Annotated in this window: 52 protein-coding genes, 3 tRNA genes and 1 other annotated feature (2 of these 56 cut by a window edge); of the genes, 27 read left to right on the plus strand and 28 right to left on the minus strand. The window is 56.0% G+C overall.

Annotated features, from left to right (window positions below):
• On the minus strand, positions 1-73 hold the 5' end (the start) of the coding sequence (locus tag NR302_RS03145; protein ID WP_258144554.1) for a PLP-dependent aminotransferase family protein. It extends 1376 nt beyond the left edge of the window; 73 of the gene's 1449 nt are visible here — the first part of the coding sequence; the start codon lies at positions 71-73; its stop codon lies off the left edge, out of view.
• Between the two features lie 107 nt (positions 74-180).
• Between NR302_RS03145 and NR302_RS03150 the strand changes: the two genes are divergently transcribed.
• Positions 181-891, plus strand: a complete 711-nt coding sequence (locus tag NR302_RS03150) for a GNAT family N-acetyltransferase (protein WP_258144555.1) — start codon at positions 181-183, stop codon at positions 889-891.
• Positions 892-915: 24 nt separating this feature from the next.
• Here the strand turns inward: NR302_RS03150 and NR302_RS03155 are convergent, their stop codons facing one another.
• The 3 genes from NR302_RS03155 to NR302_RS03165 form a co-directional block, all read right to left on the minus strand.
• On the minus strand, positions 916-1476 hold the full coding sequence (locus NR302_RS03155) for a hypothetical protein (RefSeq protein WP_258144556.1): 561 nt from the start codon (positions 1474-1476) through the stop codon (positions 916-918).
• A 190-nt stretch (positions 1477-1666) separates the two neighbouring features.
• Entirely contained in the window at positions 1667-3964 is a 2298-nt protein-coding gene (gene opgB / locus NR302_RS03160) for a phosphatidylglycerol--membrane-oligosaccharide glycerophosphotransferase (RefSeq protein WP_258144557.1), read from the minus strand.
• A gap of 214 nt (positions 3965-4178) precedes the next feature.
• Positions 4179-4568: a tautomerase family protein gene (locus NR302_RS03165; protein ID WP_061718445.1), complete on the minus strand. Its 390-nt coding sequence runs from the start codon at positions 4566-4568 to the stop codon at positions 4179-4181.
• Positions 4569-4687: 119 nt separating this feature from the next.
• Between NR302_RS03165 and NR302_RS03170 the strand changes: the two genes are divergently transcribed.
• A complete protein-coding gene (locus NR302_RS03170; RefSeq protein ID WP_258144558.1) occupies positions 4688-5611 on the plus strand; it encodes a LysR family transcriptional regulator in 924 nt (307 codons plus the stop codon).
• Here NR302_RS03170 and NR302_RS03175 read toward each other — a convergent pair.
• The gene (locus NR302_RS03175; RefSeq protein ID WP_258144559.1) at positions 5585-6598 is read right to left on the minus strand and encodes a glycosyltransferase family 32 protein; all 1014 of its coding nucleotides are present in this window, start codon (positions 6596-6598) and stop codon (positions 5585-5587) included. The two genes, NR302_RS03170 and NR302_RS03175, sit on opposite strands and share 27 nt — an antisense overlap.
• A gap of 415 nt (positions 6599-7013) precedes the next feature.
• Between NR302_RS03175 and NR302_RS03180 the strand changes: the two genes are divergently transcribed.
• Positions 7014-7964, plus strand: a complete 951-nt coding sequence (locus tag NR302_RS03180) for a YncE family protein (RefSeq protein ID WP_258144560.1) — start codon at positions 7014-7016, stop codon at positions 7962-7964.
• Here NR302_RS03180 and NR302_RS03185 read toward each other — a convergent pair.
• The gene (locus tag NR302_RS03185) at positions 7957-8511 is read right to left on the minus strand and encodes a histidine phosphatase family protein (RefSeq protein ID WP_154193074.1); all 555 of its coding nucleotides are present in this window, start codon (positions 8509-8511) and stop codon (positions 7957-7959) included. The genes NR302_RS03180 and NR302_RS03185 overlap by 8 nt on opposite strands.
• A 583-nt stretch (positions 8512-9094) precedes the next feature.
• Between NR302_RS03185 and NR302_RS03190 the strand changes: the two genes are divergently transcribed.
• The 4 genes from NR302_RS03190 to NR302_RS03205 all read left to right on the plus strand — a co-directional run bounded on the left by NR302_RS03190 (position 9095) and on the right by NR302_RS03205 (position 14008).
• Entirely contained in the window at positions 9095-10477 is a 1383-nt protein-coding gene (locus NR302_RS03190; RefSeq protein ID WP_258144561.1) for an MFS transporter, read from the plus strand.
• A gap of 75 nt (positions 10478-10552) precedes the next feature.
• The gene (locus NR302_RS03195; RefSeq protein ID WP_154154351.1) at positions 10553-11575 is read left to right on the plus strand and encodes a LacI family DNA-binding transcriptional regulator; all 1023 of its coding nucleotides are present in this window, start codon (positions 10553-10555) and stop codon (positions 11573-11575) included.
• 12 nt (positions 11576-11587) lie between these two features.
• On the plus strand, positions 11588-12565 hold the full coding sequence (locus tag NR302_RS03200; protein ID WP_258144562.1) for a nucleoside hydrolase: 978 nt from the start codon (positions 11588-11590) through the stop codon (positions 12563-12565).
• Positions 12566-12787: 222 nt separating this feature from the next.
• Complete coding sequence (locus tag NR302_RS03205) at positions 12788-14008, plus strand: MFS transporter (RefSeq protein WP_154154348.1); 1221 nt, start codon at positions 12788-12790, stop codon at positions 14006-14008.
• Here the strand turns inward: NR302_RS03205 and NR302_RS03210 are convergent.
• The 3 genes from NR302_RS03210 to NR302_RS03220 form a co-directional block, all read right to left on the minus strand.
• Positions 14005-14469: a YbaK/EbsC family protein gene (locus tag NR302_RS03210; RefSeq protein WP_008107722.1), complete on the minus strand. Its 465-nt coding sequence runs from the start codon at positions 14467-14469 to the stop codon at positions 14005-14007. The genes NR302_RS03205 and NR302_RS03210 overlap by 4 nt on opposite strands.
• A gap of 95 nt (positions 14470-14564) precedes the next feature.
• Positions 14565-15359, minus strand: a complete 795-nt coding sequence (gene fhuF / locus NR302_RS03215) for a siderophore-iron reductase FhuF (RefSeq protein WP_154181767.1) — start codon at positions 15357-15359, stop codon at positions 14565-14567.
• Positions 15360-15493: 134 nt separating this feature from the next.
• On the minus strand, positions 15494-16588 hold the full coding sequence (locus NR302_RS03220; RefSeq protein ID WP_008107720.1) for a diguanylate cyclase: 1095 nt from the start codon (positions 16586-16588) through the stop codon (positions 15494-15496).
• Positions 16589-16816: 228 nt separating this feature from the next.
• Here NR302_RS03220 and NR302_RS03225 point away from each other — a divergent pair, with 228 nt between their 5' ends.
• The gene (locus NR302_RS03225) at positions 16817-17101 is read left to right on the plus strand and encodes a DUF1435 domain-containing protein (protein WP_008107719.1); all 285 of its coding nucleotides are present in this window, start codon (positions 16817-16819) and stop codon (positions 17099-17101) included.
• Positions 17102-17193: 92 nt separating this feature from the next.
• Here the strand turns inward: NR302_RS03225 and NR302_RS03230 are convergent.
• The 4 genes from NR302_RS03230 to rsmC form a co-directional block, all read right to left on the minus strand.
• Positions 17194-17280, minus strand: a tRNA-Leu gene (locus tag NR302_RS03230).
• Positions 17281-17309: 29 nt separating this feature from the next.
• Positions 17310-17396: transfer RNA gene (locus NR302_RS03235), tRNA-Leu, on the minus strand.
• A 34-nt stretch (positions 17397-17430) separates the two neighbouring features.
• Positions 17431-17517 (minus strand) — tRNA-Leu (locus NR302_RS03240).
• A 132-nt stretch (positions 17518-17649) separates the two neighbouring features.
• On the minus strand, positions 17650-18681 hold the full coding sequence (rsmC, locus tag NR302_RS03245) for a 16S rRNA (guanine(1207)-N(2))-methyltransferase RsmC (protein WP_258144563.1): 1032 nt from the start codon (positions 18679-18681) through the stop codon (positions 17650-17652).
• Positions 18682-18787: 106 nt separating this feature from the next.
• On the opposite strand from rsmC, the gene NR302_RS03250 reads away from it, so the two are divergent.
• The 4 genes from NR302_RS03250 to yjjJ all read left to right on the plus strand — a co-directional run bounded on the left by NR302_RS03250 (position 18788) and on the right by yjjJ (position 21746).
• The gene (locus NR302_RS03250) at positions 18788-19198 is read left to right on the plus strand and encodes a DNA polymerase III subunit psi (protein ID WP_036647611.1); all 411 of its coding nucleotides are present in this window, start codon (positions 18788-18790) and stop codon (positions 19196-19198) included.
• Positions 19170-19610 (plus strand): ribosomal protein S18-alanine N-acetyltransferase, encoded by a 441-nt coding sequence (rimI, locus tag NR302_RS03255; protein WP_008101780.1) that lies wholly within the window; start codon positions 19170-19172, stop codon positions 19608-19610. The genes NR302_RS03250 and rimI overlap by 29 nt, the downstream gene beginning before the upstream one ends.
• An 8-nt stretch (positions 19611-19618) precedes the next feature.
• Positions 19619-20302, plus strand: a complete 684-nt coding sequence (gene yjjG / locus NR302_RS03260) for a pyrimidine 5'-nucleotidase (RefSeq protein WP_154193064.1) — start codon at positions 19619-19621, stop codon at positions 20300-20302.
• 121 nt (positions 20303-20423) lie between these two features.
• Entirely contained in the window at positions 20424-21746 is a 1323-nt protein-coding gene (yjjJ, locus tag NR302_RS03265) for a type II toxin-antitoxin system HipA family toxin YjjJ (RefSeq protein ID WP_258144564.1), read from the plus strand.
• Here the strand turns inward: yjjJ and NR302_RS03270 are convergent.
• Positions 21743-22423 carry a YtjB family periplasmic protein gene (locus tag NR302_RS03270; RefSeq protein ID WP_008101775.1) on the minus strand — a complete coding sequence of 227 codons (681 nt, stop codon included), beginning with the start codon at positions 22421-22423 and terminating at the stop codon, positions 21743-21745. The genes yjjJ and NR302_RS03270 overlap by 4 nt on opposite strands.
• A 107-nt stretch (positions 22424-22530) precedes the next feature.
• Here NR302_RS03270 and serB point away from each other — a divergent pair, with 107 nt between their 5' ends.
• The 3 genes from serB (at position 22531) to nadR (ending at position 26239) form a co-directional block, all read left to right on the plus strand.
• Positions 22531-23508, plus strand: coding sequence for a phosphoserine phosphatase (gene serB, locus NR302_RS03275; protein WP_061718180.1), 978 nt, complete (start codon positions 22531-22533; stop codon positions 23506-23508).
• A 13-nt stretch (positions 23509-23521) separates the two neighbouring features.
• Positions 23522-24907 carry a DNA repair protein RadA gene (gene radA, locus NR302_RS03280; protein WP_007886867.1) on the plus strand — a complete coding sequence of 462 codons (1386 nt, stop codon included), beginning with the start codon at positions 23522-23524 and terminating at the stop codon, positions 24905-24907.
• Between the two features lie 105 nt (positions 24908-25012).
• On the plus strand, positions 25013-26239 hold the full coding sequence (gene nadR / locus NR302_RS03285; RefSeq protein WP_008101769.1) for a multifunctional transcriptional regulator/nicotinamide-nucleotide adenylyltransferase/ribosylnicotinamide kinase NadR: 1227 nt from the start codon (positions 25013-25015) through the stop codon (positions 26237-26239).
• A 50-nt stretch (positions 26240-26289) separates the two neighbouring features.
• On the opposite strand, the gene ettA is transcribed toward nadR, so the two are convergent.
• Together ettA and deoR are read right to left on the minus strand one after the other, a co-directional pair.
• Positions 26290-27957, minus strand: coding sequence for an energy-dependent translational throttle protein EttA (gene ettA, locus NR302_RS03290; RefSeq protein ID WP_008101764.1), 1668 nt, complete (start codon positions 27955-27957; stop codon positions 26290-26292).
• Between the two features lie 194 nt (positions 27958-28151).
• Positions 28152-28916: a DNA-binding transcriptional repressor DeoR gene (gene deoR / locus NR302_RS03295; protein WP_258145151.1), complete on the minus strand. Its 765-nt coding sequence runs from the start codon at positions 28914-28916 to the stop codon at positions 28152-28154.
• A 371-nt stretch (positions 28917-29287) separates the two neighbouring features.
• On the opposite strand from deoR, the gene rbsK reads away from it, so the two are divergent.
• The 3 genes from rbsK to NR302_RS03310 are packed head-to-tail and all read left to right on the plus strand — an operon-like array spanning position 29288 to position 32550.
• Positions 29288-30205, plus strand: a complete 918-nt coding sequence (gene rbsK, locus NR302_RS03300; RefSeq protein WP_258144565.1) for a ribokinase — start codon at positions 29288-29290, stop codon at positions 30203-30205.
• Positions 30206-30214: 9 nt separating this feature from the next.
• Positions 30215-31540 (plus strand): L-fucose:H+ symporter permease, encoded by a 1326-nt coding sequence (gene fucP / locus NR302_RS03305; RefSeq protein WP_008101752.1) that lies wholly within the window; start codon positions 30215-30217, stop codon positions 31538-31540.
• The gene (locus NR302_RS03310; protein WP_258144566.1) at positions 31537-32550 is read left to right on the plus strand and encodes an aldose 1-epimerase family protein; all 1014 of its coding nucleotides are present in this window, start codon (positions 31537-31539) and stop codon (positions 32548-32550) included. Before fucP ends, NR302_RS03310 begins: the two co-directional genes overlap by 4 nt.
• A 90-nt stretch (positions 32551-32640) precedes the next feature.
• Here the strand turns inward: NR302_RS03310 and urtE are convergent, their stop codons facing one another.
• From urtE to atzF, 8 genes are all read right to left on the minus strand, one after another.
• Positions 32641-33339 (minus strand): urea ABC transporter ATP-binding subunit UrtE, encoded by a 699-nt coding sequence (gene urtE, locus NR302_RS03315; protein WP_258144567.1) that lies wholly within the window; start codon positions 33337-33339, stop codon positions 32641-32643.
• 1 nt (position 33340) lies between these two features.
• The gene (gene urtD / locus NR302_RS03320) at positions 33341-34132 is read right to left on the minus strand and encodes an urea ABC transporter ATP-binding protein UrtD (protein WP_258144568.1); all 792 of its coding nucleotides are present in this window, start codon (positions 34130-34132) and stop codon (positions 33341-33343) included.
• The gene (urtC, locus tag NR302_RS03325; RefSeq protein WP_154154312.1) at positions 34125-35201 is read right to left on the minus strand and encodes an urea ABC transporter permease subunit UrtC; all 1077 of its coding nucleotides are present in this window, start codon (positions 35199-35201) and stop codon (positions 34125-34127) included. Before urtC ends, urtD begins: the two co-directional genes overlap by 8 nt.
• Positions 35201-36766, minus strand: coding sequence for an urea ABC transporter permease subunit UrtB (urtB, locus tag NR302_RS03330; protein WP_258144569.1), 1566 nt, complete (start codon positions 36764-36766; stop codon positions 35201-35203). Before urtB ends, urtC begins: the two co-directional genes overlap by 1 nt.
• 74 nt (positions 36767-36840) lie before the next feature.
• Complete coding sequence (gene urtA / locus NR302_RS03335) at positions 36841-38109, minus strand: urea ABC transporter substrate-binding protein (protein ID WP_008108706.1); 1269 nt, start codon at positions 38107-38109, stop codon at positions 36841-36843.
• 28 nt (positions 38110-38137) lie between these two features.
• The gene (locus NR302_RS03340) at positions 38138-38836 is read right to left on the minus strand and encodes a GntR family transcriptional regulator (protein ID WP_258144570.1); all 699 of its coding nucleotides are present in this window, start codon (positions 38834-38836) and stop codon (positions 38138-38140) included.
• 9 nt (positions 38837-38845) lie between these two features.
• Positions 38846-42463 (minus strand): urea carboxylase, encoded by a 3618-nt coding sequence (gene uca / locus NR302_RS03345; protein ID WP_258144571.1) that lies wholly within the window; start codon positions 42461-42463, stop codon positions 38846-38848.
• Positions 42464-42465: 2 nt separating this feature from the next.
• The gene (gene atzF / locus NR302_RS03350; RefSeq protein ID WP_258144572.1) at positions 42466-44262 is read right to left on the minus strand and encodes an allophanate hydrolase; all 1797 of its coding nucleotides are present in this window, start codon (positions 44260-44262) and stop codon (positions 42466-42468) included.
• A 258-nt stretch (positions 44263-44520) separates the two neighbouring features.
• Here atzF and sltY point away from each other — a divergent pair, with 258 nt between their 5' ends.
• Both sltY and trpR read left to right on the plus strand, forming a co-directional pair.
• Positions 44521-46440, plus strand: coding sequence for a murein transglycosylase (sltY, locus tag NR302_RS03355; RefSeq protein WP_258144573.1), 1920 nt, complete (start codon positions 44521-44523; stop codon positions 46438-46440).
• A 44-nt stretch (positions 46441-46484) separates the two neighbouring features.
• On the plus strand, positions 46485-46808 hold the full coding sequence (gene trpR, locus NR302_RS03360; RefSeq protein ID WP_008108696.1) for a trp operon repressor: 324 nt from the start codon (positions 46485-46487) through the stop codon (positions 46806-46808).
• Here trpR and yjjX read toward each other — a convergent pair.
• Complete coding sequence (yjjX, locus tag NR302_RS03365; protein WP_258144574.1) at positions 46805-47326, minus strand: inosine/xanthosine triphosphatase; 522 nt, start codon at positions 47324-47326, stop codon at positions 46805-46807. The genes trpR and yjjX overlap by 4 nt on opposite strands.
• Positions 47327-47377: 51 nt before the next feature.
• Between yjjX and gpmB the strand changes: the two genes are divergently transcribed.
• The gene (gene gpmB, locus NR302_RS03370) at positions 47378-48025 is read left to right on the plus strand and encodes a 2,3-diphosphoglycerate-dependent phosphoglycerate mutase GpmB (RefSeq protein ID WP_061718168.1); all 648 of its coding nucleotides are present in this window, start codon (positions 47378-47380) and stop codon (positions 48023-48025) included.
• Between the two features lie 96 nt (positions 48026-48121).
• Here gpmB and robA read toward each other — a convergent pair whose 3' ends face one another.
• On the minus strand, positions 48122-49000 hold the full coding sequence (gene robA / locus NR302_RS03375; protein WP_008108690.1) for an MDR efflux pump AcrAB transcriptional activator RobA: 879 nt from the start codon (positions 48998-49000) through the stop codon (positions 48122-48124).
• Positions 49001-49194: 194 nt separating this feature from the next.
• Between robA and creA the strand changes: the two genes are divergently transcribed.
• The gene (gene creA / locus NR302_RS03380) at positions 49195-49668 is read left to right on the plus strand and encodes a protein CreA (RefSeq protein ID WP_008108688.1); all 474 of its coding nucleotides are present in this window, start codon (positions 49195-49197) and stop codon (positions 49666-49668) included.
• A gap of 46 nt (positions 49669-49714) precedes the next feature.
• On the opposite strand, the gene arcA is transcribed toward creA, so the two are convergent.
• Positions 49715-50431, minus strand: a complete 717-nt coding sequence (gene arcA, locus NR302_RS03385) for a two-component system response regulator ArcA (RefSeq protein ID WP_008108686.1) — start codon at positions 50429-50431, stop codon at positions 49715-49717.
• 589 nt (positions 50432-51020) lie between these two features.
• Here arcA and NR302_RS03390 point away from each other — a divergent pair.
• The 5 genes from NR302_RS03390 to thrC all read left to right on the plus strand — a co-directional run bounded on the left by NR302_RS03390 (position 51021) and on the right by thrC (position 56752).
• The gene (locus NR302_RS03390; RefSeq protein ID WP_008108682.1) at positions 51021-51725 is read left to right on the plus strand and encodes a tRNA/rRNA methyltransferase; all 705 of its coding nucleotides are present in this window, start codon (positions 51021-51023) and stop codon (positions 51723-51725) included.
• 189 nt (positions 51726-51914) lie between these two features.
• Positions 51915-51986 carry a thr operon leader peptide gene (gene thrL / locus NR302_RS23710; protein WP_071531027.1) on the plus strand — a complete coding sequence of 24 codons (72 nt, stop codon included), beginning with the start codon at positions 51915-51917 and terminating at the stop codon, positions 51984-51986.
• Positions 51922-52044 (plus strand) — a sequence feature (Thr leader region). It overlaps the preceding gene by 65 nt.
• Before the next feature lie 26 nt (positions 52045-52070).
• Positions 52071-54533, plus strand: a complete 2463-nt coding sequence (thrA, locus tag NR302_RS03395) for a bifunctional aspartate kinase/homoserine dehydrogenase I (protein WP_258144575.1) — start codon at positions 52071-52073, stop codon at positions 54531-54533.
• Positions 54534-54535: 2 nt separating this feature from the next.
• On the plus strand, positions 54536-55465 hold the full coding sequence (gene thrB, locus NR302_RS03400; RefSeq protein ID WP_008108677.1) for a homoserine kinase: 930 nt from the start codon (positions 54536-54538) through the stop codon (positions 55463-55465).
• A 3-nt stretch (positions 55466-55468) separates the two neighbouring features.
• Positions 55469-56752: a threonine synthase gene (gene thrC / locus NR302_RS03405; protein WP_008108676.1), complete on the plus strand. Its 1284-nt coding sequence runs from the start codon at positions 55469-55471 to the stop codon at positions 56750-56752.
• A gap of 54 nt (positions 56753-56806) precedes the next feature.
• Here the strand turns inward: thrC and yaaA are convergent, their stop codons facing one another.
• Positions 56807-56936 carry the end of a peroxide stress protein YaaA gene (gene yaaA / locus NR302_RS03410; RefSeq protein WP_258144576.1) on the minus strand. It continues 647 nt past the right edge of the window, so the window shows 130 of its 777 coding nt (coding positions 648-777); its start codon lies beyond the right edge, outside the window; its stop codon occupies positions 56807-56809.

The following is a 56936-nucleotide window of genomic DNA, read 5'->3' on the forward strand; positions in this document are numbered from 1 at the left end:
GTTGTTGCAGCGTCTGCTCGCCGTTGGTTTCCAGCGGGGCCAGCAATAATCGATGTAGCTTAATATCACTCATTTACGCAGTTCCGTGGATCCATCAATTTCGGGCATTGTGGCGCTTTTTAACACGCCAGCAAAGTGGCACTCTGCATTTCTGGTCCTGACTGATAAAGGAATTGAGGAATGTCGCAACACACCAATGCTTACGGACAACCGGTAGGATTTCCGCTGCCAGATTGGCAACCCCGCGCCTGGCCGAGCTATGAAACCTTCACCGGCGACTATTGCCGCCTTGAACCGCTGAGTGCTGAGCGTCATGGCCGCGAACTTTATGCTGCCTATGCGCTGACTGCTGATGGGCGTGACTGGACCTATATGTTTGCCGAACCTTTTGCCGATGAAGCAGCCTATGTTGCCTATGCGCGTAAGCTGGAAAATGGGCGCGATCCCATGCATTTCGCGGTGATCGATCCGGTTAGCAATCGCGCGGTTGGCAGCCTGGCGTTGATGCGCATTGATGCGACAAACGGATCGGTGGAGATCGGCCACGTTGCCTTCTCGCCGCTGCTCAAGCAAACGCGCATGGCTACCGAAGCGCACTATCTGCTGATGCGCTACGCCTTTGAGCAGTTGGGCTATCGTCGCTACGAGTGGAAGTGTGACAGCTGCAATCAGACATCACGCAACGCGGCGCTGCGTTTAGGGTTTCAGTTTGAAGGCACCTTCCGGCAGGCGATTGTCTATAAAGGCCGCAGCCGTGATACCTGCTGGTTCTCGATTATCGACAGCGACTGGCCACAGGTGAAACAAGGCTTCGAACGCTGGCTGGCGGCAGAGAACTTTACGGCGGAAGGGGCGCAACGCGAAAAACTGGAGGCGCTGCGTCAGAGGTAATTAAAAGCCGGGCTTGCAGCCCGGTTAACTCATGAACATATATTTTGCGGTGGCAGGAATCATGGTGCAGACGATTGCCATCAGGATTCCTTTAAGCCATTGAGAATCTTTTTTTAGGGCCGTGAAGTTTTGGTCCATACGCTGATCCATTGCACCTAAGCGAATATCCAGTTTCTCGAACTTCTGATCGATCTTCTCAAACCTCTGATCTATCTTCTCGAACCTCTCGTCGATTTTCTCGAATCTCTCATCGATTTTTTCAAATCTCTCATCGATTTTCTCGAAGTGCTTATAAATCGTCTGAAATTGACCCGTTACATCTTTCTCAAAATGGTCAAATCGCTGTTCAAGATTATCAATACGATTATTGGTAGCGTGCTGCATACGCACCACACTATCAATACGATTATTGGTAGCGTGCTGCATACGCACCACACCTTCCATGGCCTGCGACAGATCGATTTTAGTCAGCGAGTTTTCTTGCTGCATTTCAGCAAAGATCTCGACCATTACTTCAGCTTGCTTATCCGCCACGCCGGCCTGTTGCAGCGCCAGATAGGCTTTATGGGTGTTTATCATCGTCATTCTCATCCTTGTCTCTCCCGGTTAGCTCCTTTGCTGAGGAGAAGGTTATCCCGGTTGTGAGGGTTACTCTATTTGAGTGTGCAAACTTTGCGCGACGCCTCGAAAAAAATCAATCCGTACAACGAGTAACACGTTCAGCCAATAAAAAAGGCCTGCACGCAGGCAGGCCTTGAACTCCAGCTGTATTCGCTTAACTTTGCGGCTGCGGAATTATTTTTATATCCACCATGCCGATCCCCAGTTTGCGCGGATCCTGGCCGATGATATTGCCGACATTCGACTCTTGCGGCTCCGGTGGCGCAATAACCAAATTACGGCTGCCGGTTGGATTGGTGAAATGCAGCGTGGTGGTGGAGAACTCATCTCCCAAATTCAATTGCTGCTCTTGATCGCCAACGCGCACGGGAATTGGACGATGCGCATTCGGACCGAACGCCCGCGCGGTGATCACCACATCAAAGCGTTCAGGCAGCGGATCGGTGTACTCAATATTCACTTCCGGTGCCAGATTGGCATTCGACCAGCGTCCCCACTCTTCCGGACGTGATATCCCTTTAAAACTCTTCACGCTATTTGGCGCGCCGGGCACCGTTAACAGGAAGCTGTCGGCGTTGTAGCGAATCGCATTGTCTTCAATGCGTATTTGCTGCTCGTTGAGCTGGAAGGTTGCCGCACTGACTTCTGCTTTCGGGAAGCTGACTTTACCTTTCCACTGCAGTTTATCGATGCGGGTTACGCTGGGTTTGGCGCCCATTTGTCCCATCGACACGCACAAATCGTTCGACAGCGCCAACTCTGGCTGCCACAGGCGCGCCATCTTAAAGCAGCGATCCACCCAAACGAACTTGTCGGCGGCAGCAAAACTCGCCAGCTGATAACGCAGCGGTTCGGAGTATTCCCCTTCCGGCAGCGGTTCGACATGTTTGTCGGAGACGCGGAACAGAATCGGTAATTTGAAGGTCGCGCCAGAGAAGCTGAAAGTGTTTTTCTGTTGATCAACGGTGAAGTTGTCCATCTTGCTGGGGAAATTCCACAGCTGAATAATGTCCGCTTTCCACGATGTGACGCGCTTTGCCATGTCGTCGAACTCGGTTGACAGCGATTTCGAAGAGAGGCCGCTGCGACCGAGCCCAATCGCGTTATCCCCGCCGAGAATATCCAGTACCGTCGCGCCGTTATCCAGCGTGCTGCGTTTGCCATCGAGCACTTCCGCCTGTGGCTGATCGCCACGAATCACCATAAACAGGTCATGGCGCGGTTGCTTGATCAGGTATTGATGCGCAGTGTTGTTCATCGCCAGATGATCGGAGGTCACCACGATGATGGTGTTTTTAAACCACGGTGAGGCTTTGATGCGTTCAATCAGACGCGCCACATGCTCCTGTGAACAGGCGACCGCGCTAAAGGATTGATTGGGTTTGCCATCATAGCTGTAGCTTTTGCGCTGGCAGCTGCGCGAGATAAAACCATCCGGATGATGGGTGTCGACGGTCAGTGTGAACAATGCGAAGCGTTTTTGCGCGCGCGATAGCTCCTCGTATTTCTCAAACACCTCGTCCATCACCGTGTCATCGTAGTAGCCCCAGTTATTACGATAGCTGGGATCGACGACGCGACTTTTCAGCTCCTGCGAGCCATACATATTGGCCGCATCAAAACCATGCGACAGCAGGAAAGTGTCTTTACCGGCGAAGCGTAAATCTGCGCCCTGAATAAACCAGTTCTCGTAGCCAGAGTTCTTCAGGATGTCGCCCAGACAAATGTTCTGGGGATAGAAGCTGGAGAGCGAAGCCGAGGCATTGCCATCAAAAGGCGCAAACAGCGGGATGCCGCACTGTGAAGCCACCATGCCGGCGATGGTGTAATCGGTGCCGGGCAGCTGTTCGGTTTGGCTGAAATCGATGCTGTTATCTTTTTCCCGGCTGAGTTCCGGGGCAAGACCGGGAAATGCCTGTTGATCGAAATAGGTCCGTTCAAGACTTTCGCCATAAATGTAGACCAGATTGAGCTTGGGCTCAGCGATCACCTTATTAGGCGTTTTGTAATAGCTTTCGAAATCCGAATCGGCGAGGCGCGAATGTGAGGCGATAAGCTCTTTCACCTGGCGAAACGCAGGCGTGGTTTGTACCGAACCCGCGGCACAGGCAATCGCCAGCAAACTCCAGCCGAGGTGATGCGGCCGCTTACGGCGGCGCAGTAACCACGAAAGCAGGCAAAATAGCGAGAACAGCGCGATGATCAGTCCGATGGCCGGCACCACATATTTGCTCACGCCAGCGCCGGTCAGGCTGTTGGTCAGGGTATACAGCACCGCGTCATTAATGCCATCGCCGGTAAAATAGTTACTGGCGACCAGCGTGACGTTAAGCACGATAAACAGCGTGAGCAGCAGCAGGATCAGACTAAACCAAAATTTATTTCGCCCGGCTTTAGAGGAGTAGACCGCAATCGCAGCCAAAAAGAGTACAACCGAAACCAATTCGGACAACGTTAGATCCTCATGTTGAATGAATACGCAATCCGTGCGCCAACGACCCTCTGCGGGGATTTTGCGTCAATCTATATTGGGTGTCACAAGGCTGCAACACATCCAACCAGATTTGTGCGATGCATTCCGATTCGTTTAAGGCGGGTTAAGGCTGACTGTGGTTTCGCCTGGCAGCAACGGATGCGCTGCTGCCAGTGAGGGCAGAGAAGAGGGATTAGAGTTTTCCAGTGAGGTATTGCGCTTCGCCGTCGGCAAAGCTCCAGTCGCCTTTACTGTTGGTGATAAAACTAATCATCAAATCTGTGCCCTGAACGCCGCAACTTTCCAGCAGCTCGCGCGCTAACTCTGCCATAAACAGGCACTTCTGTTCTTCACTTCTCGGGCTGGTATACACGCGCACCATCACCAGATTGTCGGTTCGCTCAAAGCCTAAGCCGGTGTCCTGAAAGACCATCTGATAACCTTTGTTTTCATGAACAATCTGGTAACGATCGCGGGCCGGGACTTTAAATGCGGTTAATACCGCGCGATGTGCGGCATCCAGCAAAGTGCGTATTTCTGATTCTGAACGGCCCTGAATAACGTCGAATGTCAGTAACGGCATAAATAAACCCCTTTTTTGCTCACATGAAAAGAGTAGGATGTGGCTCTATGCTGCCGCTTGCTGCCGGAAAGAAAAAGCGCGCTGGTTGAAATGATTATTTATTATTTTGAACAATCGATATGAAAGAAATTAAAACAGATAGCCTTTGGGTCCATTTGCACTGGTTAACCGTGCTGGCTGAGCTCGGCAGTTTTACGCGCGCGGCGGAACGATTAGATGTCAGCAAAGCGGCAATGAGTCAGAAGATTAAAGAGCTGGAAAAGATGGCGGGTGTGGCGTTGGTGCAGCGCACCACGCGCAGCGTGCGGCTGACCTCTGCCGGTGAAAAGCTGGTGGATGAGCTGCGCGATCCCTTTGCGCGTATCGCACAGAGCTTTTTCAGCGTACGTGATGAAGCGGGTCCGGTGCGTGGCATGGTGCGCGTGACGGCGCCGGTGGCGTTTGCGCGTCAGCAGCTGGTGCCGATCATCGGGGATTTCTTGCGCGACTATCCGCAGGTGCGTTTGCAGCTGGACGTCACCGATCGTCTGGTGTCGCTCGGCAGTGAAGGGTTTGATCTGGCGATTCGCCATAGCGATAGCCTGCCGGAAACGCATGTTGCGCTGCCGTTGTGTGAAACCCGCGCGCTGCTGGTGGCGTCGCCGGCGTATCTGGCGCAGAACGGTTTGCCGGATTCACCGCAGGCGTTGCAGCAGCACAATTGTCTTTATTACCCGCGCGGACTCGAGTCGCCGCAGTGGCGCTTTCGATTAGCGGACGGCGGCAGCGAAACCGTGCAGGTAAAGATTCAGGGTAATTTTGCCACCAACAACAGCGAGTCGATCCGTGATGCTGCATTGCAAGGTTTGGGCATTGCGATGCTGCCGGACTTCAGCGCCAGCGCGGCATTAGCCAGCGGCGCGCTGCAGCAGGTGCTGCCGCAGTGGCAAGCGGTGGATGCCTTCGCCGCCCGGTTGTGGGTGGTGCGCCCGTATGCCGCACAGGTGCCACGGGCGGTGACCACCTTTATCCATTGGTTACGCGCGCGCTTTGTTGATGGGTGAAGCCAGTGCGATCGGCGCAGGTGTTTGCATCATCTGGCCCAACAAACTGCTGCGGTTGTAATGGCCGAGCCGCAGGTTGAAGTCGAGATGCAGCTGCTCATTGCCGCTGAGTTTAATCACTGGCGGTGGCGTGAGTGGGCGCTGGTGAAACAGCACCGCGTGGGCAAACGCCTCGCTCTTCCAGCCGCTTAAACGCTGATAGTAATAGGCGTTAGCCTCGCATTTACGCAGGTAGAGATTTACCCGGCGATGTTCGCGCATGGCGATCTGCTGCGCCAGTGAACCTAATTGCTGCTCAGGTTGCGCAATCTTCTGCGTTAGCAGGGAATAATCATCGCGCTTGGTCAATTCACTGAAGTAATTCTGTTCGCCGAGATGTTTGATCGGCGCGTAATGTTTTTGCCATTCGCGGATAAAGGGATTATTGGCGGTCGCCGCCAGGAACCAGCTCTCAATCACCGGCGCGAGATAGTTGACGGTGGCGTTTTCGTGATAATAACCAATCACATCCATACAACGTTCCTGATGCGCGCGATGCACCCAGGAGAGATCTTCAAATAATAAGGTGCTGCAATCAATGGCAATGCCGCCATAGCGCAGCAGTAATTCCAGGCGAATCACTTCGCTTCTTTGCTGGGCGGTTAATTGGGGCGAAGTGAATATAAAATCCGGTAAAACTTCTTTTACCGTTAAACGATTTAATAAATGGATTTCATGGTCGGGATTATCCTGACGAATCTTTTTAATATTTAATGCCAGTGATTTCGGTAAATATTCATTATCCCAATACATCCAGACTTTCTTTGGAATCTCTGGCAGATCTTTTTCGCCAGAAAGTAACACGATATTGTCCTCTTCGCTGGGATCGTATTCCGGCGCACAGAGCGCAGTATGCTGTTTTTTCTGCAGGAAAGTCTGGCTGGTAAACGCGAGTCTTTTCCAGTTATGCCAGAGGGTTAACGCTGGCTGAAGGCGTTTTTTATTCATGATGCACCTGATTATTGTGATTATGGTGGCAAGGCGTCCCTGATCGCGGCGCTGAGCGCTCTTGATTGTCCTTTAGGCTGTGTGTAAAAAAAGTACTCTCCTATGCTTAATAAAACATTCTGTGCGATGCGGCTATCACTTTTTGATCCTTTCAGATAAACCGGAAAATCAAGGATCCGTTAAGCTTTAAATTAACGATAAATAATCGCGTGAATTGTTGGTTATTCTATTTTATCGCATTAAGACTATTCCTAATAAAATAAGCAGGGCGTGGCGTAAGTCGCGGGTGAGATTAAAAAGTGCGCGTGAGATCACTTGTTAACCTGGCTGCATTTTTCGCTGGTCTGCCGGGAAAATCCCACCCTGAGTGAGGGTTAGCTACGCTTAAGGCAGGTGATCAACAAAAGGAGACACTATGCAGCGACACAACCGTGGATTACTGGCGGTCGATAAGCAGGGCAATCGCGTGCTGTTTCTCAATCCCGAAACCTTTGCCGTTGAGCAAGAGTTAAATGCTTTTCCGCCGCGTCCACACGAGCTTCTGATGCTGCCGCAGCTGGAGAAAGCTTACGTGCCGATCTACGGCGACGGCATTCACGGCGACAATCCGCATCCTGGCCATAAAGTGGCGATCATCGATCTGCGCCTGCGGCAGATCAGCGGTTTTATCGATCTGTCGCCGTTGAAAGCGCCGCACAGCGGCCAGCTGGGACGAGACGGTAAAGTTTATCTCTGCTGTGAAAACAGCGCGGTGGTGGCAGTGATTGATCCGGTTAGCGATCGCGTGGAGAAAACCATTCAGCTACCTTCGCACAATGCGCACCGGCTCACTTTATCGCCCAGCGGTCGCAAGCTGTTTACCGAAAATGAAGAGGACGCCAGCATTACCGTGGTGGATCTGTGTGAGGCGGAAGGGCGGATTATCGACAACATCCTGATGCCCGGCCCAATTTCTGGCATCGCCGCTTCGCCTAAACATCCTTATCTGGTGGCGAGCGCCGCCGATGCGCCGCTGCTGTATGTGGTGGATCGGCAAAGTCATCGCATCCGCCAGCGCCTGAGGTTACCGGGCCATCAGCAACCCTGTCAGGTAGTGCGTTTCAGTGCCAACGGCGAGCGGTTGGTAGCAATTGGCGATCAGGAGCCGGTGGTAACGCTGTTTGACGATCTGCTCAATCCGCTCGGCGACATTCAGGTTGGCAATAAGCCGATGGATGGCTGCTTCAGTGAGGATAATCACAGCTTGCTGATTGCGAATGAGGGCGACGGTTCGCTCAGCCTGATTGATTTGCAGCAGATGAAGGTGATTGCCACGCCGCAAGCCGGTACCGGTTGTGAGGTGCTGAGCTACTTCCAACTTAAATGAATGGACGATGATAAATCGCACTGCTCCAGTGGCGGCTGCTGGCATGTTTTTCGGCCTGCCAGCCGCGCTTGCGTAACTCACGCGCAATCAGCTTGTTCATAATGCCGTGACCAACCAATAACACCGTGCCTTGCTGCGACAGCGTCACCAGTTTATCTGCCGCCAGACGGGCGCGTTGACGCGCATGCTGCACCGATTCGACATGGCCGCTATAGCCGCACAGCCATAACAGGCGTAATAGCGCCAGCCAGACGTTGAGCGGCAGATGCAGGCGCTCAAACGGCAACGTCGGTATCGCGACTTCGCTAAAAACCTCATCCACCGCGTGCGGCTGTAAACCCAGACGCGTTAACGACGAACGGGCGCGCGGCAGCGGGCTGGTGGCGATCACACTCGCGAGGCGCGCAATGGTCTGACTGCGCGGCGGCGGGGAGTCGCAAATATCAGCCTGATCGTAACCTTCACACCAGTCAGCCAATGCCCGCGCCGAAAAGCGCCCATTGACCGGATGATCGGGTTTACCGTGTCGCATAAGAATAATGGTCATAGCGCTCCTGAGTGGTATTGCTCCAGTGTAATGCAGACGTTGAGTAAGTCGCGCATCCATGACGGGATTTAAGAGTATTGCCTGTTTGTCATTAAACCTTAACTGAACTGTGCGAAAAACAGCGCGATGAAGAGTTAGCCTGCGCCGTTAAATGGTAAGCAATAATCGTCAATCGAGCTTCAATAAGACAATTCTTGCACCATGCATTAGATGTAATGTCATGATTTGACGCCATTTTTGCCTTGTTTTCATGAGTTATAGTGAAGTTTATCTAATAAATTTCTCTATTATCACTTGATTTATCTACGCGCGTAGATAGACTATCTCCATAGTGATAACTCACGGTGCCAGAGACGAAGTTGGCCTTGAGATGACCCAGTTACATTTGCCTCACTAATGCGATCGATGAAAATTACATCGGCGGGAACAGGCGAAGAAGCGGATTCCAACACCAGGGAATTCATTACTGATTTTTCATCCAGGTTTGCCTACTGAACGTCGCCACCGGGGAGTTCCGCTTGTTGCAAGGGAACTGACCCACGGAAGGGCGTTTACTGTTTTTACCTCTTTCAGGGAATGGGTTATGACGGTTTCGCAACAAAGCTCACTGACATCCTCCTCAGCTGCCGACGCGCGGCTTGAAACATCTTCCGGCCGTAAAGATTTCTGGCGCGCCACGTTCTCCTGCTGGCTTGGCACCGCGATGGAATATGCGGATTTTGCGCTCTATGGCCTCGCCGCCGGCATTATCTTTGGTGACGTCTTCTTCCCCGAAGCCACACCGGCTATCGCTTTGCTATCGAGTTTTGCCACCTGGTCGGTGGGCTTTATTGCTCGCCCGATTGGTGCCTTGCTGTTCGGCTGGATTGGCGATCGCAAGGGACGCAAAACGGTAATGATCTCAACCATCATTCTGATGGGCGCCTCCACAACACTGATCGGTTTGATTCCTTCCTATGCCAGCATTGGCGTCTGGGCTCCCGCATGTCTGGTGCTGCTGCGCTTTACCCAGGGTTTGGGGGCGGGCGCTGAGTTGTCCGGCGGAACGGTGATGCTGGGCGAATATGCACCGGTTGAACGTCGCGGTTTGGTTTCGTCGGTGATTGCGCTGGGCTCAAACAGCGGCACGCTGATTGCGTCGCTGGTATGGCTGGCGGTGATCCAGATGGACAAAGAGAGTTTGCTGGCGTGGGGCTGGCGTATTCCGTTCCTCAGCAGCGTGCTGATTGCGGTGGTGACGTTGTGGATTCGTCGCAATCTGCGTGAAACGCCGGTGTTTGAACGCCAGCAGGCGGAATTGCAGGCCGAACGAAACGCCACGCTGGCGCAGGCGAAAGAAGAAGTGGATACGCGCAGCTTCTGGCGCCGCACCCGCGCCTTCTGGACCATGGTCGGTTTGCGCATCGGCGAAAACGGCCCTTCTTATCTGGCGCAGGGCTTCATTGTCGGTTACGTCGCCAAAGTGCTGATGCTCGACAAATCGGTGCCCACCACGGCGGTATTCATCGCGTCCTTACTTGGCTTCCTGATTATTCCGTTTGCCGGTTGGCTGTCGGATCGCTTTGGTCGCCGCATCACTTATCGCTGCTTCTGCTTATTGCTGATGTTCTACGCCTGGCCGGCCTTTAGCCTGATGGACAGCCGCGATCCAACGATTGTGATGGCGGTGATCGTGGTCGGTATGGCGCTGGCATCGCTGGGTATTTTCGGCGTGCAGGCGGCGTGGGGCGTCGAGATGTTTGGCGTGAAGCGTCGTTACACCAAGATGGCGGTAGCGAAAGAGCTGGGGTCTATCCTTTCAGGAGGCACCGCGCCATTAGTGGCGGCGGCGCTGCTGTCGTTTACCGGACACTGGTGGCCGATTGCGGTTTACTTCACGGCGATGGCCAGCATCGGTTTTCTCACCACTTTCGTGGCGCCGGAAACGCGCGGGCGCGATCTCAATCTGCCGGAAGATGCCATCTGACCAGCAGGATCGCGTAAACCATCATCACCATTGGCCGGAGATTCCGGTCAATGGCATTTACGCAGGGGCAAAGGAATGGCGAAATCTCCAACCGGAAACGTAACGCGCACGGACGTGGCAAAAATCGCCGGCACCTCGGTGGCGGTGGTCAGTTACGTGATCAATAACGGCCCGCGACCGGTGGCAGAAGCCACGCGTCAGCGCGTGCTGGAAGCGATCAAACAGACCGGCTATCGCCCTAATGCGGTGGCGCGCGCGCTGGCTTCGGGCAGCACCAAAACCTTTGGTTTAGTGGTGCCGAACATCGGTAATCCCTTTGTTGCTTCGATGGCGCACATGCTGTTGCAGGAGTCGATGAATCACGGCCACGTCATGTTGTTGGGTGATGCCGGTGACGATCGCAAACGCGAGCTGGAGATTATTCAGGGTCTGTTAAATCGTCAGGTTGATGGCCTGTTTTACAACAGCGTCGATCGCCATCCCTACATTGATGTGATTCAGGCCAGCGGTACGCCGCTGGTAATGCTGGATCGCATTGAGCCACGTCCGGGCGTCAACATGCTGCGCGTTAATGAGCGCGAAGCGGCGTGCCAGGTGACGGCGCATCTGCTCAGCCACGGTTATCAGCAGGTTGGGATGATCAGCGGTCCACTGGACATGCTTAACGCGCAGGATCGTATTCAGGGCTGGCGCGATGCGCTGGCGCAGAAAGGATTGCTGGCGGATGAGGCGATGATTTTTCCGGCCAGCTACACGCGGCAGGGCGGTTATGACGCCGCGCAGCGCATGGTAGCCAGCGGTCGTGTGCCGCGCGCGCTGTTTACCAGTAATGAAGGCCAGGCGATTGGCTGCATTCGTGCGCTGTCGGAGCATGGACTGCGCGTGCCGCAGGATGTCGCGCTGGTGTGTTTTAACGGAACCGATCAGTCGGCGTTTCATGTGCCGACGCTCACCACCGTCCGTCAGCCGCTGCGTGATATGGCGCGCAGTGCGATTGCCATGCTCAAAAATTGGGATGGCGACGCGAAGCTGGCGGAATTCCCTCACCATTTAGAAATCGGTGAGTCCTGTGGCTGCCAGCTTACTCAACAACAATAAAACTATAACACTATGAAAAGATTGATTATCGATTGTGATCCGGGAAACGGTATAGCGGGCGCCAACACCGACGACGGCCTTGCGCTGGCGTTAGCATTGGCTTCGAAGTCGCTGTCGCTGGAACTGATTACCACCGTCACCGGCAATACGCCGAGCGCGGTCGGTGCGCAGGTAGCCAAAGATCTGCTGCAGCGATTGGGACGCAACATTCCGGTGGTGCAGGGCGCGTTGCAGGCACTGCGCGAAGATCCTGCGCCGTGGCGTGCGCGTCTCGACCATGTTGCCGATGAAAAGCTCGGTGAACTGTGGCGCGGCGTGCGTCAGCCGCAGCGCATTCCGGCGGATGGGCATGACGCGGCTGGCGTAATGGGCCAACTGATTTGTGACAATCCCGGCGAGTTTACGCTGGTGGCGATCGGTCCGCTGACCAACGTGGCGCTGGCGCTGCAGCGTTATCCAGAGATGGCAGAATCGGTGGCAGAGATTGTGATTATGGGCGGCGTGTTCGCGCTGGATGATTACATCAAAGACACCAATTTTGGCCTCGATCCGGAAGCGGCGCATCAGGTACTGCACAGCGGCGCGACCATCACGCTGGTACCGATGGATGCCACCACGCAAACCTTGATGACGCAGCAGGATCTCACGCGACTCACCGCTAACGATCATCCGTTGCCACAGTTTGTGCGCGAGACGTTACGTCCGTGGATCGATTATTCGATTCGCACCCGCCATTTGCCCGGCTGCTGGATTCATGATGCGCTGGTGGTGGCGTGGCTGCTGAATCAGCGAGTCGCCGACGGCGTGGATTATCATGTGGATATTGAGCTGCGTCCCGGCGCCACGCGTGGCAAAAGCTGGCGTTATCGCACGCCGCTGCGTTTGGATATCGGCGTGCCGCCGCAGACCGGCGCATTGGTGCATGTGATTCAAACCGTCAATAACGCGCTGCTGCTGGAGATGATCGAAAAGGCGTTTAATCAGTTGTAACGTCCGTCACTGTAGGGTCGTCATTTATGGCGACCTTCCTCTTCAACATGACACGCTTTTTTACACCGCGAATCACTCGCTGACAATTCCCGCCACAGCCCGCCTTTCTGACATGCTATATACAAATAGTTAACATAATAGTAACCCGTGAAATTATTCGCGCGGTAACTTCTACAATAAATCCGGCCAACGATCTGGAAGCTAATCAGACAGGATAACAACATGTTCAACTGGACTGCGACCCAGCGCAACGTGGCTTTTGCCAGTTTCGCGAGCTGGACGCTGGATGCGTTCGACTTCTTTATCTTAGTGTTTGTCCTCAGCGATCTTGCCCAGTATTTCCATACCAGCGTCTCCGATGTTTCCCTCGCCATCATGCTCACGCTCGCCGTGCGACCGATCGGCGCGCTGCTGTTTGGTCGGCTGGCGGAGAAGTATGGCCGCCGACCGATTCTGATGCTCAATATCGTGATGTTCTCGGCGTTTGAACTGCTTTCGGCGTGGTCGCCCACCTTCACGGCGTTCCTTGGTTTCCGCGTGATTTACGGCGTGGCGATGGGCGGCATTTGGGGCGTGGCGTCGTCGCTGGCGCTGGAAACCATTCCGGATCGCTCGCGCGGCTTGATGTCTGGCATCTTCCAGGCCGGTTATCCATGCGGCTATCTGCTGGCGTCGGTGATTTTTGGTCTGTTCTTCGAAACGGTTGGCTGGCGCGGCATGTTCCTGATTGGCGCATTGCCGATTCTGCTGCTGCCGTTTATCTACTTTAAAGTGCCGGAATCGCCGGTGTGGCTGGCGGCGCGCGAGCGTAAAGAGAGCAATGCGCTGCTGCCGATTATCCGCCAGCACTGGAAAATCTGTATCTATATGGTGCTGCTGATGGCCTGCTTTAACTTCTTCAGCCACGGTACGCAGGATCTCTATCCCACCTTCCTGAAAGTGCAGCATCAGTTTGATCCGCACACCGTCAGCATCATTGCTATTAGCTACAACATCGCGGCGATGCTGGGCGGCATCACCTTTGGTGCACTCTCCGAGCGCATTGGCCGTAAGCGCGCAATTATTCTGGCGTCATTCCTCGCGCTGCCGGTGCTGCCGCTGTGGGCCTTCTCCAGCGGTTCATGGATGATCGGGATCGGTGCGTTTCTGATGCAGTTTATGGTGCAGGGCGCGTGGGGTGTGGTGCCGACTTATCTCACCGAACTGGTGCCTGCCAACGCGCGTGCGGTGCTGCCGGGCTTTGTCTATCAGCTGGGGAATTTAATTGCCTCAGTGAATGCGACGGTGCAGTCGCGGATCGCCGAGGCGCACGGCGGGAATTATGGTTTGGGCATGGCGATTGTCGCCGGAACGGTGGCGGTGCTGATTTGCGTGTTAGTGGCGTTTGGTCGGGAGACGCGCGGCATCGAAATCTCCGGTGCTGCCGCGCGCGAGCCGCGTTAAAGCGCCTCGCAGACGTCAACCCATTTCGCCGCAGTGAGTTCTGCCATGCGCTGCGGCGAAATGCGAACCGCGCTATGAATCGATCCGGCTGCCGGCAGCACTTCGTCAAAGCTGCGCAGCGACACATCGCAATAGACGGTCAGCGGATTTTCCAGCCCGAACGGACAAACGCCGCCGACTGGATGTCCGGTCCAGTTCACCACTTCATCCACGCTTAACATGCGCGCCTTGGCGCCGAGCGCAGCTTTCAGCTTGCGGTTGTCGAGACGCGCATCGCCGCGCGTGACGATCAGCACGATGGCATCCTTCACTTTCAGCGACAGGGTTTTGGCGATTTGCCCAGGCTGAACGCCATGAACGCGTGCGGCCAGCTCAACGGTGGCGGTGCTTTCCGGCATCTCGATGATGTCGATATCCGGTGCATGTTCGGCAAAAAAGTGCCGTACCGACTCCAGGCTCATTGTTATCTCCGGTAAAAACAGAGCCAAAAAAATGCCACAAGCCTGGAAAAGTGTAAACGGGAGAAAAGGAGAATCTGTAACAGAATGCGCGGGTGCTACACCGCTTTTAACGTGCAGTTACCACAACGTTCTACGTCGGGGATGCGATAGCGCTGGCAGCAACTGCGTCGCTCCATTTCGCCATTGCGCGGGATCATGGTGCGATACAGCGGGTTATCGCTGCCATCGAGCAGTGACTGAGTGAAAAATAGCGTCTGCTCTAACTGCAAAATTGTCTCTTCCGGCAGCTGGTTTTTCAGCTCACCGAGGAACCAGTAAAACGAAAAGCCCATGTTGTTCCAGATGAGCTTCGCATTGATATCACCGTGCTGCGTCATGCCATTCACTGCCGGAATCAGGCATTGCTGAATCAGGCGATCGATACGCTGCTGGGCATTGAGGTAGCGCGCATCGTCATCTTCCTGCACATCCAGCCAGAAAGCGCACGGATGACCGTTTTCGTGGAACTCAACGTGAATCAGATGTGGCGAGCAGTTCAGCGCGCGCGGTTCCTGCAATAACGCCATCATTAGCGGTGGCAGCAGCAGACCAAAATACCATTGCGCCCACAGTGACTGCAGCGGCTTAGCTTCCTGCTGCACATCGGGATGATCGCGATAGAGATAATCGCTGTAGCGCTGCGTCAGACGGCGATAGTGAAGCGGATTGGACCACTCGGCCAGCGTTAAGGTCCCGGCGGGTGCCGGTTGGCCGAGCTTGAGGTTATCCAGCATGTAGCTGCGTTGATCGCGCATCAGATCTTCCAGTGCGCTCGCTAAACTGCGATCGCTCTGCATAAAGATCAGTGGATGCTCGCTAAAGCGATGATCCTGACGCGTGATGATGGCCATGCCGGTCCTGAGTGATAACGGGAATCGAGAGACAAATGATAATCGTTCCCGTCGTTTTGAACAACATTTCTGCACATGTGGCAAAGCTTAACGAGGTATGCGTAGGGTCGCTATTCATGGCGACCAGCAAAACCTTACGCCAGGTTGTCACTCGCCTGCGTCAATTTCGGCAAATCTTCCCACGCTAAAATGGTGTTACGTCCCTGATTTTTCGCCACATACAGTGCGCGATCGGCATTGGCCACCGCCTGGTCAAAATCCTCATCGAAGATGGGTGCGATCCCCGCGCTGATGGTGACGTGCGTCGACACTTTCTCATTGAAGCGATGCGGAATTTCCAAATCCACCACGTACTGACGAATACGCTCCGCCAGTTTCATCGCAATCGAGGCGTTCACGTTGGTCATCAGCACCAGAAACTCTTCGCCGCCGTAACGCGTCACCACATCGCGCGAACGTACCGCGTCGCGGATCGCCACGGACACGCGCGCCAGCGCCTGATCGCCCATCGCATGGCCGTAATTGTCGTTGTAGGCTTTGAAGTGGTCGATATCCAGCAGTAGCACAAAGTGGCTGCCGGCGTGGTTTTCCATAATGGTATCAAGGCGATTCTTCAATCCACGGCGGTTGTACAAGCCGGTAAGCGGATCGAGCATGCTTAAATCGCTGAAGCTCTCTTTTTCCTCATACAGCTGGCTCACCAACCGGCGGGTAAAGGTATCAAAGCGACGACGCATTAAATGGTGCAGTGAAAAGCCGATTAACGGCAGCGTAATAGTGAATAAGATCATCATTAAATGCTGACCATCATCCAATAACAGCACGGTTAATACCGGCGGCGTGATGTGTAAACAAAATGCGATCAAATAATCACTCAGCGCAATTGCACTGATAAAGAAAACGCTTAACAGGCTGATAATTAAAAAGCTGCCATCAAAATAGTAAACCAGATGATATCTGTGGTTAATATGCCACGCCCACAGCGCACCCAATATAAAAGCGACAGGATTTAATAGCGGTAATTTTTGTTTTGACGCCATTAAACAAATAACCAGCAGCGTGGAGCTGAAGCCCGCCACAACGGCCACCGGCAGCGAGCGGATTGGGCTGTCGCTGCCTAAAATCGGCAGCAGGCAAAAAAGCGAAACGGCGACATTAAGAAACAGAAATAGCATCAGCGACAGCCGATATTTACTCTGTTTCAACTCATCATAAGATTGTAATTTCATTATTATTCTCGTGACAGCCCTGATATATCAAAGCGCTACCCGTAAGTAATAGTTTACCTACCCGGATAGAGAGCACGTTATTGTTGTGTTAGCGATATTGTTATCGGCGGCAATTTAGCATTTTCCAGTAATTCTGTCATCCGGCATGGGTTGCGACAAAAAATTCGCTGCAAGATGAGAAATATTATCATATGATAATGCGAATATTTATCATCTGAGGGTTGCGCAATGATCATGGCGATAATGGCCGCCTGCGGACTTTGGGGCGTGAGCTGGATAATGGGTAAACGTCTGGATAGCGGCTGGGGCGTGTTATTACCCTGCGCAGCAATGCCGGTTTTTGCGTTATGGGAACCGAGTTTCAGTCAATGGCGGGTGGTGATGATTGTGGCGCTGCTGCTGACCGTGGTGATGCTGTTTCATCATCGCCTGCGTCATTATCTCCTGCTGCCATCTTGTCTGGCATTGGCGGGCGGATTAGCGGCGGTGTCGGTCAATTTCCACGTCATCTGATCAAATCGCAGAAACGACAACATCACGCTGAGAGCGTGAAGTTCGTTGAAAATCTTTTTGGGAATTTACTGCTCGAAAGGAGTGACAACTGTTGGTGCGAAGGGAGGGACTTGAACCCTCACGTCCGTAAGAACACTAACACCTGAAGCTAGCGCGTCTACCAATTCCGCCACCATCGCATCTTAGTTGTCTGTTTATATCGTCGCATTGGTGCGAAGGGAGGGACTTGAACCCTCACGTCCGTAAGAACACTAACACCTGAAGCTAGCGCGTCTACCAATTCCGCCACCATCGCTCAGTGCGCAGATATAAACTGTGTGATTTTAGTTTGGTGCGAAGGGAGGGACTTGAACCCTCACGTCCGTAAGAACACTAACACCTGAAGCTAGCGCGTCTACCAATTCCGCCACCATCGCAAACTAACAACACCCTAAAGTATTGCTAACCACGGAGGCGCATTTTAGAGATTTTACTCATTGCGTCAACACATATTTCGCGACGGCAAAACGATCGCTGTAAAAAGCAACGTTTCTGCCGCCGCGCTTGAATTAACGTGTTTTGGCGCCGCGACCATACACGGCGCGATAGACTTTGAAGCGTCCGGTTTGCGCCAGCACTTCGTGATTGCCGAAGGTTTCATCGAGAATTTGTGGATACGGCAGGAAGGCGTTAGCCACGATACGCAGTTCGCCGCCGCTGTTCAGATGCTTAAGCGCACCGCGAATCAGCGTGTTGGCCGCTTCAAGGCTGGTTTGCAGACCATCGTGGAACGGCGGGTTGGAGATGATCATGTCAAAACGGCCGGTAACGTCAGAGAACACGTTACTGGCAAACACTTCACCTTCCAGTTCGTTGGCGGTCAGCGTGGCTTTACTCGCCTCAATCGCAGCAGCATGCACATCACACAGCCACAGACGCACGCGCGGCGACACTTTTGCCATTACGGTCGCCAGCACGCCGCTGCCACAACCGATATCCAACACTTTGCCACGGAAGTGCGGCGTCAGCGTGGAGAGCAGCAGATCGCTGCCGATATCCAGACCATCGCGGCTGAACACGCCTGGCAAGGTATGGATGGTGAGATCCTCGAGCTGATAGGTATTGCCGTAGCTGCTGGCATCAAAGGTCGGCTGCTTATCGAGACGACCGTGATACAGGCCGCAACGACGCGCGCTGTCGACTTTCTCCAGCGTTGCCCACTCTTCCAGCATGCCTTCGGCACTGCGAACGCCGCTGCGGTTTTCACCCACCACGAAGATATCGCAGCCGACCGGCAGCAGAGAGAGCAGGTTTTGCAGCTGGTACTGCGCTTCGGGTTTGTTCTTCGACCAGTAATAAACCAGCGTATCGCAGCCTTCAACATCGGCAGCGGTTGCGACCATGCTGTAAACCGCACGTTCACCAAGGCGATGGCTAAGGTTCTGCCAGTGATGATATTGCTGGGTATGCACGCGGCTCGACGCGGTTTCTAGCTGGGCGGGCAGGTCATCCTGCAGGTCGCCAGCAAACAACACGTGGCGGGCGGTAAATTCATCACTGTGGCGCAGAATCACTTCGCTGGCCGGGGTAAAAGCAGACATGGAACGCTCCTGTTAAATCAGAGCGTGGATTATAGTGCTTTGTTGGCGCATGTTCGATGGGTTTGCTAGCATAGCGTCGCATTCTGGCAGCATAACGGGTAATAGCATGAGCACAAGGCGCGACTGGCTTCTACAGCAAATGGGGATTACGCAGTATCAGCTGCGGCGTCCGCGCGTGCTGCAAGGGGAAATTGCCGTCACGCTTTTGCCCGACACACGTTTGGTTTTGGTGGCTGAACAGGCGCCAACGCTACAAGAACCGCTGATTCGCGACGTGCTGCGCGCGCTGAACCTTCAACCCGCGCAGGTGATGGCGTTAACGCCAGACCAGCTGCAAATGTTGCCGGAGCAGGTCGACTGCGCTGGCTGGCTGCTGGGCGTCGAGAGCGAACATCCCTTCAACGGCATCACCTTTAACACCGCCGTTTTCAATGAACTGATCAGCAGCGGCGCCGCAAAACGCGCCCTGTGGCAACAGATGTGTAACCATGACAGCCATCTCTTTAGTCACCCCTGAAGACCAGCCGCAGCTGCTGGCGATTGAGCGCCGCGCGCATGCCTTTCCGTGGAGCGAGCAGACGTTTAGCAGCAATCAAGGCGAACGTTTTGTTAATTTCCGTATTGATGTTGAAGGTAAGCTGGCCGGATTCGCCATCACCCAGGTGGTGCTGGATGAAGCGTCGCTATTCAACATTGCGGTGGATCCCGATTTCCAGCGTCGCGGCCTGGCGCGCCAGCTGTTGCAGCATCTGATTGCTGAGCTCGAACAGCGCGACGTCATGACGCTATGGCTGGAAGTGCGCGCCTCAAATACGCCAGCGATTGCATTGTATGAGCAGCTGGATTTCCATCAGGTGAGCGTACGCCCCAACTATTATCCCACTGCCAGCGGACGAGAAGATGCCATCATTATGGCGCTAACCCTTTAAGGAGCACCATGCTAAACGATTGGGACTGCATCCTGTTTGATGCAGACGACACGCTTTTCCATTTCGATGCTTACGCCGGTTTGCAGCGCATGTTTGCCCGCTATGACGTGCAATTTTCCGCGCAGGATTACACCGATTATCAGGCGATCAACAAGCCGCTGTGGGTCGATTATCAAAACGGCACCATTTCCGCACTGCAACTGCAAACGCGCCGCTTCACCTTGTGGGGCGAAAAGCTTAGCGTCGCGCCGGAAGTGCTCAACAGCGATTTCCTCAGCGCGATGGCCGATATCTGCCTGCCGCTCGAGGGCGCAGCGCATCTGCTGGAGACGCTGAAAGGCAAGGTGAAGATCGCCATCATCACCAACGGTTTCACCGCACTACAGCAGGCGCGCCTTGAGCGCACGGGTTTCCGCGATGTGTTTGATGCACTAGTAATTTCTGAAGAAGTTGGCGTACCGAAACCTGACGTGGCGATCTTTGACCACACGCTTGCGTTGCTGGGCAACCCGGATCGCAGCCGCGTGCTGATGGTCGGCGATACGCCGGAATCGGATATTCTCGGTGGTATGAATGCCGGTCTGAAGACTTGCTGGATCGATCACGGTACGCGTCCGTTACCCGATCACATCACGCCAACCTGGCAGGTGAAGACGCTGGCCGAGCTGGAAGCGATTATTACTAAAGGTTAAAAGTATCTATTCACCGTTACCATTGTGATGATGTTAAGAAGCCCGCTGTGCGGGCTTTTTTTATGTTATTATCTATGCATAAATCTATTCACGAATCTATTCATCATGCAGGGTGAGGGCAATGGCTGATCTACAAAGTTTGCTGCTGGAAGGGCCGCTTAGCGCTGCGGATCTACTGGCTCGGCTGCATATCAGCCAGGCCACGCTTTCACGCCAACTGCGTCAGCAGCCGCAGATTGTCAAATGGGGTAAAGCGCGCGCGACGCGTTACGCCTTACTGCGACCAATCCGAGGTGAAAGCCGCTTTCCGCTGTATCGTATTTCTCCTGAAGGTCAGGCATCGCCCGCTGGCATTCTCTTGCCAACCTGGCCGCAGGGCAGTTGTCTGCATCTGGACCCGCACGGTCAAGGCCGCTTTTATGACGGCTTACCGTGGTTCCTGCAGGAGATGCGTCCGCAGGGGTTTCTGGGCCGACAATGGGGCCGGGAATATGCGCCACAGCTTGGGCTGACGGACGATATTCGTCTCTGGAGTGACGAGCAGTGTCTGATGGCGCTGGCGAACGGCGGCATTGATATGCCGGGCGCTTTTATGGTTGGTGACATGACTTATCAGCGTTGGCTGCAACAGCCTGCACCGCAAGCCATCAGCGAGGCGCAAAAAATCGCGCGCTATCCGCAGATGGCCCAGCAGGCGCTGAGCGGAGATGAACCGGGCTCATCGGCTGGCGGCGAGCAACCGAAATTCCTGTGCTATGCCGCGACGGCGAATGGCGATCGCCATTGTCTGGTGAAATTTACCGCCGCACGCCAAAGTGATAATGCTGAGCGCTGGCGTGATTTGTTACGTGCTGAACATCTCGCGTTGCAGCATTTACTGGCGGCGGGATTGCCTGCCGCACATAGCCAGCTGATTGATAGCGAAGGACAATTGTTCCTCGAAGTGCAGCGTTTTGATCGTATTGATCAACGTGGTCGACGCTGCATGAGTTCGCTGGAAGCGGTGAGTGCAGAATTTATCGGTCATCAACAACATTGGCCGGATGCGCTACATGAGTTGCAGCGTCAGCAGCGAATTGATGCGGTGGCGGTTGAGCGCGGGACCTTGCAGTGGGCGTTTGGCCGGTTGATTGCCAATAGCGACATGCATGCGGGCAATCTCTCCTTCTTTACCGATGTTGAGCGTTTTAGCCTGACACCGGCCTACGACATGCTGCCGATGGCGCTGGCACCCAATTCTCAGGGGCACATGCGCGATGAGGTTAGACTGACGTTGGATTTCTCGCTGCCTGGCACCGTGTGGCGCGCTGCCAGCGCGATGGCAAAAATCTACTGGCAGGCGATTGCAGAGGATGCTGCGTTTAGCGCGAACTTCCGCAGCATCGCCGGGCGGACATTACAGCAACTGGAAGCGATGGAAGTGACGTTGCATAAAATGGCTTAACGCTCTTTTTCTGTCTCTGATATTGCCGTCTGCGCCTCTTCTTCCTCTTTCTCTTTATCCTCTTTCACCGTGCGGCTTGCCGTCAGCAGGAATGGCGATTGCTGCCAGCGGGTGCGACGGTCACGCAGCAGGGTACGCGTCAGAATAATGCCGATAGCCAGCGCCAGTAACATCATCAGGCGCAGGATGTTGGTGGTGTTATCCACCTGACGCGATTCCGTTACCAGCACGTGGGTATCCAGCGTGACGCGCAGAAAACCTTGCGGGCCATCTTTGCCTTCCAGCGGCTGCACAATTTGATGGTTGAAGTAGCTGCCGGCGCGTTTGCCATCCAGCGACAGGCGATCGCGCACATTAATGCTTTCACCGCTGTGCGCCACCAGGCTGCCATCATCGGCGTAAACGGAGGCATCAAGAATGCGGCTGTTATCGGTCATCTGATTGAGGATAGCGGCAATCTGCGTACGGTTATCATCGCTGTTATCCATCAACGGTTTAAGGCTAAACGCCACCTGTTTAGTCAGCGTGCGCGCCAGTTCTTCCACTTGTTCAGAGCGTGCCATTTGATGGCCGAGGCTAAACCAGGATGCACCTTGCATCAGAACCACTAACAGAGCCAGCGAGATAAGAACAATCACCGTGCGATGCAGGCGAAATTTCAGTGCGGTTTTAACCATCAGAAACCCGTGTGATGTAACAGCAGAAAGGCTGGCAATTATGTTGCCAGAACCCGCGCAGACAAGGTAGCCTCTTGCGTGGTTTTGTTGTCCCTACAGGAGCTGTAATGCCAAATCGTCTTACCTGGTGCGATCTGCCCGCCGATGTTTCACTTTGGCCGGGTTTACCCCTTTCCCTCAGCGGTGATGAAGTGATGCCGCTGGATTACCGTGCCGGTCGAACTGGCTGGTTGCTGTATGGGCGCGGGCTCGATAAACAAAAACTCACCGATTATCAGCATAAGCTGGGTGCGGCGATGGTGATCGTCAGCGCCTGGAATGTCGATGAGTATCAGGTGATACGTCTGGCAGGCTCGCTGACGCCGCGCGCCAGCAAACTGGCGCATGAAGCCGGTTTTGATGTCGCACCGCTCGGCAAAATCCCGCATCTGAAAACACCTGGCTTGCTGGTGATGGACATGGATTCCACCGCGATCCAGATTGAGTGCATCGATGAGATCGCCAAACTTGCGGGCTGCGGCGAGCAGGTAGCGGAAGTCACCGAGCGCGCTATGCGCGGCGAGCTGGACTTCAAAGCCAGCCTGCGCGAGCGCGTCGGCACTTTAGCGGGCGCCGATGCCAATATCCTGATGCAGGTGCGCGACGCGCTGCCGCTGATGCCAGGCTTAACCACGCTGGTGCAGAAACTGCAGGCGCTGGGCTGGCAAGTGGCGATCGCCTCGGGCGGCTTCACCTTCTACGCCGACTATTTGCGCCAGACGCTGCATTTAGCTGCGGCTGTAGCCAACGAGCTGGAAATTCGCGACGGCAAGCTGACCGGCCAGGTGCTGGGACAGATTGTCGATGCCCAATTTAAAGCCGATACCCTGAACGATCTGGCCGAGCGCTTTAATATTGCCCCGGAACAAACCGTGGCGATTGGCGATGGTGCCAACGATCTGCCGATGATTAAAACGGCGGCGCTGGGTATCGCCTATCATGCTAAACCTAAAGTGAATGAGCAGACGGAAATCATCATCCGCCATGCTGACCTGATGGGCGTGTTCTGCATCCTGACCGGCAGCCTGATTCACGAAGAGCGTTAACAGAGGATTTGATTTGGCCAAAGCGGCAAAACGCGCCTTCGTTTGTAACGAATGCGGCGCTGATTATCCGCGCTGGCAGGGGCAATGCAGCGCCTGCCATGCGTGGAACACCATCACCGAGGTGCGCATTGCCGCCTCGCCTGCGGCGGCGCGTAACGAGCGTCTGAGCGGCTATGCCGGCGGCAATGCAGGCGTTAGCCGCGTGCAGAAGCTATCGGAGATCAGCCTCGAAGCCCTGCCGCGTTTCTCTACCAGTTTTAAAGAGTTCGATCGCGTACTGGGCGGCGGCGTGGTGCCGGGCAGCGCCATCTTGATTGGTGGTAATCCGGGCGCCGGTAAATCGACGCTGCTGCTGCAGGTGATGTGCAAGCTGGCGGAAGGGATGAAAACCCTGTACGTCACTGGCGAAGAATCACTGCAACAGGTGGCGATGCGCGCCCATCGTCTGGGATTACCCACCGAAAACCTCAACATGTTGTCGGAAACCAGCATCGAGCAGATCTGTCTGATCGCCGAGCAGGAGCAGCCGAAACTGATGGTGATCGACTCGATCCAGGTGATGCACATGGCAGAGATCCAATCTTCGCCAGGCAGCGTGGCGCAGGTGCGTGAAACGGCCGCTTACCTGACGCGCTTTGCCAAAACGCGCGGCGTGGCGATCATTATGGTCGGCCACGTCACCAAAGACGGTTCGCTGGCCGGCCCGAAAGTGCTGGAACACTGTATTGACTGTTCGGTGATGCTGGATGGCGATGCCGATTCCCGTTTCCGTACCTTGCGCAGCCATAAAAACCGCTTTGGCGCGGTGAATGAGCTCGGCGTGTTTGCTATGACCGAACAAGGCATGCGCGAAGTCAGCAATCCTTCAGCCATCTTCCTGTCGCGCGGTGATGAGATCACCTCGGGCAGTTCGGTGATGGTGTTGTGGGAAGGCACGCGTCCGCTGCTGGTGGAGATTCAGGCGCTGGTGGACCATTCGATGATGGGCAATCCACGCCGCGTCGCGGTGGGGCTGGAGCAGAATCGCCTGGCGATCCTGTTAGCGGTGCTGCATCGCCACGGCGGCTTGCAGATGGCGGATCAGGATGTGTTTGTTAACGTGGTCGGCGGCGTAAAAGTCACCGAAACCAGCGTCGATTTGGCGCTGCTGATGGCGATGGTATCGAGCTTCCGCGATCGTCCGCTGCCGCAGGATCTGGTTATCTTTGGCGAAGTGGGCCTTGCCGGCGAAATTCGCCCGGTGCCGAGCGGTCAGGAGCGTATTTCCGAAGCGGCGAAGCACGGCTTCAAGCGCGCCATCGTTCCGGCCGGTAATGCACCGAAGAAGCCGGTAGAAGGGATGAAGGTGTATAGCGCGAAGAAGCTGGCGGATGCGTTAGCGATTCTGGATGAGTTGTAAGTTTTACCGGTCGGCATGAATGCCGACCCTACATTTGTAGGGTGCGCATTTATGCGCACCGTCTTAAAGGCCGCACCGCCCTTTATTCCACGCAGGAGGCACGCAATGTCATCATTTGACTACCTGAAAACAGCCATTCGCCAGCAAGGCCACACGCTGCAGCAGGTTGCCGACGCCAGCGGAATGACCAAAGGCTATTTAAGCCAGCTGCTTAACGCCAAAATCAAAAGCCCCAGCGCGCAGAAGCTGGAAGCGCTGCACCGTTTTCTTGGCCTGGAATTTCCGCGCCGCGATAAAACCGTTGGCGTGGTGTTCGGTAAATTTTATCCGTTGCATACCGGCCATATCTATCTGATCCAGCGTGCCTGCAGTCAGGTCGATGAACTGCATATCATCATGGGCCACGACGATCCGCGCGATCGTGAACTGTTTGAAAACAGCGCCATGTCGCAGCAGCCGACCATCAGCGATCGATTACGCTGGTTACTGCAAACCTTCAAATACCAGAAAAATATCCGCATCCATTCGTTCGATGAAGAGGGCATCGAACCTTATCCGCACGGCTGGGATGTGTGGAGTGGCGGCGTTAAAACCTTTCTGGCTGAGCAGGGCATCGAGCCGAATTGTGTCTATACCAGTGAAGAACCCGACGCCGCGATGTACGAACAGCACCTTGGCATTCCGGCGGTGGTGATCGATCCCAATCGATCCTTTATGAATATCAGCGGCGGCCAGATTCGACAGGATCCGTTCCGTTACTGGGAATACATTCCAACCGAAGTGAAGCCGTTCTTCGTGCGCACCGTGGCGGTGCTGGGCGGCGAGTCGAGTGGCAAATCCACGCTGGTGAACAAGCTGGCGAATATCTTCAATACCACCAGTGCCTGGGAATATGGCCGCGATTATGTTTTCTCGCACCTCGGTGGCGACGAGATGGCGCTGCAGTATTCCGACTACGACAAAATCGCGCTGGGCCAGGCACAGTACATCGACTTCGCCGTGAAGTACGCCAGTAAAGTCGCCTTTATCGATACCGATTTCATCACCACGCAGGCGTTTTGCCTCAAGTACGAAGGACGCGAGCATCCGTTTGTGCAGGCGTTAATTGATGAGTACCGTTTCGACCTGGTAATTTTGCTGGAAAATAACGTGCCCTGGGTGGCGGATGGACTGCGCAGCCTTGGCAGCTCCATGGATCGCCGCGAGTTCCAGACCATGCTGATCACCATGCTGCGTGAAAACAATATCGAGTTTGTTCACGTCAAAGAAGATGACTACGACACGCGCTTCCTGCGCTGCGTCGAGTTAGTGAAGCAGATGTTGGGCAGTTGATTCAGCCATAAAAAAAGGCGCCATGCGGCGCCTTTTTCACAGCAAAAGCCTTACTTCGTCATACGCTTGTACTTGATACGCTTCGGCTCCAGCGCGTCGGCGCCGAGGGTGCGTTTCTTGTACTCTTCGTACTCGGTAAAGTTGCCTTCGAAGAACTCCACCTTGCCTTCATCCTGATAATCGATGATGTGGGTGGCGATACGGTCGAGGAACCAACGGTCATGCGAGATCACCATGGCACAGCCTGGGAATTCAAGCAGGGCGTTTTCCAGCGCGCGCAGGGTTTCGATGTCGAGGTCGTTGGTTGGTTCATCGAGCAGCAACAGGTTGCCGCCGACTTGCAGCAGCTTGGCGAGGTGCAGACGACCGCGCTCACCACCTGACAATTCACCAACGCGTTTGCCCTGATCGGTGCCTTTGAAGTTGAAACGACCAACATAAGCACGGCTTGGCATCTCGGTGTTGCCCACGCGCATAATGTCCTGACCGCCAGACACTTCTTCAAACACGGTTTTGGAGTTGTCCATCGCGTCACGGAACTGATCAACCGACGCCAGCTTGACGGTTTCGCCCAGCTCGATGGTGCCGGAATCCGGTTGCTCCTGACCTGACATCATGCGGAACAGCGTAGATTTACCCGCGCCGTTCGGACCGATGATGCCGACAATCGCGCCTTTTGGTACCGAGAAAGTCAGATCGTCGATCAGCACGCGATCGCCATACGATTTCTTCAGATTGGTCACTTCCAGCACTTTGTCGCCAAGGCGTGCGCCAGGTGGAATGAAGAGTTCGTTGGTTTCGTTACGCTTCTGGTAATCGGTGTTGTTCAGCTCTTCAAAGCGTGCCAGACGGGCTTTGCCCTTCGACTGACGGCCTTTCGCGCCTTGACGCACCCACTCCAGCTCTTTCTCGATAGATTTGCGACGCGCCGCTTCAGAAGAAGCTTCCTGCGCCAGACGCTGATCTTTCTGCTCCAGCCAGGAAGAGTAGTTACCTTCCCACGGAATACCTTCGCCGCGGTCCAGCTCCAGAATCCAGCCAGCCACGTTATCTAGGAAGTAACGGTCGTGCGTGATCGCCACAACGGTGCCTTCGAAGTCATGCAGGAAGCGCTCGAGCCACGCCACGGATTCAGCATCCAGGTGGTTAGTGGGTTCGTCGAGCAGCAGCATGTCTGGCTTTTCCAGCAGCAGACGGCACAGCGCCACGCGGCGGCGCTCACCACCGGAAAGGGTAGCGATTTTGGCATCCCAGTCTGGCAGACGCATCGCATCAGCCGCACGGTTCAGTTGCGTATCGAGGTTATGACCATCATGCGCCTGGATCACTTCTTCCAGACGGCCCTGCTCAGCGGCCAGCTTATCGAAATCCGCATCGGGATCGGCATACAGCGCATACACTTCGTCGAGACGCTTCAGCGCGCCAACCACTTCTGAAACCGCTTCTTCAACGGATTCACGCACGGTGTGCTCCGGGTTCAGCTGCGGTTCCTGCGGCAGATAACCCACATTGATGCCCGGCTGCGGGCGTGCTTCCCCTTCGATATCGGTATCGATACCGGCCATGATGCGCAGCAGCGTCGATTTACCCGAGCCGTTCAGGCCGAGTACACCGATTTTTGCTCCAGGGAAGAAGCTAAGAGAAATATTCTTCAGGATGTGACGCTTCGGCGGAACTACCTTGCCGACGCGATGCATGCTATAGACGAATTGAGCCACGTTGTATTGAGCCTTTTGGTCTGTGAGTTATGAACTTTAGGTACAGAAGTTTAGCTGTTTTCACCCTTTATTCATACCCGTCATACATCGGCTTGACGCGGTCTTTATCGGTCACCATAAATGGCGACCCTACAACACATCTGCACGCTTTTGTAGGGTCGCCATTTATGGTGACCACATGCAATATCATCAACTTATGGCAAACGCAGCGGGATGTTTTGTTGTGTCAGCCAACTCTTCAGCGCCGGTTCGGGCGCGCTATCGCTGACCAGCAAATCAAAACGGCGCAGTTCAGCAATGCGTGCCGGCAGCACTTTGCCAAATTTACTGCTGTCCGCCACTAACACGCGCTGACGTGCGCGCAGCATCGCGTGGTGCTTCATCGCCAGCTCGTTGATGTTGTAGCAGGTTGCGCCCTGTTCCTGATCGATACCTGCCGCTGAAATAAACGCCAGCGTCGGGCAGAGATCGTCGAGGATCGAATGCGCGCCAATCGGCGTAAACAGCGCGTTGTCGGCGTGGAACTCGCCGCCGCTCAGGATCACATTGCAGGCCGGTTTCTCTTTCAGCGCCAGGAAGGTGTTCATCGCGCAGCAGATGGCGGTGAACGGCAAGGTGTCAGGGATCGCATCCACGATGTACGGCAGCGTAGTGCCGCAATCAAAAAATACCGTGTCATTTTCACTGATCAGGTCCGCTGCAGCCTGCGCCAGGCGCTGTTTGCGTGCGGCGTTCTGACCGTGCTGATCGGAGATGAAGTAGTGTCCGGCGTGACTTTTCGGATCGCTAACAATATAGCCGCCCAGCAGCACCACGGTTGAAGCCGGTTCAGTGAGATCGCGGCGGATGGTCATTTCCGACACGCCCAGCAGCTGCGCCGCGTCTTTCAGATGCAGTTTATCGGTGCGTTTCAGCGCCTGAGCCAACTTGTGAATACGTTCGTCGCGCCGGGTTTCCATGATCATCTCTGCGTAATTAATCCTGAAGTCGAAGTAGCCTGGTCAAAAATCACGATAAATCTCACATATTTTAATGATTTGCGACGTATCCAGCAGGCCAGTTTTCAATCTTACCTGTAATGAGATCGGCCCGCAAACCTCACGCAGTGCCGCCAATATGTTGCTCTCTAGCCGCTTCGCTCGCCGCCAGGTTGCCTGCCCAATGTTGTTGCATTGTTAGAATAATAACATTCATTTCTATGAATGAATGGCTGTTTATCAGCTTTTTGTCATGATGTTGAGGTGTGAAATTTATCACATAATTAACTTTATTAACCTGATATTGTGATTTTAATAACATTATAAAGCTTAAAATTCACCGGGAGAAAACAATGGATATTGCGGTTATTGGGTCAAATATGGTGGACCTCATTACCTATACCAATCAGTTGCCGAAAGCGGGCGAAACGCTGGAAGCACCTGATTTTGCTATCGGCTGTGGCGGTAAAGGTGCCAATCAGGCGGTGGCAGCCGCGAAGATGGGCGCCAGCGTGATGATGGTGAGCAAAGTCGGCGACGATCTGTTTGCGCCGAATACCGTAGCCAATCTGCAACAGCAGGGCGTTGATACCCGTTTCGTCACCACCGCGCCAGATACTTCCAGCGGCGTGGCGCCGATCTTCGTTGACGATCAGTCACAGAACCGCATTCTGATTATCAAAGGTGCGAACCAGCAGCTGAAACCGGCGGATATTGATGTCGCCGCCGAGGCGCTGAAAAGCTGCCAGCTGATTATCCTGCAATTGGAGATCCCGCTGGAAACCGTCTATTACGCCATTGATTTTGCCCGTCAGCACGACATCAAAGTGATCCTCAATCCGGCACCGGCGGTAGCGGATCTCAATATCGAATATGCCTGCAAATGCGACTTTTTCATGCCGAATGAAACCGAGCTGGAGATCCTCACCGGCATGCCGGTCACCACCGATGAAGAGGTGAAGCTGGCGGGGCAGTCATTGCTTACACGTGGGCTGAAAAACCTGATCATCACGCTGGGTGGACGCGGTTCGCTGTGGATGTCCGGCGACAGCGTGCATCAGGTTGCACCCACTGCGGTAAAAGCGGTGGACACCAGCGGCGCGGGCGATGCCTTTATCGGCTGCTTCGCCCACGAGCTGGTGAAAAGCGGCGATATTCCGGCCGCGATGGCGCAAGCCTCTGCTTATGCCGCCTGCAGCGTGACCGGTCGCGGCACGCAGCGCTCCTATCCCGACGCGGAAACCTTCCAGCGTTTTCTCAACGTTCACTGAGGTCGAGTTATGCAACCGAACATTGTTCAGCAATCTGATGGCTATCTGAATAAAACGCCGCTGTTCCAGTTCATTTTGCTCTCGTGCCTGTTCCCGTTGTGGGGCTGTGCGGCGAGTCTGAACGACATCCTGATCACCCAGTTCAAAAGCGTGTTCGCGTTAAGCGATTTCGCCAGCGCGCTGGTGCAGAGTGCGTTCTACGGCGGCTACTTCCTGATCGCCATTCCTGCCTCGCTGGTGATCCGCAAAGCCACCTATAAACTGGCGATTTTGCTGGGGCTGGCGCTGTATATCGTGGGCTGCGTGTTGTTCTATCCCGCTTCGCACATGGCGACCTACACCATGTTCCTGGCGGCGATTTTCGCCATCGCCATCGGTTTGAGCTTCCTTGAAACCGCCGCTAATACCTATAGCTCGATGATTGGTCATCGCGATCACGCCACGCTGCGCCTGAATATCAGCCAGACGTTCTATCCAGTCGGTGCGCTGATGGGCATCGTGCTGGGCAAATATCTGGTGTTCCAGGAGGGTGACAGCCTGGAAAGTCAGCTGGCGGGCATGAACGCTGAACAGGCGCATGCGTTCCGTCTCACCATGCTCGAGCACACGCTGGAACCCTACAAATATCTGGTGATGGTTTTGGTGGTGGTGATGCTGCTGTTCCTGTTCACCCGTTATCCACGCTGCAAGCCGGAAAGCAGTGAAAAATCCCTGCCGTCGCTTGGTGAGACCTTCCGCTATCTGGCGGCGAATCGTCATTTCAAACGCGGCATTGTGGCGCAGTTCCTGTATGTCGGTATGCAGGTGGCGGTGTGGTCGTTCACCATTCGTCTGGCGCTGACGCTTGGCGCGATCAATGAACGTCATGCCTCTAACTTTATGATTTATAGCTTCATCGGCTTCTTTATCGGTAAATTTATCGCCAACTTCCTGATGACGCGCTTCCGTGCGGAAAAAGTGCTGATCGCCTACTCGCTGCTGGGTGTTCTTGCGCTGGCGTATGTGATGTTTGTGCCGAACTTTACCGCCGTGTATGCCGCGATCTTTGTCAGCGCGCTGTTTGGTCCATGCTGGGCGACGATCTACGCCGGTACGCTGGCGACTGTCGATAACAAATACACCGAAGTGGCGGGCGCGTTTATTGTGATGTCGATTGTCGGTGCCGCCTTTATTCCTGCGATTCAGGGCTTCGTCTCCGATCATCTGGGATCCATGCAGCTGGCGTTCGGCGTTTCGCTGCTGTGCTTCGCCTGGGTGGGTTACTTCTTCTGGGGCGAACTGCGTCATAAAAAGCAGGCGGAAGCGGCCGGTCGTTTAGTCGAGGAGATGCCATGAAAACCCGTTTACCGTTACGTCGTGAGCAGTTTCACGAAACGCCCGCCACGCTGCTGCGCAACGAGACGTTTCACGTCGAGCTGTTTCGCTATCCCGCAGGCGTGGAAGCGGTGCGCATCAGCAACCCACGCGGCACGGTAATCGTGCTGCCGTTTTACGGCCAGATGGTGTGGGACGCCAACTTTGACGGCCATTCGCTGACCATGGGCCACAGCTTTAAGCAGCCGCTGCCCGGCAGTTCGATTATTGATACTTATGGCTGCTTTGCTTTCCACTCCGGGCTGCTGGCCAACGGTTGCCCGGCGGAAGACGACGATCATCCGCTGCACGGCGAAATGGCCTGCGCGCGCATGGACAGCGCGTGGATGGTGCTGGAGGAGGATCGCGTGTCGCTGGAAGGCGAAACCGAGTATGTGAAGGGCTTCGGCCATCACTATCTTGCCGCACCGGCGGTGCGCCTTGAGGCCAATGCGGCGCGCCTGCACATTGAGATGAACGTCACCAACCTGGCGGGTGCGCCGATGCCGCTGCAGTATATGTGTCATCTGAACAGCGCCTGGCTGGATCAAGGCCGTTTCCAGCAATCGATCCCGACCGATGCTTTCCAGCTGCGCAGCTCGATCCCGGCGCACGTCAAGCCCACGCCGCAGTGGCGCGCGTATACCGATCAACTGGCGCGCGATCCGCAGGCGTTTCAGCAACTCGATCAGCCGGAGATGTGCGACCCGGAGATCGTGTTCTTCGCCGACGATCTCCAGCAGTACGGCGATGAGATGCAGTTCGAACTGCACTCACCGCAGGGATTTGCCCTGATGACACGCTTCTCCAGCCAGCAGTTCCCGCACGCCACGCGCTGGATGCTGCATAACCGCGATCAGCAGGTCGCCGCCTATGTACTGCCGTCAACCTGCCGCCCGGAAGGTTTTAAAGCAGCGCAGCGCGCCGGCACGCTGAATGAGCTGGCACCTGGCGAACAGCGCCATTTCAGCGTTGAAACCGGGATTTTGTAATTCCATTCCATGCACAATTCGTAGGGGCGCCATTTGTGGCGACCAGGTCTCCAGGTGCGCATGAATGCGCACCCTACGAAAACGATGCCACTAAATCGCCACTAATCCGCGCACACCATCGGCTTCCATGCTTGAACCGGCGCCGCGCTGCACGATCTCGCCGCGCGACATCACCAGATAGTTGTCGGCCAGTTCGGCGGCGAAATCGTAAAACTGCTCGACCAGCAGGATCGCCATATCGCCGCGCTGCGCCAGCTGGCGGATCACCGCACCGATCTCTTTGATCACCGACGGCTGGATCCCTTCGGTGGGCTCATCGAGGATCAACAGCTTTGGGGAACAGGCGAGGGCGCGGCCGATCGCCAATTGCTGTTGCTGTCCGCCCGACAGATCGCCGCCACGTCGTGCTTTCATCTCACGCAGCACCGGGAACAGTTGATAGATTTCCTCCGGCACCGCTTTGGCCTGGGCGCCAGAAAAACGCGCAAGTCCCATCAGCAGATTCTCCTCCACCGTCAGACGCGGAAAAATTTCGCGCCCCTGCGGCACATAAGCGATGCCCGCCTGCACGCGCTGGTGCGGTTTGCGGCTGTTGATCACTTTATCCTGCCAGCGAATCTCGCCGGACTTAGCCGGAATCAGCCCCATCAAACATTTCAACAGCGTGGTTTTGCCTACGCCGTTACGTCCCAGCAGACAGGTAATTTCACCCGGTTTCGCCTCAAACGACAAACCGCGCAGAATGTGGCTGCCGCCGTAATATTGATTCAGTTCCGCGACTTGCAGCATGTTAACGCCCCAGATAAACGTCGATAACCCGATCGTCCGCCTGCACTTCGCGTAACGATCCCTCAGCCAAAACCTGGCCCTGATGCAGCACGGTGACGTGATCGGCAATGGTTTCAACAAAGCCCATGTCGTGCTCGACCACCATTAGCGAATGCTTACCGGCGAGGCTGCGAAACAGCTCGGCGGTGTACTCGGTTTCGGCATCGGTCATGCCGGCCGCCGGTTCATCCAGCAGCAGCAGATGCGGGTCCTGCACCAGCAGCATGCCGATTTCCAGAAACTGCTTCTGACCGTGCGACAGCAAACCGGCTTTGCGCTGACGCTCGCCGCCAAGCCGCAGCAGTTTCAGCACCTCATCAATCCGATCCTTCTGCTCGCCGTTCAGTCGCGCACGCAGGCTGGCCCACACCGATTTGTCGTTTTTCAGCGCGATTTCCAGATTCTCAAACACCGTTAGCGCTTCGAAAACCGTGGGTTTCTGGAATTTGCGTCCAATACCGGCACGCGCGATCTCTACCGGCGACATTTTGCTGAGATCGGTATCCTGGTCGTAGATCACCTGGCCATTATCCGGCCGGGTTTTACCGGTGATCACATCCATCAGCGTGGTTTTTCCCGCGCCGTTGGGGCCGATCACGCAGCGTAACTCGCCGACGCCGATCTTCAGTGAGAGATCGGTTAGCGCGCGGAAACCGTCGAACGACACGTTGATCTTCTCCAGCTGCAATACCGGATCGGTTTGTTCACGATGACGATCCGAGGGATGAGGTTGGGTAAACAGTTGTTCAGTCATCACGCCTCCGGCGCAGCAAGCCAATCACGCCACGCGGCAGGAACAGCGTGACCAGGATAAACATCAGGCCAAGGAAGAACAGCCAATATTCCGGGAAGGCGACGGTAAACCAGCTTTTGGCACCGTTGACAATGGCGGCACCGAGCAACGGACCAATCAAGGTGCCGCGTCCGCCCAGCGCCACCCAAATCGCCGCCTCAATCGAGTTGGTCGGCGACATTTCGCTGGGATTGATAATGCCGACCTGCGGCACATAGAGCGCGCCCGCCAGCCCGCACAGCACCGCCGAAAGCGTCCAGACAAACAGCTTGAAGCCTTTGGGATCGTAACCGACGAACATCAGGCGGTTCTCCGCATCGCGCACGGCGGTCAGCACGCGGCCAAACTTGCTGCGTGCAAGCGCGAAGCCAATGCCGAGGCTCACCAACAACAGCAGCACCGTGGCGACAAACAGCCCGATGCGCGTGCCGGTCGCGGTGACGTTAAAGCCGAGCAGCGTGGTGAAGCCGGTAAAGCCGTTGTTGCCGCCGAAGCCGGTTTCGTTGCGGAAAAACAGCAGCATGCCAGCGTAAGTCAGCGCCTGCGTCATGATCGAGAAGTAGACGCCTTTAATTTTCGAGCGGAAGGCGAAGAAGCCAAACACCAGCGCTAGCACACCCGGCACCAGCATGATCAGGCATAGCGCCCAGGCAAAATGTTGCGTGCCCGCCCAGAACCACGGCAGCTCGTTCCATGAGAGGAAAGACATAAATGCGGGTAAGCCGTCACCGGAGGCCTGACGCATCAAATACATGCCCATCGCATAGCCACCGAGCGCGAAGAACAGACCGTGACCCAGCGAAAGCAGCCCGGCGTAACCCCACACCAAATCGAGCGCCACCGCGACCACGGCGTAACAGAGAATTTTGCCGACCAGCGTCAGCGTGTAGGTGGAGATCGCCAGCGGATGCGTGGTGGGCAGCAGGGCGCAGAACGGCAGCACCAGCAGCAGCGCGGTGATCACCACGCCAAGGCTGATAGTCAGGCGCGGTGCTTTGCGCGCGATGGTTAACGTCATTGGCTGGCTCATCAGTCAATCACCCTCCCTTTGAAGGCAAACAGGCCCTGTGGACGTTTCTGGATAAACAGCACGATCAGCACGAGGATGAGGATTTTGCCGAGCACTGCGCCAATCTGCGGCTCCAGCACTTTGTTGAGAATGCCGAGGCCAAAGGCCGCCACCACGGTGCCCGCCAGTTGGCCGACGCCGCCCAGCACCACCACGAGGAAGGAGTCGATGATGTAGCCCTGACCAAGCTCCGGCCCAACGTTGCCAAGCTGCGACAGCGCCACGCCGCCGAGTCCGGCAATGCCAGAACCAAGGCCAAACGCCAGCATATCGATGCGTCCGGTCGGCACGCCGCAGCAGTCGGCCATCGCGCGGTTCTGCGTTACGGCTCGCACGCTAAGGCCGAGGCGGGTTTTATTCAGCAGCAGCCAGGTGAGGCCCAGCACGGCAAACACAAACAGGATCACCGCGATACGGTTGTAAGGCAGCACCAGATTCGGCAGCAGCTGCAACCCGCCGGAGAGCCAGCCTGGGTTCGCCACTTCCAGGTTTTGCGCGCCAAACAGCATGCGTACCAGCTGAATCAGCATCAGGCTGATGCCCCAGGTTGCGAGCAGCGTTTCCAGCGGACGTCCGTACAGATGGCGGATGATGGTGCGCTCCAGCAGCATGCCCATACAGGCGGTGACCAGAAACGCCACCGGCAGCGCCAGCAGCGGATACCACGCCAGCCACTGCGGTGCGAATTGCTGGAACAGGCTTTGCACAAACCAGGTCGCATAGGCACCCAGCATCAGCATTTCGCCGTGCGCCATGTTGATCACGCCCAGCAAACCGTAAGTAATGGCAAGGCCCAGCGCCGCTAATAACAAGATCGAACCCAGCGACAGGCCGGTAAACGCCTGACCGAGCAGATCGCCCCACATCAGACGCTGTTTAATCTGCTTCAGGCTGGCTGCGGCGGCGTCACGTACGTTGGCATCGGGTTCATTGCTGGCCTGAGTTAAGCGCGTGAGGCTGGCCTGCATATTGGGATCGCTGGATTCGCCGAGCAGTTTGACGGCTTTGAGGCGCAGCGCGGCATCCGGGCTGGCGAGTTGCAGGTTGGCCGCTGCCATGAGCAGCACGTCGTGCACCTTCGCGTCTTTTTCCAGCGCGAGACGCTGCTCAATCAGCGGCAGCATGTCAGCGACGCCATCGTTTTGCAGTTGTTGTGCGGCACGTAAACGGATCGCGGCATCGTCGCTCACCAGCTGGTGGGCGGCGAGGGCGCTGGCGATCAGCACGCGCAGGCGGTTATTCATAAACAGCTTTTTGGTGTCGCCGTCGGGCTGTTGCGCGCTGTCGAGCGGCTGCAACGTCTCGCCATGTTTGCTGAACGGCTGCTGTTTTTGGTCGATGACCACGGTTTCATTGCGCAGCGCCTGCAGCAGCGGCAGGCGATTAGCCTGCGGTGCGGCGGCCCACTGCTGGAGCAGCGTGGCTTGTTGCGTGCGGCTGGCGGCCGCGAAGTCTGCGCCATCGCCCGCCTGGGCGAGCCAGGGCAGCAGTAACAGCAGACAGCAGAGATAACGGCGGATTGTCATGGTTCTGGCCCTGATGGTTGAGGTACGGATGGTGCAGCCATGATGAAGGTCGCCATAAATGGCGACCCTACTCTTTACTGCGTTGATTTCACCGGATGATCAGGCTTCTTATCGTTACCCGCGATGTACGGGCTCCACGGCTGGGCGCGTACCGGTTGCTGGGTCTGCCACACCACGTTGAACTGACCGTTCTCTTCCACTTCGCCAATCATCACTGGTTTGTGCAGGTGATGGTTGGTTTTATCCATGGTCAGGGTGAAACCGTCTGGCGCTTTAAAGGTCTGTCCCGCCATCGCCGCGCGCACTTTGTCCACATCGGTGGTGCCCGCTTTCTCTACCGCCTGCGCCCACATATGCAGGCCAACGTAGGTCGCTTCCATCGGATCGTTGGTCACCACGGTGTTAGCGTTCGGCAAGTTGTGCGCCTTGGCGTATGCGCGGTAATCCGCAACGAATTTGGCGTTGGTTGGGTTATCCACCGACTCGAAGTAGTTCCACGCCGCTAACTGACCGACCAGCGGTTTGGTATCAATGCCGCGCAGCTCTTCCTCGCCGACCGAGAAGGCGATCACTGGAATATCCGTGGCTTTAATGCCCTGGTTGGCCAGCTCTTTGTAGAACGGCACGTTGGAGTCGCCGTTGATGGTGGAGATCACCGCCGTTTTGCCACCGGCAGAGAACTTCTTAATGTTGGAGACGATGGTCTGATAATCGCTGTAACCAAACGGCGTATAGACCTCTTCGATGTCTTTATCCTGTACGCCTTTGGTGTGCAGGAAGGCGCGCAGAATCTTGTTGGTGGTGCGCGGATAGACGTAGTCGGTGCCCAGCAGGAAGAAGCGTTTTGCGCTGCCGCCATCTTCACTCATCAGGTATTCCACCGCCGGAATCGCCTGCTGGTTCGGCGCGGCACCGGTATAGAACACGTTCGGCGACATCTCTTCACCTTCATACTGCACCGGATAGAACAGCAGGCCGTTCAGCTCCTCAAACACCGGCAGCACCGATTTGCGCGATACCGAGGTCCAGCAGCCAAACACCGCCGCCACTTTGTCCTGGGTCAGCAGCTGGCGCGCTTTCTCAGCAAACAGCGGCCAGTTAGAAGCCGGATCGACCACCACCGGTTCCAGCTTTTTGCCCAGCACGCCGCCTTTGGCGTTGATCTCATCGATAGTCATCAGCGCCACATCCTTCAGCGGCGTTTCGGAGATCGCCATGGTGCCGGAGAGCGAGGACATAATGCCCACCTTGATGGTGTCAGCAGCCTGTGCCGCGAAGGCAAAGCCCATGCTGGCAACAGAGGCAGAGAGCGCGAAAGCCTTGAGCAACGAACGTCTTTTCATCAGTAAACCCCTCACTATGTTTGTATTGTTATTCAATGGGTTGAAGTCGAGCCTGCTGTAACATATGCAATGTGATCTTTCTGACCTCTGCCTTACTGACGGCGATGTGGTCGGTTAAAATGCGCTGCGCCTCCTCGGTTTGTTGCTGGAAAATCGCCCGTAAAATCTGAGCGTGCTCGCGGTATGTCGCCTCCATTCGGTCGTCACGGGTAAAATCGAGACGGCGAATGATGCGGATTTTTTCGGTCAGTTCGGCGTGGATGCGCGCCATCTCCTGATTGCCAGCGGCGGCCACCAGCGCCATGTGGAAGGCTTCATCCTGCGCTGAAACCGCTTTGCCATCGGCCAGCGGCGGCGCATCGATCCAGAAGCTTTGCAGCGCGGTCAGCATGTCGATGCACTGCGGTGCGGGCAGCGCGCACAAGCGGCGCACCGCTTCGCACTCCAGCACGGTGCGAAAGTCGTACAGCTCTTCGAAATATTCGAAGTCGAACGGCTTCACCTGCCAGCCGCTGCGGAACCACACTTCGACGTAGCCCTCGCGCTCCAGCCAGAACAGCGCCTGACGCACCGGCGTGCGGCTCACTTCCAGCCGATCGGCGATTTCGTTTTCGCTGAAGCGGTCGCCCGGCATCAGTCGAAACTCAAAAATGTCCTGCTTCAGCGCCTGATAAACCTTCTCGGCCAGCGCTTCCGGACGACCTTTGCTACGAGGGCTCGTGTTCATGCAAACTCCTTATTCCAGCCACAGCAGGGCATCGCCCGGACTCACCGGACGTCCTGCCTGGCAGGCAATGCGTTTCACCGTGCCCGCCTGCGGCGCGACAATCGCCAGCTCCATTTTCATCGCTTCCACGATGATCAGCGTTTGACCGGCTTCCACTGCGTCGCCCGGCTGCACCAGCACTTTCCAGATGTTGCCGTTCATATCGGCGCACACCGCCAGCGCATCGTCGTCGGCTTCAGCCACCACCAACGTCTCCTCGCTGGTGAGCGGCGCGTTCTGCTCTTCCTGCGCCCACAGCGTCACTTCCTGTTCGAAGGCGGCAGACTGACGCTGGCGGAAGTCGCTGATTGACGCGGCGTTTTCGGCGAGGAATTGATGATGAGCGGCGAAGTCGAATACCGTTTCTTCGATGCGCACCGTGGCGCGGCCTTCACGGAAGTCATCGCGCAGCTGCGTCAGTTCGTCTTCCGTTACCGGGTAGAAGCGCACCTGATCGAAGAAGTGCAGCAGCCACGGCTCGTCGGCCGCAAACTGATCGTTTTTGAGGAACTTGTTCCAGATTGGCAGCGTGCGGCCCACCAGCTGATAGCCGCCAGGTGAATCCATGCCGTAAATGCACATGTACATGCCGCCAATGCCAACCGTGCCTTCGGCGGTAAAGGTGCGCGCCGGGCTGTATTTGGAGCTCAGCAGACGATGGCGTGGATCAATCGGTACCGCGCACGGCGCGCCGAGATAGACATCGCCGAGGCCGAGAATCAGATAGCTGGCATCAAAAATCGTGTCGCGCACCGCTTCACGGCTCTCTAGACCATTAATACGCTGGATAAAGTCGACGTTATTCGGTAGCCACGGCGCACTGGCACGCACGGTTTCTTTGTAACGTTCGACCGCGCCGAGCGTGGCGCTGTCTTCGAAGGCCATCGGCATCCAGACAATGCGTGATGGCACTTTCAGCTGGCTGACATCGCCGAGTCCGGCTTCCAGTTCCAGCAGCAGCTGCATCAGCTGTTTCTGGCTGAGAATCATGCTGTCGTAGCGCACCTGCAAAGAGCGCACGCCCGGCGACAACTCTTCCACGCCCGGCACCGCGCGTTCACGCAATGCATTCATCAACAGATGCACGCGCAGACGCAGCGCCAGATCTAGCACGTTGTCGCCGTACTCAATCAGCACATATTTGTCGCCCGCCTGGCGATAAACCGCCGCTGGCGTGGTTGCCGTGGCGGGGAGCGCCGCCAGCAAGGTGGCGGAACCGATATCGCTGGCCGCTAAAGAGGGCACTTCGAAGGCTGGCGCGTGGCTGCTGCGCAGGGTTGCCACGCTGTGCGCCTGGGTTTTTTCCAGCGCCACCGCTTCGTCGGCGCTGATCGGGTGGAAGCGGATTTTATCGCCCGGTTTCACCTGGCCAACTTTCCACAGCTCAGCTTTGGCGATGGTTACCGGGCAGACGAAGCCGCCGAGGCTTGGGCCGTCGTGCGTCAGGATCACCGGGAAGTCGCCGGTGAAGTTCACCGCGCCGATGGCGTATTCGCAGTCATGCACGTTGGAGGGATGCAGGCCGGCTTCGCCGCCGTTGGCGCGCGTCCATGTCGGTTTCGGGCCCACCAAACGCACGCCGAGGCGGTTGGAGTTGTAGTGCACCTGCCAGTCGCTGGCAAAGAACTCATCAATTGCCGCCTGGGTGAAGAAATCCGGTGCGCCATGCGGTCCATACAGCACGCCGATGCGCCATTCGGTGCCGTAATGCGGCACCAGCGCATGATCGAGCGCCTGCGGTGCGCTGACCGGCGCGGGCGTGGTGCAAGCGGCGAGCTGCGGCTGGGAGATTGGCAGCATGTCGGCGACGCGCAAGGTGCGTCCGGCGTGGCCGCCAAACTGGCCGAGCGAGAAGGTGGAGCGGCTGCCGAGATATTCCGGCACGTCGAACCCGTTGCGCACCGCTAAGTAGGTGCGACAGCCGCTCTGCGCGCGGCCCAGCGTCAGGGTTTGTCCTGCTTTGACGCTAACGGGCTGCCAGTACGCAATGCTTTCGCCATCGACGTCGGCTGGGCAATCGGCGCCTGTTAAGGCAATCACCGCATCGCTGTTGAAGCGCAGCGTGGGGCCTTGCAGAGTGAATTCCAGACCAGCGGCGCTGTCGTGGTTGCCGACAATGCGGTTGGCGAGGCGGAAGGCGAAATCGTCCATTGGGCCGGACGGCGGCACGCCAATATCCCAGTAGCCGAGGCGGCCAGGGAAATCCTGAATGCTGCTGAAGGTGCCGGGTTGCAGTACTTCAATCACGCTGGCGGCTGGCGTGAAGCTATCAAGGAAGCGCGTCCAGACTTTGCCGCTGCGGAAGGCGTCGGTGGCGACGATCTGGCGCAGATAATCGAGGTTGGTGGCGATGCCATGCAGTTGGGTAGCGGCCAGCGCCTGCTGCATCTTTTCCAGTGCGGCTTCGCGCGTGTCGGCATGCACGATTAGCTTGGCGACCATCGGATCGTAATACGCCGAGACTTCGGTGCCGGTATCGATCCAGCCATCGACGCGCACATCATCCGGGAAACAGACGCCGGTCAACACGCCCGGACTTGGCTGGAAGTTTTTCAGCGGATCTTCAGCGTAGATACGTACTTCAATCGATGCGCCTTGCGGAGCCTGTTGCAGACGCGCCCAGTCGATGGCATCGCCAGCGGCCACTTTCAACATGCACTCAACGAGGTCGAGGCCGGTGACGCATTCGGTGACCGGATGCTCAACCTGCAGGCGAGTATTCACTTCAAGGAAGTAGAACGCATCTTGCTCGGCGTCGTAGATGTATTCCACCGTACCGGCGCTGCGATAATTCACCAGCTCGCCGAGGCGTACCGCGGAAGAGAGCAGCGCTTCACGCGTTGCCTGCGGCAGATTCGGTGCTGGCGTCTCTTCAACCACTTTCTGGTTGCGGCGCTGCAACGAGCAGTCGCGTTCGCCGAGCGCGATTACTTTGCCGCTGCCGTCGCCAAAAATCTGTACTTCTACGTGGCGCGCGCGGTCGATGCAGCGTTCTAAAAACACGCCCGCATCGCTGAAGAACTGCTCGCCCAGACGGCGTACGCTTTCCCACGCATTGCCCAGCGCATCGGCGTCGGCGCAGCGCGTCAGGCCAATGCCGCCGCCGCCCGCGGTGCTTTTCAGCATTACTGGATAACCGATGGTGTCGGCGGCGCTCAAGGCTTCTTCCAGCGAACTCAGCAGCGGCGTGCCCGGTGTCATCGGCACGCCCGCGCTGGCAGCTAACTCACGCGCGCGGTGTTTCAGGCCAAACTCGCCAATCTGTTGCGCGGTCGGGCCGACAAAGGCGATGCCGGCTTTTTCACAGGCATCGGCAAACGGCAGGCTTTCTGACAAGAAACCGTAGCCCGGCCAGATGGCTTCCGCGCCGGTTTCCTGTGCGGCGGCGAGGATTTTATCGATACGTAAATAGCTGTCGCTGGCTTTGTCGCCGCCGAGAGCGATGGCGACATCAGCTTCTTTGACGTGGCGCGCGTTGCGATCGGCATCGGAATAGACGGCAACGCTTTTCACGCCGAGGCGTTTTAAGGTGCGAATGGCGCGGCAGGCGATTTCGCCACGGTTAGCAATCAGAACGGTGCTGAACATGCTTATTTACTCCCCAGAGAGGCCAGCCAGTTGCGCCAGCCGCCAAATTCGGTAATTTCCAGCGCCTGCGACAGCACTGCCGGTTCACAGATAAAGCCTTTGACGATGCGACCGTCGGCCAGCGTCAGCGAGCCAATGCCGAGCGGCGCGGGGATTTCCGCCACGAACTCGCCAAAGCGCGCCAGCGGGATATCCCACAGTTCCACAGTGATCGCCGCACCGCTTTCGCCACGCAGCAGACCCGGCTTCTTAATCGGGCCATCGAGCAGGGCGAACAGGCGGTAATTGCTGGCGGTTTGTGTCTCTTCTACTAAAACTGCCTGGCGTGTAGTGAGCTGGAAGTTGAGCGGCATGCCGGTGAGGTGCGCGCCCACCACCGCCACGCGGACGTGATCGGCGGAAACCGGCAATGCGTCTTGTTGAGCAGGCTGCGCTTTGCCGGTGGCACCGAGCGGCAGCGCCATCTGCTGCTGCCAGCGCAGGCCAAAACCGGCCAGCGCACGATCCTGCCAGGCAGGCGCAATCAGCGTGATACCAGCGGGCAAACCATCGGCACGGAAGGGCGCAGGCAGCGCCAGCGCGCTGAGATCGGCGAGGTTGGTGAAGTTGGTGTAGGTACCGAACTGCGAGTTGTAATGCACCGGCTCCTGCTGCATTTCGGCCAGCGTATGGATGGTTGGCGAGGTGGGCACCACCAGCGCATCGAACTGCGCCAGCGTTTGCTGAATCTGGCGCGTCAGTTCGGCGCGCAGGTATTCCGCCTGATAGGCTTCGACCGCAGTGTATTTCAGGCCGCTGCTGACGATGCCGTACACCACCGGATCCATCTCTTCCGGACGATTGATCATCTCGCCCACCGCCACGGTGCGTTCGGCAACCCACGGACCGTAATAGAGCTGCTCGGCGAGTTGATGGAATAGTGAAAAGTCGATCGGATGCAGCGTTGCGCCGCCAGCCTGCAATTGCTCCAGCGCCGCCAGCCAAGCCGCTTCGGCCTGTTTGTCGCCGAAGAACTCGGGCGTGGCGGGAATGGCGAAATCGGGCTGCGCTTTGAAGCTGGCTGGTGCGGTGTGCGGATTGCTGCGCGAATAGGCATCGCCCGCGTCATAGCCGCCCGCTGCCGTAGCCACCGCGAAGGCATCTTCGACCGTTAACGCAAACACGGAAATGGTGTCATTGAGACGGCAAGCCGGCACCACGCCGTTGGCGGAGAACCAGCCTTTGGTCGGTTTGAGGCCAACGATGTTGTTGAAACCGGCGGGCACGCGGCCCGAACCGGCGGTGTCGGTGCCGAGCGAGAAGCCCACCAGACCGCGCGCCAGCACCGACGCGGAACCTGAGCTGGAGCCGCCGCTGACGTAATCAGGATTGAAGGTGTTGCTCACCGCGCCAAATGGCGAACGCGTGCCGACTAAGCCGGTGGCGTATTGGTCGAGGTTGGTTTTGCCAATCACCACCGCGCCTGCTGCTTTAAGCTGCGCGACGACAAAGGCATCGGCATCGGCGGTGTAGGTGAAGGCGGGGCAGGCGGCGCTGGTCGGCCAGCCGGCGACATCGATATTGTCTTTTACCGCAAACGGTACGCCAAACAGCGGCAGCGCCGCCGGGTTGCGCTGATAGCTCGCCAGCAGCGGTTCAATTTGTGCCTGCAGCTGCGCGGGCGTGGCGAGATAGAGCCAGGCGTTATCCTGCGCGTCGATTGCGTCGAGATGGGCCGCCAGCAAGGCGGTAATTTGTTGTGGATCCTGTTGGTAACTGCGTTGCCAATCCTGGAGCGTAAAGCCAAAGGTCGATGCCATGAGTGAATTCCAACTGGTATACAAGATGGAATTCAACAGAGCAAAGCGCATGCCATTTTTGTAAGCCGATGAAACCGCGTAGTTAATTGATGTGTAATAAGTTTTTCTGATGATAAATTGCACAATGGCGGCGCAAAGGCTGCGCAATGGCGGTGCGCGAGCGTAAATTTTGTGAAGAACATGGCAAGAGACGGTTGGCCTGGTTAGCATGAAGGATGTCTGGCATGAGCTGGATCGCAGCACTGAGAGGAGAGCGTAATGGAGAAGTGGCGTTACTGGATGCTAGGGATCTGTCTGGTCAGCACGGCCAGCAGCGTATGGGCCGATTCGCTGGATCAGCAGCGACAGCGCTATGCGCAAATCAAGCAAGCCTGGGATAACAAACAGATGGACCAGGTGACGCAGCTGATGCCGACGCTGCAGGATTATCCGCTCTACCCGTATCTGCAATATCGCCTGCTGGCGCAGGATCTCGATCAAGAGACGCCGCTGGCGGTGAAGAACTTTATTCAACAATATCCCACGCTGCCACCGGCGCGCTCGCTCTCAACGCGCTTTGTGAATGTGCTGGCGAACCGCCAGGATTGGCAGGGTGTGCTCAGCTTCAGCCCGGATGAACCCAAGCCGGTGCAGGCGCGCTGTAACTGGTATTACGCCAAGTGGGCCACCGGCCAGCAGCAGGCGGCATTTGCCGGTGCGAAAGAGATTTGGCTGCGCGGCACCGCGTTGCCGAACGACTGCGACAAACTGTTCTCGGTATGGCAGGCCAGCGGGCAACTCTCGCCGATTACCATCCTCGAACGCATCCGTCTGGCGATGAAAGCCGGTAACGACAGCCTGGTGAATTACCTGGCGAAAATGCTGCCGGCGGATTATCAAACCACCGCCAGCGCGCTGATTGCGCTGCAGCAGAATCCGCAAACCGTTACCACCTTTGCCAGCACCATGGGGCCTACCGATTTCACCCGCATGGCGACCAGCTACGCCTTCGCCCGCGTGGCGCGTGAGGATATGGACAACGCGCGCATGATGATCCCGCAACTGGTGCAGGCGCAGAAGATGCGCCAGGCCGATGAGCAGGATCTGAAAGAGACCGTGGTGTGGCGCATGATGGGCGCGGATCTCACCAGCGAGCAGGCGCGCTGGCGTGATGCGGTGGTGATGAACAGCGAATCCACCGCGCTGGTGGAGCGCCGCGTACGCCTGGCGCTGAGCCAGAACGATCGTCGTGGTCTCAATACCTGGATCGCGCGTTTGCCGGTGGAGGCCAAAGAGAAAGATGAGTGGCAATACTGGCAGGCGGATTTGCTGATTTCGCAGGGCCGCAAAGAGGAAGCCAACGATATTCTGCGTAAGCTGATGCAGGCACGCGGCTTCTATCCGATGGTCGCGGCGCAGCGCTTGGGCGTGGAGTATCCGTTGCAGGTCGATAAGGCACCGGCAGCCGACAGCAGCGTGACGCAAGGTGCCGAGATGGCGCGCGTGCGCGAGCTGATGTATTGGGGATTGGATAACCTGGCGCGCAGCGAATGGGCCAATCTGATCTCCAGCAAAACCCGTTCGCAGCAGCAGATGCTGGCGCGTTACGCCAACGAGCAGGATTGGTGGGATCTCAGCGTGCAGGCCACCATCACCGCGAAAATGTGGGATAGCCTGAAAGAGCGCTTCCCACTGGCGTGGCAAAACCTTTATCAGCAATACACCAGCGACAAAGGTATTCCGCAGAGTTATGCGATGGCGATTTCGCGTCAGGAGAGCGCGTGGAACCCGAAAGCGCGTTCACCGGTGGGCGCCAGCGGATTAATGCAGGTGATGCCTGGCACGGCGACGCATACCGTGAAAATGTATAACATTCCCGGCTATGTGAACAGCAGCCAGCTGCTGGATCCGCAGACCAATATTCAGATCGGGACACAGTATCTGGAGTACGTCTATCAGCAGTTTGGTCAGAACCGCATCTTCTCTTCGGCCGCCTATAACGCTGGTCCGGGACGCGTGCGCAGCTGGCAGAAAACCAGCGGCGGTAATCTGGATGCGGTGGCGTTTATCGAAACCATTCCGTTCTCAGAAACGCGTGGCTACGTGAAAAACGTGCTGGCCTACGATGCCTATTACCGCTACTTCATGGGCAAGCCGGACAAGATTCTCGCCGACAGTGAGTGGAATCGCCAGTATTGACTGTGCTATGCTTCCGTACTCGTTAATGAGTACGGAAGCCCTTCATGAGCCAACCCCTTTCTTCCCAGCCGGAATCGGCTCAGCCTGTTGAAGATAACTGGCTGCGTTTTATCGAACTGATGCAAAACGCTTTTGCCGATGGCGTGGCGCTGCCGTTATTACAACTGATGATGACGCCGGATGAACGTGAATCCTACGGAACGCGTTTGCGCATTATTGAAGAGTTGATGAGTGGCGAGATGAGCCAGCGTGAACTGAAGAATGAGTTGGGCGTGGGCATCGCCACCATTACGCGTGGCTCCAACAGCCTGAAAGAGGCGCCGCCAGAGCTAAAACGCTGGCTGGAAGCGCGTCTCGGCCGCGATTAACGCTGGCTGTACAGCGGATGCGTGAACGGACACAGCGCCAGAATCAACGCCTGATGGTAGACGCTGGAGCGGCTCAGCAGGCCGTGGGTTAAGGCTCCAATCGCGCCGCCTTTGTGTTTGATATTTTCCACGCCGGTTAAGCGTGCCATCTCATCACCCAATTCATGCCCGGCAGCTAAGCCTGCCACGATGATCGGCGGCAGCGTAAAGCTAGCTGAACGTGATTCACCGCGCTGCTGCGCGTTTTCAATCACCATCCACGCAAAGGCGCAATCGCCTTCAATACCCGCTTCAATCGCCACCCAGTAATCGGCCTGTGGACGCGCCTGACGCGCGTTCTCTACGCGCTGGCGTGCGCCAGTTCGCGTTTCAACATCACTAAGTGGCTGGGCTGCGACGCCGCTCTCGACCTCAACCCCTTCGATGTGGCAGGATCCTTCGCCGAAAACGTCGTTGAACGCCTGAGCAATCGCGCGAATTTTTGCCGGGTTGATGGTGGCTGCGACAACATGGTACATAATTGTTTGAACCCTCGAGGCAAATTTGTCGCAGTATAACGGAAATTAAGCATGCTACAGGTCTATCTTGTTCGTCACGGTGAAACGGTATGGAATGCGGCCCGACGCATTCAGGGGCAGTCTGACAGCCCGTTAACGGAAAAAGGTGAGCAGCAGGCACATCAGGTGGGCGAGCGGGTGAAATCGCTGGGCATTACTCACGTGATTGCCAGTGATTTGGGACGTACGCGTCGTACGGCAGAGATTATCGCCGACGCGTGTGGCTGCACCGTTACGCTCGATGCGCGGCTGCGCGAGTTGAATATGGGCTGCCTGGAACAACGTCCACTCGACGGCTTGACCGAAGAAGAGGAAAACTGGCGCAAAACGCTGGTGGATGGCACCACGGCGGGGCGTATTCCAGGTGGTGAATCGATGGCGGAAATGGCGGCGCGTATGCACGAAGCGCTGAATGCGCTGCTCGAGCTGCCTGCAGGCAGTCGTCCGCTGATTGTCAGCCACGGTATGGCGCTGGGCGTGCTGGTCAGCACTATTCTCGGTTTGCCTGCGCATGCGGAACGTCGTTTGCGTCTGCGTAACTGCTCGATTTCACGTGTGGATCATCAGCAGAGCGCGTGGCTGGCGGCTGGTTGGGTGGTTGAGACGGCGGGCGATGTGTCGCATCTGGATGCGCCTGCGCTGGATGAGTTGCAGCGTTGATCCGACGTTGTAAATAAAGAGGTCGCCATGAATGGCGACCCTACGAAATCGTGCAGTTCTGCGCTAAGGTCGCCATGAATGGCGACCTTACGACGATTAATGGTTTTGTGGGCGAATCGGAATCAGGTATTCGCAGCGGATTTCCGTTGGCGGCTCGCTACGCTTCTTACCACCGTGCGTGAAGAAACGCTCGATATCCTGTCCCTGACGACGCACTAATCCCAGCGTCGGCATGCAGGTGCCGTACAGCAGCAGGATGAATTCACCCAGCGCGCTGCGCGCACCGTTGTAGGTGAACTGCACGTAATCTCCTGCCTCCAGCACTACGCTCTGATTCGACTGCATGCTTTTTGCCAGCTGATCGGCGGGCACCGCAGTGGTGTAGAGAATCTCCTGCTCATCATCCTTTTCATGGCTGGCACGCACCTGATGCAGACCATACAGCACCGGCGGCACCGTGTCGGTTTCCAGCAGGAACTGCTTCCAGAAATGCATGCGCATCTCATCACGGTAGCTGGAAATCTGCTCCAGCGTGCAGGAGTAACTCTGCGTTTGGCCGACCAGCACCGTTTCAGGCAGCGTAACAAACTGCGCTTCCGGGATGCTGTTATCGTCGAGACGAATCGGTGGGCGAATGCCAAACGAGTTCCACTCAGACGAGCGACGATACCAGGCGGGCGTTTGGTTGAACTGCTTTTTAAACGCACGGGTAAATGTCTGCTGCGAATCGAAGCGATATTGTAGTGCGATGTCGAGGATGGGGCGGCTGGTCAGGCGTAGCGCCACCGCGGCTTTCGACAGCCGACGCGCGCGAATATACGCACCAATCGCGTGGCTGGTTACTTCCTTGAACATCCGCTGCAGATGCCACTTGGAATAGCCTGCTTTCTGCGCAACGTTATCTAATGAAAGCGGTTGGTCCAGATGGCTCTCCAGCCAGACAAGCAAATCGCGAATGATACCGGCTTGGTCCATAAAACATCCTCATAACTCTCTGGTGGCGCAACTATGAAGTCGTCGAATAATAGCACGAAATGCACAAAAGCGTGGGGGCGGTTTGCTAATCGAGTGTGCTAAGTCAATGCGGGTTAAAACCCGTTTAGGTTTGGTTCTGTGTTCGATTGACAGTACATTACATTCTCATCTATTCGATTGGCAATGGTAACTCAATGACAATAGCTCGTATTCTTATAATCACGTTGGCAACATATGTATTCAGTGCTGGCGTTCAGGCCGAAGAGATCGGCTCGGTAGACACGGTATTCAAGATGTTTGGCCCCGATCATAAGATCGTGGTGGAAGCCTTCGATGACCCGGACGTAAAAAATGTAACCTGTTATATCAGCCGGGCAAAAACCGGCGGTATCAAAGGCGGATTGGGTTTGGCGGAAGATACGTCCGACTCGGCCATTTCCTGCCAACAGGTTGGGCCGGTAGAGCTTAGCGATAAAATCGCACAAGGCAAGGCGCAAGGTGAAGTGGTGTTCAGGAAACGCACATCGCTGGTGTTCAAGAAGCTGCAGGTGGTGCGCTTCTTTGACCAGAAACGCCATGCGCTGGTGTACCTAAGCTATTCCGACAAAGTAGTGGATGGATCGCCGAAGAATGCGCTGAGCGCCGTGCCGATTATGCCGTGGCATTAATGCAGACATAAAAAAACGCCCTGACGGGCGTTTTTTCTTTCAACTCTTAATCCTGCAGTTCGCCGCAGAAGCGGTAACCTTCGCCGTGAATAGTGGCGATGATTTCAGGCGTGTCTGGCGTGGATTCGAAATGCTTACGGATGCGGCGGATGGTGACATCCACGGTACGGTCATGCGGCTTCAGCTCGCGGCCGGTCATCTTCTTCAGCAAGTCACCACGCGTCTGGATTTTGCCTGGGTTCTCACAGAAGTGCAGCATAGCGCGGAATTCACTGCGCGGCAGCTTGTACTGGTCGCCGTTCGGGCTGATCAGTGAGCGGCTGTTGATATCCAGCTCCCAGCCATTAAAGCGATAGCTTTCAACGGTACGGCGCTCTTCGCTTGGCATCGCCAGATTCATGGTACGCGACAGCAAGTTGCGTGCACGAATCGTCAACTCACGCGGGTTAAACGGTTTGGTGATGTAATCATCGGCACCGATTTCCAGACCGAGGATTTTATCCACTTCATTATCACGGCCGGTCAGGAACATCAGCGCGACGTTTGCTTGCTCACGCAGTTCGCGTGCCAGCAGCAAACCGTTTTTACCTGGCAGGTTGATATCCATAATCACCAGGTTGACGTCATTTTCCGTCAAAACCTGATGCATCTCGGCGCCGTCGGTGGCTTCATAGACCACGTAACCTTCTGCCTCAAAGATACTTTTGAGGGTGTTACGCGTGACCAGTTCGTCTTCAACGATAAGAATGTGCGGGGTCTGCATGTTTCGCTACCTAAAATTTGCCAACAAATCGAAAACAGGGCGTACGTCGGTTACGCTATTTTGCTGCAACCGGTATACGAAATAATCTTCGGAATACACCATCCATCTACGTCAACTTCAGTGTTAGCTCAGCCAGTCAGGATGGATATTTGCACGCCCCGAGGATATCGGACAGGCGCTCATCCTAACCGTATTAACAGCAACCTAACAGCACCAACAACAACCGATAAGCATAAAAACAACGCTTCGTTGACTTATATCAAATGCAAGTGTAGCACGTTAACACTTTTATGAAAAACTTCTCCAGGATTGCTAGTTTAGCTCACAAAATGCAGCATTTTTGCTACATTTATCCCTTATACAACCAAAACTAAAACACGCAGGAAATTATATTTCAATGATATGAAAGAAAAGGGTTTTATATTAAATAGATCATATAATTTTGCTTATGCCTGCTAATTTCCACTTCAGCTGGATTTATCCCTCTTTTAACATCATTAACATCTTATTTTCTCCGCTAGCCGCAGTTGGTATTTTCTCTGCTGCATGCCAACATAATGCGAGTTGTTAACAGTTCGATGGAAAAATCATGCATTTCCCCTTAATCCTTGTCTCTCCCGCCCGTCCGGAAAATATCGGTGCGGCTGCCCGCGCTATGAAAACCATGGGTTTTAGCGAACTGCGCATTGTCGCCAGCGATGCCTGGCAAGATCCGGCAGCACGCCGCGTGGCGCACGGCGCCGGTGAGATCCTCGATAACGTCAAAACCTACGCCACGCTCAGCGAGGCGCTAAAGGATGTCGATTTTTCCGTGGCGACCACCGCGCGCAGCCGTGCGAAGTTCCGCTATTACGCCACGCCTGCGCAGGTTGAAAACATCCTGCAGGAGAAGCGCCAATGGCTGAGCCGCATCGCGCTGGTGTTTGGCCGTGAAGACAGCGGTTTAACCAATGAGGAGCTGGAGCAGGTTGATCTGTTGACCGGCATCCCGATGGCCAATGATTATCCGTCGCTGAATCTCGGTCAGGCGGTGATGGTGTATTGCTATCAACTGTCAGCGCTTAATCAGATAGCGGCTGAGACCGCAGAAGTGGCGAATGAGCTGCAGTTGCAGGCATTGCGCCAGCGCTTCCACCAGTTGCTGGTTAAGCTGGATGTCAGTGATGACGTCAAAATGGCCGACTGGATCGATCAGCGTATTGGCCTGCTGGAACAGCGTGACAGCGCCATGCTGCATCGCTTGTTACATGACGTAGAAAAAAAACTTATAGATAATTGCTCGGATAAATCCTGAGTTGCTAGTGACTGATGCGGGAATCCGCCGCATCTCCTGAACGATCGCAATAATTTTTGCTTCAGCAAGCGCAGCACTGCGCAGCGGCAGGGATGGCACGGCTAAGACAAATTCGTTGACTTAACGTGCGCTTTGCTTTACTTCTGGAAGGCAGACGGACAAGACAAAGACAGACAGAAAAAAATCTAAATGCGTAAACTCAGCCTGAACACCACAATTATTATTACCACCACCATTACCACAGGTAACGGTGCGGGCTGACGCATACAGGAAAAACAAAGAAAAAAGCCCGCACCTAAACAGTGCGGGCTTTTTTTTCGGCAAAAATTCAGGAGAGCTTTAACTATGCGAGTGCTGAAATTCGGCGGAACCTCAGTAGCCAATGCGGAACGTTTTCTCCGTGTGGCGGACATTCTGGAAAGCAATGCACAACAGGGACAGGTTGCGACCGTACTCTCTGCACCAGCAAAAATTACCAATCATCTGGTGGCGATGATTGAGAAAACCATCAGCGGCCTCGACACCTTGCCGAATATCAGTGATGCCGAACGTATTTTTGCCGACCTGCTGCAAGGCTTGCGTGACGCGCAGCCGGGCTTTGATTACGACGGACTGAAAACCCGCGTTGAGCTGGAGTTTGCGCAGCTGAAACAGGTGCTGCATGGCATCAGCCTGCTGGGCCAATGCCCGGACGCCGTTAATGCTGCCATCATCTGCCGTGGCGAGAAGCTGTCGATTGCGATTATGGAAGCGCTGCTGCAGGTGCGCGGCCACAAAGTCACCGTGATCGATCCGGTGGAGAAGCTGCTGGCGATTGGTCATTACCTCGAATCCACCGTTGATATCGCCGAATCCACGCGCCGCATCGCCGCCAGCCAGATCCCAGCCGATCACTTTATCCTGATGGCCGGTTTCACCGCCGGGAACGAGAAAGGCGAACTGGTGGTGCTGGGCCGTAACGGCTCTGACTATTCCGCTGCGGTGTTGGCTGCGTGTTTGCGCGCTGACTGTTGTGAAATCTGGACTGACGTCGACGGCGTTTACACCTGCGACCCGCGTCAGGTACCCGATGCGCGCTTACTGAAATCGATGTCCTATCAGGAAGCGATGGAGCTCTCTTACTTTGGCGCCAAAGTGCTGCATCCGCGTACCATCGCACCCATCGCCCAGTTCCAGATTCCTTGCCTGATCAAAAACACTGCTAACCCACAAGCGCCGGGCACCTTAATCGGTGGCGAAGGCGAGCTGGATGAAAATCCGGTTAAAGGCATCACCAACCTGAATAACATGGCGATGTTCAACGTGTCAGGTCCGGGCATGAAAGGTATGGTTGGCATGGCGGCGCGCGTTTTCGCGGCGATGTCACGCACCGGTATTTCAGTGGTGCTGATTACCCAATCCTCTTCAGAATACAGCATCAGCTTCTGCGTACCGCAAAGCGAGCAGGCGCGTGCGCGTCGCGTGCTGGAAGAGGAGTTCTATCTGGAGTTGAAAGATGGCTTACTCGATCCGCTGGACGTGCTGGAACAGCTGGCGGTGATCTCGGTGGTCGGCGATGGCATGCGCACGTTGCGCGGCATCTCGGCCAAATTCTTCTCGGCGCTGGCGCGTGCCAATATCAACATCGTGGCGATTGCGCAGGGTTCTTCTGAGCGTTCCATCTCGGTGGTGGTGAGCAACGATGAAGTCACCACCGGCGTGCGGGTGGTGCATCAGATGCTGTTCGCCACCGATCAGGTGATTGAAGTGTTCGTGGTCGGCGTTGGAGGTGTCGGCGCGGCGCTGCTGGATCAGCTGCATCGCCAGCAGACATGGCTGAAACAGAAGCATATCGATCTGCGTGTGTGCGGTATCGCTAACTCGCGTGCGCTGTTAACCAACGTGCACGGTATCGATCTTAGCAACTGGAAGGCAGAACTGAACGAAGCCAAAGAGCCGTTCAATCTCGGTCGCCTGATGCGTTTGGTGAAGGAGTATCATCTGCTGAACCCGGTGATCGTCGATTGTACTTCCAGCCAGGCGGTCGCCGATCAGTATGCCGATTTCCTCGCTGAAGGTTTCCACGTGGTCACGCCGAACAAAAAGGCCAACACCTCATCGTGGAACTACTACCAGCAGATGCGTGCAGCGGCAGCGAAATCGCGCCGTAAGTTCCTGTACGACACCAACGTCGGTGCCGGTTTGCCGGTGATTGAAAACCTGCAAAACCTGATGAATGCCGGTGATGAACTGATCAAGTTCTCCGGTATTCTGTCAGGCTCGCTCTCCTTTATCTTCGGCAAGCTTGATGAAGGCGTTTCGCTGTCGGAAGCGACCAAAATGGCGCGTGAAATGGGCTTTACCGAGCCGGATCCGCGTGACGATCTTTCTGGTACCGATGTGGCGCGTAAGCTGCTGATTCTGGCACGTGAAGCGGGACATCAGCTGGAACTCAGCGATATCGAAATCGAACCGCTTCTGCCTGCCAGCCTGACCGAGATCGCCGACGTTGAGCAGTTTATGGAACGTCTGCCGGAACTGGATAACGCCTTTGCCGCGCGCGTTGCCAAAGCGCGTGACGAAGGTAAAGTATTACGCTTCGTCGGCGCGATTGAAGAGGGCGGCGTTTGCAAAGTGAAAATTGATGCGGTGGACGGCAACGATCCGCTGTACAAAGTGAAAAACGGTGAGAATGCGCTGGCATTCTACAGCCGCTACTATCAGCCAATCCCGCTGGTTCTGCGTGGATATGGTGCAGGGAATGATGTCACAGCAGCAGGCGTGTTTGCTGACCTGCTGCGTACGCTGTCGTGGAAGTTGGGAGTTTGATGATGGTAAAAATTTATGCACCGGCCTCGATAGGTAACGTCAGCGTCGGCTTTGATGTGCTGGGCGCGGCGGTTTCGCCGGTGGATGGTACCTTGTTGGGTGACTGCGTTTCCGTCGAAGCCGCCGACAGCTTTAGTCTGGTGAACTCCGGGCGCTTTGTCAGCAAATTGCCAACCAATCCGCAGGAGAACATCGTTTATCAGTGCTGGGAGCGTTTTTGCCAGGCGATTGGTAAGCAAGTTCCGGTGGCGATGACGCTGGAAAAGAATATGCCGATCGGTTCCGGACTCGGTTCAAGCGCCTGTTCGGTGGTTGCCGGTTTGATGGCGATGAACGAATTTTGCGGTAAACCGCTCAACGATACCGAACTGCTGGCGCTGATGGGCGAGCTGGAAGGGCGTATTTCCGGCAGCGTACACTTTGATAACGTTGCACCGTGCTTCCTTGGCGGCGTGCAGCTGATGATTGAAGAGAACGGCATCATCAGTCAGGACGTGCCGTGCTTTGATGAATGGCTGTGGGTGATGGCGTACCCGGGGATTAAAGTCTCCACCGCCGAAGCGCGCGCCATTCTGCCGGCACAGTACCGTAAAGAGGATGCCATTAAGCACGGTCGCCTGCTGGCGGGCTTTATTCACGCCTGTCATACGCGTCAGCCTGGGCTTGCGGCTAAACTTATGCAGGATGTTATCGCTGAGCCGTATCGCACCAAACTGCTGCCAGGCTTCGCCGATGCGCGTAAAGCGGCGCAGGATATTGGCGCGCTGGCCTGCGGCATTTCGGGTTCCGGCCCGACACTTTTCGCTGTTTGCAACGAGATGGCAACGGCACAGCGGATGGCGGACTGGCTGAGCCAGCACTATCTGCAGAATGAAGAAGGTTTCGTCCACATCTGCCGTCTTGATACGGCTGGCGCACGTAAATTGGGATAACGCATGAAACTCTACAACCTTAAGGATCACAACGAGCAGGTTAGTTTTGCTCAGGCCGTTAAACAGGGCCTCGGCTCGCAGCAAGGGCTGTTTTTCCCGCTCGAACTGCCGGAATTCGAACTAACCGATATCGATGCCATGCTGGAGATGGATTTCGTCAGCCGCAGCAGCAAAATTCTCTCTGCCTATATTGGCGATGAAATTGCGGCGCATCAGTTGGCCGAGCGCGTGAAAAACGCCTTTGCTTTCCCGGCGCCAGTGGCGAAGGTCAGCGATGATGTGGCTTGCCTCGAGCTGTTCCACGGCCCAACGCTGGCGTTCAAAGATTTCGGCGGCCGCTTTATGGCGCAGATGCTCTCCTATGTAAGTGGTGCGGATGAGCAGATCACCATTCTGACCGCCACGTCCGGCGATACCGGCGCAGCGGTGGCGCATGCCTTCTACGGCATGGAAAACGTGCGCGTGGTGATTCTCTATCCGCAGGGCAAAATCAGCCCGCTGCAGGAGAAACTGTTCTGTACGCTGGGCGGCAACATCGAAACCATCGCGGTTGAAGGCGATTTCGATGCGTGTCAGGCACTGGTGAAACAGGCGTTTGATGATGAAGAACTGAAGAAAGCGATTGGCCTGAACTCGGCGAACTCGATCAACATCAGCCGTCTGCTGGCGCAGATTTGCTACTACTTCGAAGCGGTAGCGCAGCTGCCACAAGAGAAGCGCAATCAGCTGGTGGTGTCGGTGCCGAGCGGAAACTTCGGTGACTTAACGGCTGGCCTGCTGGCGAAATCATTGGGTCTGCCGATCAAGCGCTTTATCGCGGCGACCAACGCGAATGATACTGTGCCACGTTTCCTGGGCAACGGCGCATGGCAGCCAAACGCCACGGTTGCAACGCTGTCGAACGCCATGGATGTCAGCCAGCCAAACAACTGGCCGCGCGTGGAAGAGCTGTTCCGCCGTAAAACCTGGCGCTTGACCGATCTGGCGTACGGCGCTGTAACGGATGAAACCACCAAATCCACCATGCGCGAGCTGGCTGAGATTGGCTACATCTCTGAACCGCATGCGGCGATTGCTTATCGTCTGCTGCGCGACAATCTGCAGGAGGGCGAATACGGCCTGTTCCTCGGGACTGCGCATCCGGCGAAGTTCAAAGAGAGCGTGGACGAGATTTTAGGTCAGGATCTGCCGCTGCCGAAAGAGCTGGCCGAGCGCGCCGATTTGCCGCTGCTGTCGCACAATCTGAAAGGCGATTTCGCTGAACTGCGCGCGTTTTTGTTGAAGTAATGTAGGGTCGCCATTCATGGCGACCTCGATCAAGCCGCCATCATGGCGGCTTGCTTATTTCTGTTCGTGGCGCTTAAACACCAGCTCATTATCTTTGCTTTCTGCTGAGTCAAAGAAATACCCATCCACATCGAACTTCTTCAGCTGCGCTGACTTGGTCAGGCGGTTCTGAATCACATAGCGG

This window comes from Pantoea sp. SOD02 (assembly GCF_024707505.1).
In the GTDB taxonomy this organism is placed as follows: domain Bacteria; phylum Pseudomonadota; class Gammaproteobacteria; order Enterobacterales; family Enterobacteriaceae; genus Pantoea; species Pantoea symbiotica.

What these genes read in the sequence shown, in the direction of transcription:
- NR302_RS03250 (WP_036647611.1), top strand. Translation starts at nt 18,788, where the DNA reads ATGAGCACAAGGCGCGACTGGCTTCTACAGCAAATGGGGATTACGCAG.
- trpR (WP_008108696.1), top strand. Translation starts at nt 46,485, where the DNA reads ATGAGCCAACCCCTTTCTTCCCAGCCGGAATCGGCTCAGCCTGTTGAA.
- NR302_RS03190 (WP_258144561.1), top strand. Translation starts at nt 9,095, where the DNA reads ATGACGGTTTCGCAACAAAGCTCACTGACATCCTCCTCAGCTGCCGAC.
- NR302_RS03155 (WP_258144556.1), bottom strand. Translation starts at nt 1,476, where the DNA reads ATGACGATGATAAACACCCATAAAGCCTATCTGGCGCTGCAACAGGCC.
- urtC (WP_154154312.1), bottom strand. Translation starts at nt 35,201, where the DNA reads ATGAGCCAGCCAATGACGTTAACCATCGCGCGCAAAGCACCGCGCCTG.
- fhuF (WP_154181767.1), bottom strand. Translation starts at nt 15,359, where the DNA reads ATGGCCATCATCACGCGTCAGGATCATCGCTTTAGCGAGCATCCACTG.
- yjjX (WP_258144574.1), bottom strand. Translation starts at nt 47,326, where the DNA reads ATGTACCATGTTGTCGCAGCCACCATCAACCCGGCAAAAATTCGCGCG.
- gpmB (WP_061718168.1), top strand. Translation starts at nt 47,378, where the DNA reads ATGCTACAGGTCTATCTTGTTCGTCACGGTGAAACGGTATGGAATGCG.
- NR302_RS03210 (WP_008107722.1), bottom strand. Translation starts at nt 14,469, where the DNA reads ATGAGCCTGGAGTCGGTACGGCACTTTTTTGCCGAACATGCACCGGAT.
- rsmC (WP_258144563.1), bottom strand. Translation starts at nt 18,681, where the DNA reads ATGTCTGCTTTTACCCCGGCCAGCGAAGTGATTCTGCGCCACAGTGAT.
- urtA (WP_008108706.1), bottom strand. Translation starts at nt 38,109, where the DNA reads ATGAAAAGACGTTCGTTGCTCAAGGCTTTCGCGCTCTCTGCCTCTGTT.
- nadR (WP_008101769.1), top strand. Translation starts at nt 25,013, where the DNA reads ATGTCATCATTTGACTACCTGAAAACAGCCATTCGCCAGCAAGGCCAC.
- deoR (WP_258145151.1), bottom strand. Translation starts at nt 28,916, where the DNA reads ATGGAAACCCGGCGCGACGAACGTATTCACAAGTTGGCTCAGGCGCTG.
- robA (WP_008108690.1), bottom strand. Translation starts at nt 49,000, where the DNA reads ATGGACCAAGCCGGTATCATTCGCGATTTGCTTGTCTGGCTGGAGAGC.
- NR302_RS03165 (WP_061718445.1), bottom strand. Translation starts at nt 4,568, where the DNA reads ATGCCGTTACTGACATTCGACGTTATTCAGGGCCGTTCAGAATCAGAA.
- yjjG (WP_154193064.1), top strand. Translation starts at nt 19,619, where the DNA reads ATGCTAAACGATTGGGACTGCATCCTGTTTGATGCAGACGACACGCTT.
- NR302_RS03270 (WP_008101775.1), bottom strand. Translation starts at nt 22,423, where the DNA reads ATGGTTAAAACCGCACTGAAATTTCGCCTGCATCGCACGGTGATTGTT.
- thrA (WP_258144575.1), top strand. Translation starts at nt 52,071, where the DNA reads ATGCGAGTGCTGAAATTCGGCGGAACCTCAGTAGCCAATGCGGAACGT.
- NR302_RS03180 (WP_258144560.1), top strand. Translation starts at nt 7,014, where the DNA reads ATGCAGCGACACAACCGTGGATTACTGGCGGTCGATAAGCAGGGCAAT.
- NR302_RS03195 (WP_154154351.1), top strand. Translation starts at nt 10,553, where the DNA reads ATGGCGAAATCTCCAACCGGAAACGTAACGCGCACGGACGTGGCAAAA.
- urtE (WP_258144567.1), bottom strand. Translation starts at nt 33,339, where the DNA reads ATGCTGCAAGTCGCGGAACTGAATCAATATTACGGCGGCAGCCACATT.
- serB (WP_061718180.1), top strand. Translation starts at nt 22,531, where the DNA reads ATGCCAAATCGTCTTACCTGGTGCGATCTGCCCGCCGATGTTTCACTT.
- urtD (WP_258144568.1), bottom strand. Translation starts at nt 34,132, where the DNA reads ATGACTGAACAACTGTTTACCCAACCTCATCCCTCGGATCGTCATCGT.
- NR302_RS03205 (WP_154154348.1), top strand. Translation starts at nt 12,788, where the DNA reads ATGTTCAACTGGACTGCGACCCAGCGCAACGTGGCTTTTGCCAGTTTC.
- NR302_RS03225 (WP_008107719.1), top strand. Translation starts at nt 16,817, where the DNA reads ATGATCATGGCGATAATGGCCGCCTGCGGACTTTGGGGCGTGAGCTGG.
- NR302_RS03150 (WP_258144555.1), top strand. Translation starts at nt 181, where the DNA reads ATGTCGCAACACACCAATGCTTACGGACAACCGGTAGGATTTCCGCTG.
- atzF (WP_258144572.1), bottom strand. Translation starts at nt 44,262, where the DNA reads ATGGCATCGACCTTTGGCTTTACGCTCCAGGATTGGCAACGCAGTTAC.
- NR302_RS03340 (WP_258144570.1), bottom strand. Translation starts at nt 38,836, where the DNA reads ATGAACACGAGCCCTCGTAGCAAAGGTCGTCCGGAAGCGCTGGCCGAG.
- NR302_RS03185 (WP_154193074.1), bottom strand. Translation starts at nt 8,511, where the DNA reads ATGACCATTATTCTTATGCGACACGGTAAACCCGATCATCCGGTCAAT.
- arcA (WP_008108686.1), bottom strand. Translation starts at nt 50,431, where the DNA reads ATGCAGACCCCGCACATTCTTATCGTTGAAGACGAACTGGTCACGCGT.
- rimI (WP_008101780.1), top strand. Translation starts at nt 19,170, where the DNA reads ATGACAGCCATCTCTTTAGTCACCCCTGAAGACCAGCCGCAGCTGCTG.
- NR302_RS03175 (WP_258144559.1), bottom strand. Translation starts at nt 6,598, where the DNA reads ATGAATAAAAAACGCCTTCAGCCAGCGTTAACCCTCTGGCATAACTGG.
- NR302_RS03200 (WP_258144562.1), top strand. Translation starts at nt 11,588, where the DNA reads ATGAAAAGATTGATTATCGATTGTGATCCGGGAAACGGTATAGCGGGC.
- rbsK (WP_258144565.1), top strand. Translation starts at nt 29,288, where the DNA reads ATGGATATTGCGGTTATTGGGTCAAATATGGTGGACCTCATTACCTAT.
- NR302_RS03170 (WP_258144558.1), top strand. Translation starts at nt 4,688, where the DNA reads ATGAAAGAAATTAAAACAGATAGCCTTTGGGTCCATTTGCACTGGTTA.
- NR302_RS03220 (WP_008107720.1), bottom strand. Translation starts at nt 16,588, where the DNA reads ATGAAATTACAATCTTATGATGAGTTGAAACAGAGTAAATATCGGCTG.
- urtB (WP_258144569.1), bottom strand. Translation starts at nt 36,766, where the DNA reads ATGACAATCCGCCGTTATCTCTGCTGTCTGCTGTTACTGCTGCCCTGG.
- sltY (WP_258144573.1), top strand. Translation starts at nt 44,521, where the DNA reads ATGGAGAAGTGGCGTTACTGGATGCTAGGGATCTGTCTGGTCAGCACG.
- thrB (WP_008108677.1), top strand. Translation starts at nt 54,536, where the DNA reads ATGGTAAAAATTTATGCACCGGCCTCGATAGGTAACGTCAGCGTCGGC.
- yjjJ (WP_258144564.1), top strand. Translation starts at nt 20,424, where the DNA reads ATGGCTGATCTACAAAGTTTGCTGCTGGAAGGGCCGCTTAGCGCTGCG.
- thrC (WP_008108676.1), top strand. Translation starts at nt 55,469, where the DNA reads ATGAAACTCTACAACCTTAAGGATCACAACGAGCAGGTTAGTTTTGCT.
- NR302_RS03390 (WP_008108682.1), top strand. Translation starts at nt 51,021, where the DNA reads ATGCATTTCCCCTTAATCCTTGTCTCTCCCGCCCGTCCGGAAAATATC.
- creA (WP_008108688.1), top strand. Translation starts at nt 49,195, where the DNA reads ATGACAATAGCTCGTATTCTTATAATCACGTTGGCAACATATGTATTC.
- uca (WP_258144571.1), bottom strand. Translation starts at nt 42,463, where the DNA reads ATGTTCAGCACCGTTCTGATTGCTAACCGTGGCGAAATCGCCTGCCGC.
- fucP (WP_008101752.1), top strand. Translation starts at nt 30,215, where the DNA reads ATGCAACCGAACATTGTTCAGCAATCTGATGGCTATCTGAATAAAACG.
- NR302_RS03310 (WP_258144566.1), top strand. Translation starts at nt 31,537, where the DNA reads ATGAAAACCCGTTTACCGTTACGTCGTGAGCAGTTTCACGAAACGCCC.